This is a genomic window from Shewanella sp. ALD9, from assembly GCF_002836315.1.
Classification (GTDB): Bacteria; Pseudomonadota; Gammaproteobacteria; order Enterobacterales; family Shewanellaceae; genus Shewanella.
The window spans coordinates 634385-692055 of the sequence record NZ_PJCD01000002.1 but is presented as its reverse complement, the minus strand read 5'-3'; the positions used below and the strand labels follow the sequence as shown (position 1 = coordinate 692055).

At 42.4% G+C, this 57671-nt stretch carries 46 protein-coding genes and 1 other RNA gene (2 of these 47 running past the window's edge); 25 read left to right on the top strand and 22 right to left on the bottom strand.

Features of this window, described 5'->3' with window-relative positions; all coding sequences use genetic code 11:
- From CXF88_RS06430 to CXF88_RS06415, 4 genes are all read right to left on the bottom strand, one after another.
- Window positions 1-926: the start of a TonB-dependent receptor gene (locus CXF88_RS06430; protein ID WP_101086080.1), read on the bottom strand. It extends 1234 nt beyond the left edge of the window; only the first 926 of its 2160 coding nucleotides appear in the window; its start codon is at window positions 924-926; its stop codon lies off the left edge, out of view.
- 346 nt (window positions 927-1272) lie between these two features.
- On the bottom strand, window positions 1273-2289 hold the full coding sequence (locus CXF88_RS06425) for a sensor domain-containing diguanylate cyclase (RefSeq protein ID WP_101086079.1): 1017 nt from the start codon (window positions 2287-2289) through the stop codon (window positions 1273-1275).
- 104 nt (window positions 2290-2393) lie between these two features.
- Complete coding sequence (pntB, locus tag CXF88_RS06420) at window positions 2394-3878, bottom strand: Re/Si-specific NAD(P)(+) transhydrogenase subunit beta (RefSeq protein WP_101086078.1); 1485 nt, start codon at window positions 3876-3878, stop codon at window positions 2394-2396.
- Window positions 3879-3889: 11 nt separating this feature from the next.
- Complete coding sequence (locus tag CXF88_RS06415; protein WP_101086077.1) at window positions 3890-5419, bottom strand: Re/Si-specific NAD(P)(+) transhydrogenase subunit alpha; 1530 nt, start codon at window positions 5417-5419, stop codon at window positions 3890-3892.
- Between the two features lie 466 nt (window positions 5420-5885).
- On the opposite strand from CXF88_RS06415, the gene CXF88_RS06410 reads away from it, so the two are divergent.
- The 4 genes from CXF88_RS06410 (at window position 5886) to CXF88_RS06395 (ending at window position 12834) form a co-directional block, all read left to right on the top strand.
- Window positions 5886-7676, top strand: a complete 1791-nt coding sequence (locus CXF88_RS06410) for an assimilatory sulfite reductase (NADPH) flavoprotein subunit (protein ID WP_101086076.1) — start codon at window positions 5886-5888, stop codon at window positions 7674-7676.
- A gap of 79 nt (window positions 7677-7755) precedes the next feature.
- Window positions 7756-9447, top strand: a complete 1692-nt coding sequence (gene cysI / locus CXF88_RS06405; RefSeq protein ID WP_101086075.1) for an assimilatory sulfite reductase (NADPH) hemoprotein subunit — start codon at window positions 7756-7758, stop codon at window positions 9445-9447.
- Window positions 9440-10231 carry a phosphoadenylyl-sulfate reductase gene (locus tag CXF88_RS06400; RefSeq protein WP_101086074.1) on the top strand — a complete coding sequence of 264 codons (792 nt, stop codon included), beginning with the start codon at window positions 9440-9442 and terminating at the stop codon, window positions 10229-10231. Before cysI ends, CXF88_RS06400 begins: the two co-directional genes overlap by 8 nt.
- Before the next feature lie 878 nt (window positions 10232-11109).
- On the top strand, window positions 11110-12834 hold the full coding sequence (locus tag CXF88_RS06395; RefSeq protein WP_101086073.1) for a hypothetical protein: 1725 nt from the start codon (window positions 11110-11112) through the stop codon (window positions 12832-12834).
- A gap of 152 nt (window positions 12835-12986) precedes the next feature.
- Here CXF88_RS06395 and CXF88_RS06390 read toward each other — a convergent pair whose 3' ends face one another.
- A complete protein-coding gene (locus tag CXF88_RS06390; RefSeq protein ID WP_242445105.1) occupies window positions 12987-13877 on the bottom strand; it encodes a phospholipase A in 891 nt (296 codons plus the stop codon).
- Between the two features lie 284 nt (window positions 13878-14161).
- Here CXF88_RS06390 and cobA point away from each other — a divergent pair, with 284 nt between their 5' ends.
- From cobA to CXF88_RS06355, 7 genes are all read left to right on the top strand, one after another.
- On the top strand, window positions 14162-14980 hold the full coding sequence (cobA, locus tag CXF88_RS06385; protein ID WP_101086071.1) for a uroporphyrinogen-III C-methyltransferase: 819 nt from the start codon (window positions 14162-14164) through the stop codon (window positions 14978-14980).
- Window positions 14981-15033: 53 nt separating this feature from the next.
- The gene (cysD, locus tag CXF88_RS06380) at window positions 15034-15942 is read left to right on the top strand and encodes a sulfate adenylyltransferase subunit CysD (RefSeq protein WP_101086070.1); all 909 of its coding nucleotides are present in this window, start codon (window positions 15034-15036) and stop codon (window positions 15940-15942) included.
- Window positions 15943-16002: 60 nt separating this feature from the next.
- Complete coding sequence (gene cysN, locus CXF88_RS06375) at window positions 16003-17445, top strand: sulfate adenylyltransferase subunit CysN (RefSeq protein WP_101086069.1); 1443 nt, start codon at window positions 16003-16005, stop codon at window positions 17443-17445.
- Window positions 17446-17448: 3 nt separating this feature from the next.
- The gene (locus CXF88_RS06370) at window positions 17449-19173 is read left to right on the top strand and encodes an SLC13 family permease (protein ID WP_101086068.1); all 1725 of its coding nucleotides are present in this window, start codon (window positions 17449-17451) and stop codon (window positions 19171-19173) included.
- A 45-nt stretch (window positions 19174-19218) separates the two neighbouring features.
- Entirely contained in the window at window positions 19219-19842 is a 624-nt protein-coding gene (gene cysC / locus CXF88_RS06365; RefSeq protein ID WP_101086067.1) for an adenylyl-sulfate kinase, read from the top strand.
- Window positions 19843-20100: 258 nt separating this feature from the next.
- The gene (locus tag CXF88_RS06360; RefSeq protein ID WP_101086066.1) at window positions 20101-21024 is read left to right on the top strand and encodes a hypothetical protein; all 924 of its coding nucleotides are present in this window, start codon (window positions 20101-20103) and stop codon (window positions 21022-21024) included.
- On the top strand, window positions 21021-21629 hold the full coding sequence (locus tag CXF88_RS06355; RefSeq protein ID WP_101086065.1) for a hypothetical protein: 609 nt from the start codon (window positions 21021-21023) through the stop codon (window positions 21627-21629). The genes CXF88_RS06360 and CXF88_RS06355 overlap by 4 nt, the downstream gene beginning before the upstream one ends.
- 109 nt (window positions 21630-21738) lie before the next feature.
- On the opposite strand, the gene CXF88_RS06350 is transcribed toward CXF88_RS06355, so the two are convergent.
- The 6 genes from CXF88_RS06350 to yjjX all read right to left on the bottom strand — a co-directional run bounded on the left by CXF88_RS06350 (window position 21739) and on the right by yjjX (window position 27141).
- Window positions 21739-22905: a membrane dipeptidase gene (locus CXF88_RS06350; protein WP_101086064.1), complete on the bottom strand. Its 1167-nt coding sequence runs from the start codon at window positions 22903-22905 to the stop codon at window positions 21739-21741.
- Window positions 22906-22932: 27 nt separating this feature from the next.
- Window positions 22933-23388 (bottom strand): SufE family protein, encoded by a 456-nt coding sequence (locus tag CXF88_RS06345; RefSeq protein ID WP_101086063.1) that lies wholly within the window; start codon window positions 23386-23388, stop codon window positions 22933-22935.
- Window positions 23389-23453: 65 nt separating this feature from the next.
- Window positions 23454-24758, bottom strand: a complete 1305-nt coding sequence (locus CXF88_RS06340; protein WP_101086062.1) for a cysteine desulfurase — start codon at window positions 24756-24758, stop codon at window positions 23454-23456.
- A gap of 112 nt (window positions 24759-24870) precedes the next feature.
- Window positions 24871-25911, bottom strand: a complete 1041-nt coding sequence (locus CXF88_RS06335; protein ID WP_101086061.1) for an NADP(H)-dependent aldo-keto reductase — start codon at window positions 25909-25911, stop codon at window positions 24871-24873.
- Window positions 25912-26054: 143 nt separating this feature from the next.
- Window positions 26055-26576 carry a GNAT family N-acetyltransferase gene (locus CXF88_RS06330; protein ID WP_101086060.1) on the bottom strand — a complete coding sequence of 174 codons (522 nt, stop codon included), beginning with the start codon at window positions 26574-26576 and terminating at the stop codon, window positions 26055-26057.
- Window positions 26569-27141, bottom strand: coding sequence for an inosine/xanthosine triphosphatase (yjjX, locus tag CXF88_RS06325; protein WP_101086059.1), 573 nt, complete (start codon window positions 27139-27141; stop codon window positions 26569-26571). Before yjjX ends, CXF88_RS06330 begins: the two co-directional genes overlap by 8 nt.
- Before the next feature lie 279 nt (window positions 27142-27420).
- On the opposite strand from yjjX, the gene CXF88_RS06320 reads away from it, so the two are divergent.
- Both CXF88_RS06320 and CXF88_RS06315 read left to right on the top strand, forming a co-directional pair.
- Window positions 27421-28224, top strand: coding sequence for a hypothetical protein (locus CXF88_RS06320; protein WP_101086058.1), 804 nt, complete (start codon window positions 27421-27423; stop codon window positions 28222-28224).
- A gap of 174 nt (window positions 28225-28398) precedes the next feature.
- Window positions 28399-29187: a ribonuclease H family protein gene (locus CXF88_RS06315; RefSeq protein WP_101086057.1), complete on the top strand. Its 789-nt coding sequence runs from the start codon at window positions 28399-28401 to the stop codon at window positions 29185-29187.
- Between the two features lie 94 nt (window positions 29188-29281).
- Here the strand turns inward: CXF88_RS06315 and CXF88_RS06310 are convergent, their stop codons facing one another.
- A complete protein-coding gene (locus tag CXF88_RS06310) occupies window positions 29282-29731 on the bottom strand; it encodes a GNAT family N-acetyltransferase (RefSeq protein ID WP_101086056.1) in 450 nt (149 codons plus the stop codon).
- 531 nt (window positions 29732-30262) lie between these two features.
- Here CXF88_RS06310 and mdh point away from each other — a divergent pair.
- The 4 genes from mdh (at window position 30263) to CXF88_RS06290 (ending at window position 35735) form a co-directional block, all read left to right on the top strand.
- Complete coding sequence (mdh, locus tag CXF88_RS06305) at window positions 30263-31198, top strand: malate dehydrogenase (RefSeq protein WP_011638612.1); 936 nt, start codon at window positions 30263-30265, stop codon at window positions 31196-31198.
- Window positions 31199-31480: 282 nt separating this feature from the next.
- Window positions 31481-32443, top strand: coding sequence for a PHB depolymerase family esterase (locus CXF88_RS06300; protein ID WP_242445104.1), 963 nt, complete (start codon window positions 31481-31483; stop codon window positions 32441-32443).
- Between the two features lie 218 nt (window positions 32444-32661).
- Window positions 32662-34941 (top strand): TonB-dependent receptor, encoded by a 2280-nt coding sequence (locus CXF88_RS06295; protein ID WP_101086055.1) that lies wholly within the window; start codon window positions 32662-32664, stop codon window positions 34939-34941.
- Between the two features lie 116 nt (window positions 34942-35057).
- Window positions 35058-35735: a response regulator transcription factor gene (locus CXF88_RS06290; RefSeq protein WP_101086054.1), complete on the top strand. Its 678-nt coding sequence runs from the start codon at window positions 35058-35060 to the stop codon at window positions 35733-35735.
- Window positions 35736-35890: 155 nt separating this feature from the next.
- Here the strand turns inward: CXF88_RS06290 and CXF88_RS06285 are convergent, their stop codons facing one another.
- Window positions 35891-39397 (bottom strand): PAS domain-containing hybrid sensor histidine kinase/response regulator, encoded by a 3507-nt coding sequence (locus CXF88_RS06285; RefSeq protein WP_101086053.1) that lies wholly within the window; start codon window positions 39395-39397, stop codon window positions 35891-35893.
- A gap of 168 nt (window positions 39398-39565) precedes the next feature.
- On the opposite strand from CXF88_RS06285, the gene CXF88_RS06280 reads away from it, so the two are divergent.
- On the top strand, window positions 39566-40738 hold the full coding sequence (locus CXF88_RS06280) for an MFS transporter (protein WP_101086052.1): 1173 nt from the start codon (window positions 39566-39568) through the stop codon (window positions 40736-40738).
- On the top strand, window positions 40738-41670 hold the full coding sequence (locus CXF88_RS06275) for an alpha/beta hydrolase (protein ID WP_101086051.1): 933 nt from the start codon (window positions 40738-40740) through the stop codon (window positions 41668-41670). The genes CXF88_RS06280 and CXF88_RS06275 overlap by 1 nt, the downstream gene beginning before the upstream one ends.
- 114 nt (window positions 41671-41784) lie before the next feature.
- Here the strand turns inward: CXF88_RS06275 and CXF88_RS06270 are convergent, their stop codons facing one another.
- The 3 genes from CXF88_RS06270 to CXF88_RS06260 form a co-directional block, all read right to left on the bottom strand.
- Window positions 41785-42585: a 3-hydroxybutyrate dehydrogenase gene (locus CXF88_RS06270; RefSeq protein ID WP_101086050.1), complete on the bottom strand. Its 801-nt coding sequence runs from the start codon at window positions 42583-42585 to the stop codon at window positions 41785-41787.
- 307 nt (window positions 42586-42892) lie between these two features.
- Complete coding sequence (locus CXF88_RS06265; protein WP_101086049.1) at window positions 42893-43726, bottom strand: SDR family NAD(P)-dependent oxidoreductase; 834 nt, start codon at window positions 43724-43726, stop codon at window positions 42893-42895.
- An 11-nt stretch (window positions 43727-43737) separates the two neighbouring features.
- The gene (locus CXF88_RS06260) at window positions 43738-44127 is read right to left on the bottom strand and encodes a DUF393 domain-containing protein (protein WP_101086048.1); all 390 of its coding nucleotides are present in this window, start codon (window positions 44125-44127) and stop codon (window positions 43738-43740) included.
- Window positions 44128-44306: 179 nt separating this feature from the next.
- Here CXF88_RS06260 and folX point away from each other — a divergent pair, with 179 nt between their 5' ends.
- The 4 genes from folX to CXF88_RS06240 all read left to right on the top strand — a co-directional run bounded on the left by folX (window position 44307) and on the right by CXF88_RS06240 (window position 47771).
- Window positions 44307-44669, top strand: a complete 363-nt coding sequence (folX, locus tag CXF88_RS06255; RefSeq protein WP_101086047.1) for a dihydroneopterin triphosphate 2'-epimerase — start codon at window positions 44307-44309, stop codon at window positions 44667-44669.
- A 21-nt stretch (window positions 44670-44690) separates the two neighbouring features.
- Window positions 44691-45359 (top strand): GTP cyclohydrolase I FolE, encoded by a 669-nt coding sequence (gene folE, locus CXF88_RS06250; protein ID WP_101086046.1) that lies wholly within the window; start codon window positions 44691-44693, stop codon window positions 45357-45359.
- A gap of 246 nt (window positions 45360-45605) precedes the next feature.
- On the top strand, window positions 45606-46334 hold the full coding sequence (gene folM, locus CXF88_RS06245) for a dihydromonapterin reductase (RefSeq protein WP_101086045.1): 729 nt from the start codon (window positions 45606-45608) through the stop codon (window positions 46332-46334).
- A gap of 144 nt (window positions 46335-46478) precedes the next feature.
- On the top strand, window positions 46479-47771 hold the full coding sequence (locus CXF88_RS06240; protein ID WP_101086314.1) for an aminotransferase class I/II-fold pyridoxal phosphate-dependent enzyme: 1293 nt from the start codon (window positions 46479-46481) through the stop codon (window positions 47769-47771).
- Between the two features lie 367 nt (window positions 47772-48138).
- Here CXF88_RS06240 and CXF88_RS06235 read toward each other — a convergent pair whose 3' ends face one another.
- From CXF88_RS06235 to CXF88_RS06210, 6 genes are all read right to left on the bottom strand, one after another.
- The gene (locus CXF88_RS06235) at window positions 48139-48834 is read right to left on the bottom strand and encodes a 5-formyltetrahydrofolate cyclo-ligase (protein ID WP_101086044.1); all 696 of its coding nucleotides are present in this window, start codon (window positions 48832-48834) and stop codon (window positions 48139-48141) included.
- A gap of 161 nt (window positions 48835-48995) precedes the next feature.
- Entirely contained in the window at window positions 48996-50888 is a 1893-nt protein-coding gene (locus CXF88_RS06230) for a hypothetical protein (RefSeq protein ID WP_101086043.1), read from the bottom strand.
- A 69-nt stretch (window positions 50889-50957) separates the two neighbouring features.
- A complete protein-coding gene (locus CXF88_RS06225; RefSeq protein ID WP_101086042.1) occupies window positions 50958-53420 on the bottom strand; it encodes a carboxypeptidase-like regulatory domain-containing protein in 2463 nt (820 codons plus the stop codon).
- 51 nt (window positions 53421-53471) lie between these two features.
- Window positions 53472-54929, bottom strand: coding sequence for a glycerophosphodiester phosphodiesterase family protein (locus CXF88_RS06220; RefSeq protein WP_101086041.1), 1458 nt, complete (start codon window positions 54927-54929; stop codon window positions 53472-53474).
- Window positions 54930-55260: 331 nt separating this feature from the next.
- Window positions 55261-55442, bottom strand: a non-coding RNA gene (gene ssrS, locus CXF88_RS06215) — 6S RNA.
- 52 nt (window positions 55443-55494) lie between these two features.
- Window positions 55495-55794: a cell division protein ZapA gene (locus tag CXF88_RS06210; RefSeq protein ID WP_101086040.1), complete on the bottom strand. Its 300-nt coding sequence runs from the start codon at window positions 55792-55794 to the stop codon at window positions 55495-55497.
- Window positions 55795-56006: 212 nt separating this feature from the next.
- On the opposite strand from CXF88_RS06210, the gene CXF88_RS06205 reads away from it, so the two are divergent.
- Window positions 56007-56582 (top strand): UPF0149 family protein, encoded by a 576-nt coding sequence (locus CXF88_RS06205; protein ID WP_101086039.1) that lies wholly within the window; start codon window positions 56007-56009, stop codon window positions 56580-56582.
- Window positions 56583-56610: 28 nt separating this feature from the next.
- Window positions 56611-57671, top strand: the 5' portion of a protein-coding gene (ubiH, locus tag CXF88_RS06200; RefSeq protein ID WP_101086038.1) for a 2-octaprenyl-6-methoxyphenyl hydroxylase. The gene runs 214 nt beyond the window's last position; the window shows 1061 of its 1275 coding nt (coding positions 1-1061); its start codon is at window positions 56611-56613; its stop codon lies beyond the right edge, outside the window.

Below are 57671 nucleotides of genomic sequence, written 5' to 3'. Positions count from 1 at the left end.
TTTGCAGAAAGCACTACTACCAATTTACCTAGGTCAAATTGACTTTCCAGTTTAGAGGATAAAAACCACATTTCTGAAATATCTTCACCGATTGCATTGCTATCGTTTTCAATACTAAAATCTTCTAACTCGTCGGCGGAAATCCTCGCCATATAATTACTACCCTGTCTACTGTTGGAGTAGTTACCTCGAAAAGTGATATCTGTATCGTCAGTCATCAAATAGTGAAGCATTCCTTGGAAGCCATATGCGCTGTCAACAAAGTCGACATCTTCGTTGAAGTGAGCATTATCTATTTGCCCATCACTGTCGCGATAGTTTGCAGATATACGGTAATAAAGTTTGTCTTCAATGACAGCGCCACTCAAGGCTGAATTTAGCTTAACTTCATTCCCTTCGGCATATGATGCCTGTACTGAACCTTCAGTTTCATCGGTTGGGGCTTTAGTGATGATATTAACCGCTCCACCGATAGCATTTTTTCCATAGAGTGCCCCTTGAGGGCCTCTTAAGACTTCAATGCGTTCAATGTTATGCAATCCCTGGTTTATAAATTCTAAATTGGGTACGGTCACTCCATCAACCACATAGGCAATTGGAGCTTCGCCTACTTGAGGAGTTATTAGGCCACGAACGGTGATGAAATTTAAACCAGATCGAAAGTTTTTAGATACATCAAGATTAGGTGTCAGGGCGGCAAAGTCTTTGATTGTTTCTATTCTTGCTTGGGCAACTTCAGAAGCATTTATGACAGTGACTGAGTCTGGGATTTGTTGCAGTGTTTCCACTCGCCCGCGAGAAGTCACAACGATCTTTTCCATTTCGGCATTCTCTGCCTCCTGCGCATAAGCATGGTTTGTGACAACCAATGAATTTGCAATGGCGAGTGCGAGTGTCGTCTGAAAAAAAAGCTTACTTCTGCTCATACTTTTCCCCTGTAATATTATTATCGCTTTCTAATTTTCGTTAACTATAACCTAACGTGTTTTTAACAAAAAAATTACGATGATTAAGTAGTTGAAACAAAAATAATTGCTTAATTTTGTATTGAAAACGAATGATATGTTTTGAACATTCAGGGTGTTTTATTGAATTTATCGTGAATACAAACTGTTGAGTTGGATTTTGACTTTGATAACGTTAATTAAAATTCAAGCTGACAACAGTAAGGTCGAACAGTAAATTAACATCAATTTGATTATGTCAAATTCTGTCGGTGGGAATGATTTGTCGATTATTAATATCGTCTTATCTGAGGGGGCAAGGCAAATTTTACCAAAATAAGAAATTATGTTTACCGTGTTTTTTAATGCTGTACATGGCTTTATCGGCTTGCTCACAAACATTAGTGAACTCGTCTAATTCATCAAATAAGCTGATGCCAATACTGAGGCCTACTTTAATGCTTTCACCCTCCAATTCGATAGGATGTTGATAGTGTGACAGCAAGGTTTTAGCCAATGCGGTTAATCGTTCCACATCATTACAATGGGCTAAAATGACAAACTCATCACCACCAAAACGTGCCACATGATGTAGTGGGGTTTGTGTTGTGTCTGGCGTACTAAAGAGTTGATCGCATATTTGAGCTATATCGTTGGCAATATGGATTAATAAACTATCGCCATATCGATGGCCTAAGTGGTCATTAATTATCTTAAAACCGTCCAAATCGATAAAGCACAGCGCGCCTTGATGTGTACTGTGAGTGCTTTTTCCTTGTTCAAAGGCAGCAATGAGTGCATTTCGATTGAGTAAATTAGTTAACGGATCACGATGAGCGAGTTTGGCTAAATCTTGTTCGTAGCGCTTTTCTTGAGTGACATCAATATGAGTGCCCATAATACGAAGCGGTTCACCGTTAATACCATATTCAATAATACGCCCACGGTCAGACACCCATGCAACAGTGCCATCTTTGTGCACCATGCGATGCACGGCTTGATAAATTTCAGCGTTACCGGCTACATGGCTTTCAAAGGCTTGTATCACCCAGTCTTTGTCTTCCGGGTGTAGATTGTTTTTCCAGCTGCTGATATGAGCAGGTAACTCTTCACGAGTAAACCCGAGCAGATGGCCCCATTGCTGATTAAAAATAGTCAGGTTCCCGGTGGGAATATGTTGTTCCCATAGACATAAACCAGTGCCATCAAGCGTAGCGTTGAGTTGCTCGTTTACTCGTTTATTTAATAGAGTAAGTCGATTGTTCTCATTCTCTAGTTGCTTGATTGTCTGCTTATGCTGCTCTAGTTCAAGCTGTAATTGAGCAATAATATCCTGCTGTGCCATGGATAGCTGATAATCCTTTGAGTCCAATTTACCCAGTTTAGCGGGTTATTAAACAAAAAAACACCAGCATTAGTTGCTGGTGTTTTGTTCGTCACAAAGTTGATTTATAAGGCTTTAAGGATTGCTTCTACACTGTCCTTCGCATCGCCAAACAACATTTGGGTATTGTCTTTAAAGAACAATGGATTTTGTACACCTGCATAACCGGTGTTCATTGAACGTTTAAAGCCAATCACGTTTTGCGCTTTCCACACTTCTAATACTGGCATGCCAGCAATAGGGCTAGTTGGATCTTCCATCGCCGCTGGGTTAACCGTATCGTTAGCACCAATCACTAGCACAGTATCAGTACTGCTAAAGTCTTCGTTGATTTCGTCCATTTCTAACACGATATCGTAAGGCACTTTAGCTTCAGCCAACAGTACGTTCATGTGGCCTGGTAAACGCCCTGCAACAGGGTGAATACCAAAGCGAACTTTTATCCCCAACGCGCGCAGCTTTTTAGTGATTTCAGCTACTGGATATTGCGCTTGAGCCACCGCCATACCATAACCTGGGGTGATGATGACTGAGTCTGACGCTTTTAGCATATCAGCGACATCTTCTGCGGTTGTTTCGCGGTATTCGCCCACAGTGTCATCGCCAGTTGATACTGCAGCATCGTTACCAAAACCACCGGCAATAACAGAAATGAACGAGCGGTTCATGGCTTTACACATAATGTAAGACAGAATCGCACCCGATGAGCCCACAAGCGCACCAACAACAATTAGAAGGTCATTAGATAACATGAAACCTGCTGCTGCCGCTGCCCAGCCTGAATATGAGTTCAGCATTGAAACCACAACTGGCATGTCTGCGCCGCCAATTGATGCGACTAAATGCCAACCAAATGCAAACGCGATTAAGGTCATCAAGATGATTGGTGTCACTGCACCACCCGCCTGAACGAATATCACCATTAGAATAAACGACACCACAACGGCCAATAAATTTAATTTATGACGATGAGGTAGCATTAATGCTTTTGATGAAACCAAACCACGTAACTTAGCAAACGCCACAATAGAGCCTGTGAAGGTGACTGCACCAATAAAGATGCCTAAAAATACTTCCACTAAGTGAATGTTAAGCATGGCACCGGTTAGATGCTCAGTTTGTTGGGCTTTGCTTGCTTCAGCAAATGCAGCTTTTGCGGTTTCTAGGGTGGTGTTGAGGTCTTGCCCCATGACCACGACAATTTCAGACACTTCGTGTGGTTGGATATCAATAAAGCTATTAAAGCCCACTAATACCGCAGCTAGACCCACAAAGCTGTGCAAAATCGCGACGAGCTCTGGCATTTCAGTCATTTCGACTTTTAATGCTAAGCGAATACCAATCGATCCACCAATGACCATGGCGAGAATAATCCATTCTACGCCGCTTGTAGCAGGATTGAGTATGGTTGCAATAAGCGCAATCGCCATACCAATAATGCCAAATAAATTACCATTTTTAGCAGTTTCTTGTTTTGATAACCCAGCTAAACTGAGAATAAAAAACACCGCGGCAATGATATAAGATGCTGTAACCAGTCCTTGAGACACGATATGACTCCTTAATCTTTACGGAACATCTTCAGCATGCGCTGAGTGACGGTAAACCCGCCAAAGATGTTAATACTGGCAATAAGCACCGCGACAAACGCAAGCGCCGTGACTAATGCTGAACCCTGGCCTATTTGCAATAACGCCCCGACCACAATAATGCCTGAAATAGCATTAGTGACCGACATTAACGGCGTATGCAATGAGTGCGACACATTCCACACCACGTAATAACCCACCACACACGATAGGATGAACACGGTAAAATGCGATAAGAACTCAGCGGGCGCAACTGACGCCACTGCAGCAAAACCGGCTAGACCTAACACAGCTAAAATGTATTTAAGTTTTGACGGTACTTTGTCAACTTTGGCTGCTTTAGGCTCGATACTCGCTGCTGGTTTTTGCGGTGCCGCAGACACTGAAATTGCCGGTGGTGGGAAAGTAATTTCGCCGCCACGAGTCACGGTCATGTTGCGCATGACCACATCATCAAAATCGAGTACTGCATTGCCGTCTTTGGCTTTACACATTAACTTCATCAAGTTGACTAAGTTGGTGCCATAAAGTTGTGACGATTGCGCCGGTAAACGACCGGGTAAGTCGGTATAACCCAATACTTTTACGCCGTTTTCTGTAATAAAACGTTCGCCAGTGACGGTGTATTCACAGTTACCGCCAGTTGCTGCCGCTAAATCGACAATCACAGAGCCCGGTTTCATGGTATCGACCATGTCTTTGGTGATCAGCTTTGGCGCAGGACGACCAGGAATTAATGCGGTGGTAATGATGATGTCGACGTCTTTGGCTTGTTCAGCAAAGAGCGCCATTTCAGCGGCAATAAATTCTTCTGACATGACTTTGGCGTAGCCGTCAGACGATCCGCCTTCTTTGTTTTCAAATTCAAGCTTTAAGAAGCTACCGCCCATTGACTCAATTTGCTCAGCCACTTCAAGGCGAGTATCAAATGCGCGCACTATGGCCCCTAGCGAGCCCGCAGTGCCAATAGCAGCAAGTCCGGCTACACCTGCGCCAATAACCAACACTTTGGCTGGTGGCACTTTACCTGCTGCAGTAATTTGCCCGGTAAAGAAACGACCAAATTCGTGGGCGGCTTCGATCACTGCGCGATAACCACCAATGTTGGCCATCGATGATAAGGCATCGAGTGATTGGGCGCGTGAGATGCGTGGCACCATGTCCATCGCCATCACGGTAATATTGTGACTTGATAGCTTTTCAACAAGCTCAGGGTTTTGGGCTGGCCAAATAAAACTCACCAACGTTGTGCCTGGTTTCATTTTGGCAATTTCGTCATCGGACGGTGCATTCACTTTAAAAATAAAGTCAGCGTCGTACACATTGTCGACCACATCCGCCCCAGCGGCTTCAAATGCAGCATTATCAAAGCTCGACTTCACACCTGCCTGTGCTTCAATTGCCACACTAAAGCCGAGTTTTATTAGCTGTACCACAGTGGCTGGAGTCGCGGCGACTCGAGTTTCACCTTCGATACTTTCTCTCGGTATTCCAATCTGCATGACTGTTTCCTGATGGTTAATAAAAAGACCGTCTATTGTTGTTCCCCATCAATAGACCATTCCGTTTGAGTATTTCTGCCTCACATGCTGCACTTTGAAGATAGAAAAAGAGCAGCATATGACCATTGAAGTCGGGTAAACTATTTAGCCAATGGCATTACGTTGACACAGTTACATTATATTTGCATGTCGTTTTACTCAGAGAACAATCAACCTGATAATTATTCATCAGTTAATTGGCGCTCCTAGCTTGCGACATGAGGCATGTTCGGTACAAGTGCCTTTAGGCTAATTAAAGGGTTTTAAATTAAGGTAATTTAAAAACTTTTAACTGCGCCACACTTTTGTAGCTTAAAAAAACATCTTTGCATATTCCTAAATGGAATAAAAAATCATCTTTTATTCTTTTTTGGTTTTTGTCCGTAGGAGTAAGCTAGTCCACATTACACTGTTATAAGGCCGTCTTATGTTGTTAAAAGAACTTTCAGCTTTAGCATCACCATTGTCTCAAGGACAAGTCGATAAGTTAAAGCAACTCACATCAGAATTATCTTCAGTTCAACTTGCATGGGTCAGTGGTTATCTCGCTGCGAGTGCTAACCAAGGTCAAAGCGGTGTCGAGACGACAGCAGAGACAAGTGCCGCACCAACAGTTACGATTTTATACGGTAGCCAAACGGGCAATGGCCGTGGCGTAGCCAAAGAGCTAGCCGCTAAAGCGCAGGCGCAAGGTTACGCAGTAAATTTAGCTTCTATGGGCGAATATAATGTCCGCCAGCTAAAACAAGAAACCATCTTGTTATTGCTTGTTAGTACTCATGGTGAAGGCGAAGCGCCTGATGATGCGATTGAACTACACAAGTTTTTAGCCTCAAAGCGTGCACCTAAATTAGATAAGCTACATTATTCTGTGCTAGCACTAGGTGATTCAAGTTATGAGTTCTTCTGCCAAACAGGTAAAGACTTTGATGCGCGTTTAAGTGCATTAGGGGCAACATCATTATTACCGTTGGTAGAATGTGATGTCGACTATGAAGATATTTCACAACAATGGCAGGACAGTGTTGTAGAGGCTGTTAAGCCGTACATTCAAGCCTCAAGCGCCAGTGTGGTCTCTATTGGTACTGCATCTGTTGCGGGTGAAAGCGAATATACCAAGCAAAACCCCTATACAGCAGAAGTACTGGTAAGCCAAAAAATTACTGGTCGAGGTTCTGATCGTGATGTCCGCCATGTTGAAATTGATTTAGGCGAGTCAGGATTAACTTATCAGGTCGGTGATGCGTTAGGTGTGTGGTTTAGTAATAATGAAGTGCTTGTTGATGAAGTTATCGCCGCGCTCGGTTTAGCTGCAGACGACAACGTCACCGTGTCGAAACAGTCACTATCATTAAAAGCAGCGTTAACTGACAAGAAAGAATTAACTCAGTTATACCCAGGCCTAGTGAAAACATGGGCAGAGTTAAGTGGAAGTGCTGAACTAGCAGCCATTTGTGAAGACAAAGAACAAACCAGACAGTTTATTCTTAAGCATCAGTTAGCTGATTTAGTCGCAGCATATCCAGCCAAGGTTAGCGCGGTGCAATTGGTTGATATGTTACGTCCATTGACGCCACGCTTATATTCAATAGCCTCTAGCCAGGCCGAAGTGGAAGCTGAAGTACACTTGACGGTGGCGTTAGTTGAAGATGAACGTCAAGGCCAAGCACGTTTTGGTGGGGCATCGCATTTCTTAGCCTCGGCTGAAGAAGGCCAACAAGTTAATGTGTATGTTGAGTCTAATAACCATTTCCGTTTACCCGAAAATCCAAACACACCGGTCATCATGGTGGGTCCTGGTACAGGTGTTGCGCCTTTCCGCGCCTTTATGCAGCAACGTGTTGTTGACGGAGTGTCAGGTGACAGCTGGTTATTCTTTGGTAACCCGCATTTTGAACAAGATTTCTTATACCAAGTTGAGTGGCAGCAATATCTTAAAAATGGCGATTTATCGCGTTTAGATGTAGCTTTCTCGCGCGATCAAGCTCATAAAGTGTATGTTCAGCATCGCATTGCAGAGCAAGCCGAAGCGTTGTGGCAGTGGCTACAAAATGGCGCACATGTGTATATCTGTGGTGATGCAGAACGCATGGCAAAAGATGTACACCAAGCATTAGTGAATATTGCGGTTGAACAAGGTGGCTTAAGCGCTGATGACGCAGAAGCTTACTTTGAAACACTACGTAGTGAAAAACGCTACCAAAAAGACGTGTACTAAATTCGACCTCGGTTGTTAGGCCAAATCTAGCAACCCAATCGCACTAATGAATTGAACAGAATTAAGAGAGGCCCAGGCCATGAGTGAGCAAAAGTTAGCGTTAAACGAATACTTAAAAATCGACAGTGATTATTTGCGCGGCGATATCAAAGAGGGTTTAGATACCCAAGTGACAGGATCGTTTAGCGATGGCGATCAGCAGTTGATCAAATTCCACGGTTTTTATCAGCAAGACGATCGTGATTTACGTAATGAACGTAAAGAGCAAAAGCTAGAGCCACTGCATAGTTTCATGCTACGAGCCCGTGTACCTGGTGGTATTTGTACTCCTGAGCAGTGGTTAGAAGTGGATAAAATTTCATCTACGCTGACCACCTCAAACAGCATTCGTTTAACCACGCGTCAAACGTTTCAATACCACGGCATTCCTAAGCGTAATCTAAAAACCTTGATCCAAGGTCTTGATCGCGCCGCCCTTGATTCTATTGCCGCTTGTGGTGACGTAAACCGTAACGTGATGTGTAATCCAAACCCGGTTGAATCTAAGTTACATGCGCAGGCTTATGCGGTTGCAAAGCATTTATCTGATCATCTATTACCACACACTCGCGCTTATGCTGAGATTTGGTTAGATGAAGAAAAATTATTAGGCACCGAAACGGTTGAACCGGTTTACGGCAAAACCTATTTGCCACGTAAATTTAAAATGGCTGTTGCGGTTCCGCCACATAACGATGTAGACGTGTATACCAACGACCTTGGTTTTATTGCGGTAGCAGAAGCTGGCGAGTTAATTGGCTTTAACCTGGTTGCGGGTGGCGGTATGGGTTCTACCCACGGTGAAGTTGAAACTTTCCCACGTTTAGCTGACGACTTGGGCTTTATTAAAACGGATGACGTCACCAAGTTTGCCGAAGCGGTAATGACGGTTCAACGTGACTGGGGTAATCGTGTTGTGCGTAAACGTGCGCGTTTAAAGTACACCATTGTTGACCATGGTCTTGATGCATTTAAAGCCGAAGTTGAAAAACGTGCTGGGGTTAAATTTGCACCTAAGCGTGAGGTGATCATTGGCGATCGCGGCGACCGTTATGGTTGGGTTGAAGGTATCGACAATAAGTTCCACTTAACGCTATTTATTGAAAGTGGCCGTATTAAAGATATGCCAGGTCAAACCTTGCAAACTGGTCTACGTGAAATTGCCAAAATCCATAAAGGCGATTTCCGTATGACATCTAATCAGAACATGATTATTGCCGGTGTTGCTGCACAAGATAAAGCTGAGATCGAAGGTTTAGCGCGTAAGCACGGCTTATTAGGCCAAGTGCTAAGCGGTACTCGCGGTCATTCAATTGCCTGTGTGGCATTACCAACGTGCCCATTAGCGATGGCTGAAGCTGAGCGTTACTTCCCTGAGTTTATTGATCACATCGATGCATTACAGGCTAAACACGGCATTAGCGAGCAATCAATTGTAGTGCGTATGACCGGTTGTCCAAACGGTTGTGCTCGTCCATTTGCAGCTGAAATTGGTTTAGTGGGTAAAGCACCTGGGCGTTATAACTTGTATTTAGGCGCCAGCTTTGAAGGCACGCGTTTAAATAAAATGCATAAAGAAAACATTCAAGAAGCTGAAATTTTAGCTGAATTGGATACCTTATTTGGTCGCTACGCCACAGAGCGCGATGCGGGCGAAACCTTTGGTAACTTCACTGTACGTATTGGCGTAGTGAAGGCGGTTATAGACGCCGCTAAGGATTTTCATGCCTAATGAAGTGGTAACGACTGCGTCAACTGACGCGGCCGTCGATCATTCAGTTACTCCCGCTCAACTGCAGGCGTTATTGTTAGCGCCTAAAGCTGAGCAAATCGCAGCGCTTGAAAACATTAACCTGTTTTTAGCAGGCTTAACGGCGCAACAACGAGTGGCTTGGGGTCTAGCATATTTACCGGGCGATCATGCGTTATCGTCTAGCTTTGGTATTCAAGGCGCGGTGATGTTGCACATGGTGACTCAAGCGCAAAGCGATATTCCGGTTATTTTAACCGACACTGGCTATTTGTTTGCTGAGACCTATCAATTTATTGATCAGTTAACCGAGCGTTTAAGCCTGAATCTTAAAGTGTACCAAGCGGGTCAAACCCAAGCGTGGCAAGAAGCGCGTTTTGGTAAACTGTGGGAGCAGGGAATTGATGGCCTAGAAAAGTATAACCGCATCAATAAAGTTGAGCCTATGCAGCGTGCATTAGCTGAATTGAATGTCGGTACTTGGTTTGCAGGCTTGCGTCGCAGTCAGTCTAGTACCCGTGAAGCATTGCCGATTTTAGCCATTAGTGGCAAACGTTTTAAATTGTTACCCATCATTGAGTGGAGCAACAAAGACGTGCACATGTACTTAACGGAACATGACTTGCCCTATCACCCATTATGGGAACAAGGTTATGTGTCGGTAGGTGATACTCACTCAAGCAAACCACTTGAGTTAGGTATGTCTGAAGAAGAAACCCGTTTTAATGGCTTACAACGAGAATGTGGTTTGCACTTCGATATCTAGTTGTGAAGTGGTGTTAGATAATGTACTCCATTCATCCGCAATTTATTGCGGATGAATGCATTTTAAGGCTTTCATTATCTACCGTATCAGCCTCTATTTTGTCTTAAATTCGACGTTGTTCTTTTTCATTAATTTGTTTTATTCTTGTCATTCATAAGTTTGAATTATGAGATAAACTGCTTTTATCTCATCGGTTTGTAATATCATGCAGCCAAATTATCACTAAGCCTGTTTGTTAGCATGTTGTCAGACATTGCAACGTTATAATTAACAAGGGCAGGTTGAGGTTGGTTTGTCCTCCTAAATAATTAGTTGTGCATTGAATTGAGCTACTGGTTTTATGTGTAAATTGAAAATAATTAAATTTTATTTAAATTTTCATGCATCAGTGCCGATAATAGTCTAGATTTAGAAGTTCCCGTAGACGGTTTTTGTTGACGTTTTGGGATTGTTTTTGCAATCCACGTACCTTCAAAAGCTTCGCTCGCATCCTCGAGCACATTGATTGACTTGTTAGCGTATAAGCAATCTGTTTGATTGTTCCCGATAACTCAGCGGTTTGAGTTATCGGGAGATCAGATGTTTGAATTATTTCCAGCTTAATGCTTTTTGATTTTCACTTTACTCTCGTCAAATTCCCTCTCAAAACTCGTTAGATAATAAGCTGTCTTTTTGGCGTATTGGTTTTTTACAAGTGCAGTTTTCAGGATAAATATCCCCCAAAAGGTAACATCTAATGCGCTTATTAACATTTAATGCTAAATTAATCCGCAGTTTATCGGTGTAATCGATAATGCTTATCCCAAAAAGATGATAAATGTTTAAACGCTAACTCATTTCAAGGAAGAGTTAACAATAATATAAATTGGAGTTTATAGATGAATAAGATGGCAATTGCTGCTGTGGTATTAGCTGTTGGTGCTGGTGGATATTTTCTGTCGCAACAAGGGACGTCAGTCGTTAAAAATGATCCTATGTTGGACTATATTCCAGCTGATACATTAGCGTTTTCTGGGCAGTTAGTTCCATTTCCGTTAAAAGATTATCTGTATAGCATTGCAGGTAATTATCAAGCTTATGATCTGGATAAAATGCTGTCGCTAGATGATAGTTCATCAGCTCAAGAGCGCTTTTTTATCAGTTTATACAAGCAATACATGACCGTGTTGCCTGAGCCTGAAACCTTACTATCCACCTACGGCTTACCTGATTTAATTAAGAGTTATTTTTATACCTTGGGTGCATTGCCGGTCATGAAAGTTGAGATCAGCAATCCTGCAGCATTTTGGGCGGAATTAGATCGCGCCGAGCAGGAAAGTGGCTTAACTCATACTATGGGCAAATCTGGAACTGTTGAATATCGCGGTTATACATTGACTGATGTTGATGAGAAAGAGCACGCTGAGATTGTATTTTCTGTTAAAGATGGCTGGTTAACTGTGACCTTGAATACGTCATTTAATCAACCTGAATTGCTTGAAACCGCCTTGGGTGAAAAGAAAGTTGAGCATCCAATTAGCGAAACCACCCTGTTGCAAGACATCGCTAATACTCATGGTTTTATGCAAGACAGTATTAGCTTTATTAATCATGTTGAATTGGTTAAAGGGTTAACGTCGACTGACGGTAATATGCTGGCCAAGCAAATGACCAAAATGATTGAGATTCAGGGTGAAGATCCTTTTGCTGAAATGAAAACACTCGTGTGTCAAACTGAATTAAGTGCCATTGCTGCTAACTGGCCGCGCAGTGTAATGGGGTTAAATTCATACTCTATCACTCGTGAAGAAAGTACCATTGATGCTGCTGTTGTGCTTGAAAGTAATAACCAGGTGATTTTGTCTGCATTGAATAAAATGCGTGGCTTTGTGCCATCATTTGCCAGTAATGGTCATGATAATATTTTATCACTTTCACTCGGTATTGATGTTAATCAACTCGCACCAGCATTGAACGAAGTGTGGAAAGATTTACAAACACCGCAATATCAATGTGCTGCATTGGCTCAAATGCAATCAGAATTAAGCGAGTTAAATCCAGCAATGCTTGGCATGATGACGGGGATGGCTAATGGCGTTAAAGGCATTAGTGTGACACTAGCGGATTACAAGTTAACAGAGAAGAATGGCCAAGCTAGTTTCGAAAAACTAGATGCATTAATAAGCGTGTCGGCTGAAAAACCGATGATGTTAGTGGATATGATGAAGCCGTTTTATCCACCGCTTGCAGAAGTGGACTTGAAAGATAATGGCGATCCAGTCGATATAACTCCAATGTTAATGTTGCCACCTGAATTTGGGGTTAGTGCAAAATTAGCCATCAAAGGTAGTCATTTAGTTGCTTATACTGGCGACAGAGGTACTGAGTTAGCTGATTTGATGTATAAGCAACCACTTGAATCTAATGGTTTCTTTGACTTGTCTGTCGATTACCAAAAAATGTTTGCTCCATTAGTCGATATGGCAGAAATGAGTGGCGAACCAATGCCAGAAGAATTGCTGATGTTAAAAGACTACGACATGCGTTTACAGATGTCGGTAGACTTTACAGATAAGGGCTTAGTAATTGGTTCTAAAGTAAATTCTAAAGCGAGTGCTAAATAATTTCATTAACGTTACTGTGCTAATACGACATTAATGAAACTAAAAAGGTGACCAAATGGTCACCTTTTTTATGTCTTGTACATTCTATTGTTGCGTTAATCGATTACAGCTAATTGTCGATGTTAATGAATTAAAGACATTAATTATCTAGCTTACAGAATGTCATTTAACGCAATACCAATACCAATACGCTGATTATGATGGTCATAATCAATTAAGCTTTCACCGTAACCATTAAAATATTGAGTATAAACACGTAAAGTACCAATAATCGGGTAGCTCCAGGTAAATTCAACTGCACCGCGATTGGTATCGCGTAAGTTGTTACGCAGTAGCATGGTAAAGCGATGCTCATTTAAACCGTACACTCCAGTCAGTTCGAAGTTACCCATGTAACTGTCGATATCTGGATTGTCATCGCCTTTAGCTGAATTAATATCTTCTTTTTCATCTTCAGGGATACGCCACCACACTCTAAGTCCGAGTGCGAAAGGGCCACGGTCGAATACAGCACTGCCGTATATTCGGTTCCAACTGCGTGATAATTGGTTGGTTTGACCATTAGACTGATGCACAGCACCAAACCCTAAAAATGAGTTGGTAAAACCACCAATTTTCCAATCATTATTGAATAACATAAACACTTCAGGTTCATGTGTGGTTTCACGAAACGGAGATGAAGCTTCTTCGTTGTAGACTTGCCAATACGATTGGTTGGTGTAGGCAAAGAACAAATGGCCATTATCACCAAAAACATTGTACCAAACTGGAAACTTAAAACTGATTTGGAATTTTGCTTCTAGATTATCGATTGCGAAATCTTCGTCTGGGTATTTAACTTCAAAGGGTAATGCGTTGGTTCTGGTTTGATAGGTTACTGGAAGCAGATAATTAGCTTTGTGTGGCGTGATCACAAACGGCTTTTCAGATGTTGCGAGTTCTCCTTTTACACGTTCATCGACTAAGGAGTCTTCTGCAAGGGCGAGGGTACTATAGCCAAGTAATAATAACGAGAGTCCAAGATATTGAGTGCTTTTTATCATTGCATCATCCATAAGCATAATTATAGGTTTAATTTTAGTGTAATTCTTAGTTTCAGTATTTTTCAGTGCTCATTGTTATCAATTGGCAGAGCTTTGTCGAATTAAGTTAACAATTCTTTTCATTTCAACGGCGGATTCTATACGTATTAGCATGTCAAATAGATTAAATTGCGAACAAACCGCCTCATATTCTATTTAGTTATAAAAACTAACTATTAACTATTGTATATGGAATATAGAAAACGCTATATTTGAACATGGTCAAATATCTTGAGGTAAATGTGATGGAGTTAGTCTCTATGCCAGGGCAAAAAGCCAAAGGCAAAGTGTGGTTAGTCGGCGCCGGTCCAGGCGACGTTGAGCTGCTAACACTAAAAGCCTATCGCATTCTTAAGCATGCTGATGCGGTGTTATATGACGCATTAGTCAGCCAAGATATTTTAGATTTGATCCCCAGCAACGCTGAAAAAATTGCTGTGGGTAAGCGCGCAGGTAAACACAGCGCTGCTCAAGATGAAATTAATCAGCTATTAGTGACTAAAGCATTTACCCGTAAAAATGTGGTGCGTTTAAAAGGCGGCGATCCGTTTATTTTTGGTCGTGGTGGTGAAGAGTTACAAACCTTAGTTGCAGCCGGTATTACTTTTGAAGTAGTGCCTGGAATTACCGCTGCCAGTGGCACTTCCGCTTATGCAGGTATTCCGTTAACGCATCGTGATTATGCTCAAGGTGTCACGTTTATTACTGGTCATTGCCAGTTAGCGAGTCGCCCTATGGATTGGCAGGGTTATGCTAATTCCAACAATACTTTAGTGGTGTATATGGGCATATTAAATGCCAATATTATTAGTGATGGTTTAATCAACGCCGGCCGAAGTGCTGATACGCCAGTGGCGATTGTGTCTAACGCGACTACCTCATCACAACAGCGGTTTATTGGTAAGTTAGGTGAGCTGGCTCAATTAGCCGCAGATCCTGCTTTACAGATGCCTGCGCTGATGATTATTGGTGAGGTTGTTGAATTAGCTGACAGCTTAAATTGGTTTGATCCCGTCACTGCGCAACAAAAAACAGATTTAGACACAGTCGCGAAAGCGCTGTAGTCGAATAATTTAACCCGCTGCTCTGCAGCAATATTAGGTAATGGAGAATCATCATGGCAGGCCGTTCGTTAAGCCATTTACAACAACTGGAAGCCGAAAGCATCCAGATTATCCGTGAAGTAGCAGCTGAGTTTGGTAATCCTGTCATGATGTATTCGATAGGTAAAGATTCATCGGTGATGCTGCATCTAGCGCGCAAAGCTTTTTACCCGGGTAAAATTCCATTTCCGTTATTACATGTCGATACGGGTTGGAAATTTAAAGAGATGATAGCCTTTCGTGATGCGCAAGCTAAAGCGTTTGGTTTTGAGTTACTGACTCATACCAATCAGGAAGGTGTTGAACAAGGTGTTGGCCCATTCACTCATGGCAGTGCCAAGCACACTGACATTATGAAAACACAAAGTTTAAAGCAAGCCTTAAATCAATATGGTTTTGATGCTGCTTTTGGTGGTGCGCGACGTGACGAAGAAAAGTCTCGTGCCAAAGAACGGGTATATTCGTTCCGTGATAAACACCACCGTTGGGATCCTAAAAACCAACGTCCAGAGTTGTGGCGCACTTATAATGGCGCGGTCAATAAAGGCGAGAGCATTCGAGTGTTCCCTTTATCTAACTGGACTGAGCTCGATATTTGGCAGTACATCTATCAAGAAAGTATTGAGATTGTGCCGTTATATTTTGCTGCACAACGCACCGTAGTAAACAAAGGTGGTCAGCTAATCATGAAAGATGATGACCGTATGCCTATTGAAGAAGGTGATGTTGAATCGGTTGAACGGGTTCGTTTCAGAACCTTAGGTTGTTATCCGCTAACTGCGGCGATGCCTTCAGAAGCTGACACCTTAGAAAAAATTATTGAAGAGATGCTATTAACTCGTTCAAGTGAACGTCAAGGTCGCTTAATTGATTCTGACCAAAGTGCGTCAATGGAGCAGAAAAAGCGTCAAGGCTATTTCTAAACAATTGAACATGGTTGTTTTATCAACCCAGCATGCGAATGAATTTGAGTGAGAAAGATTATGGACCAAGCAAAAATCAATACCGACCGTATGGCAGCAGAGATCCAGCTGCACGGTGTAAAAGAATATTTAGCCTTACAACAAAACAAAGGCTTACTGCGTTTTTTAACTTGTGGCAGTGTTGATGATGGTAAAAGTACCTTAATTGGTCGTTTACTGCATGACAGTGCGCAAATTTATGAAGATCAGTTAGCGAGTCTAAAAAGTGACAGCGCGAAGATGGGCACTACTGGTGAAGCCATTGATCTCGCGTTATTGGTCGATGGTTTACAAGCTGAACGTGAGCAAGGTATTACTATCGACGTGGCGTATCGTTATTTCTCCAGTGAAAAACGTAAGTTCATCATTGCTGATACTCCAGGTCATGAACAATATACTCGTAACATGGCAACGGGCGCATCTACCTGTGACTTAGCGGTTATTTTGGTTGATGCACGTTATGGTGTCCAAACCCAAACTAAACGCCATGCCTTTATCGCATCGTTACTAGGTTTACGTCACTTTGTTGTTGCTGTGAATAAAATGGATTTGGTCGGTTTTGATCAAACTGTATTTGAAAAAATTCAAGCTGACTTCACTGAATTTGTTAAAGATTTTGGTGATTTAGATATTCACTATGTACCGTTATCTGCTTTAAATGGCGACAACGTGGTTAACCGCAGTACGCAGTGTGATTGGTATCAAGGTGGCACATTACTTGAGTTACTTGAAACGATCGATACCCAGCGTGAACTGAGCGATCTACCCGTTCGTTTCCCAGTGCAATACGTATTACGTCCTAACTTAGATTTTCGTGGTTTCTCTGGCACATTAGCGTCAGGTATCATTAAAGTGGGCGATGAATTAGTTGCATTGCCATCAGGCAAACGCAGTAAAATCGAGCGTATTGTGACATTTGATGGTGATTTGCAAGAAGCTGTAGCAGGCCAAGCTATTACGATTACCCTTGAAGATGAGATTGATATTTCACGTGGTGATTTATTGGCTCACCCTATAACTGCACCAGAAGTTGCTAACCATATTGTTGCCGATATGGTGTGGATGGATGAAAAGCCATTACAGATCGGTCAATTATATGATGTGAAAGTCGCGGGTAAGAAAACTCAAGCCGTCGTGAGCGAAATTGAATACATTACTGACGTGAACACGCTTGAGCGCAGTGCAGCAAGCTCATTAAGTTTAAATACCATTGCCCGAGTTAAGTTAGATTTAACTGAATCGATTGTGTTAGACGCTTACAGCTTGGTGCGTGATACTGGCGGCATGATTTTAATCGACAGATTATCTAATGCTACCGTAGCAGCGGCTATGGTTGTCAGTGGACATCAAGGCGATAAGCAAACCAACACTGAGTTTAGTGCATTTGAAGTCGAGTTTAATACGTTAGTGCGTAAGCATTTTCCGCATTGGAATGCTCGTGATATTAGCGTACTTGGAAAATAAATAATGAGCGAAATATGGTTGTTAGCGATTATCTTGTTAGCACTGGTCGGTGGGCTTCTTGCTGGGCTTGCAAAACCGGCCGCCATGTTTTTTTTCGCTTCATTACTTTGTTATATCCTCGGACTAGTTGACTTAAATGTAGCGCTTGGCAGCTTTACTAATAACGGACTAATTACTTTAGTGCTGTTGGTGCTGGCTGCCACAGCACTCGAGAAAACCTCATTACTGGGCAAATTAAGCCAAGTGATAGGGAAAGGCTCGTTATTTTCTACCCTGGCTAAATTAGGTATATCGACGGCGTTGTTGTCGTCGTTTACCAATAACACAGCTGTTGTGGCTTCGTTAATTGGTGTTGTGCGCCGTAATCAAGCGCATGCTCCTTCTAAGTTATTACTGCCACTAAACTATGCTGCAATCCTCGGTGGCACGCTTACGCTCATTGGTACTTCTACCAATTTGATTGTTAACTCATTTGTTGAAAATGCTGGCCTTGAACCTCTGGGATTTTTTGAGTTCTCACAAGTTGGTGCATTAGTTGTCATAAGTGGTCTAGTGGTGTTGACCATTATGGCTAATTTTTTACCCGATAGGCGTGAAGAGTCCGAAGATGAAGCATTGCCTTATCTATTGGAAGCTCATGTTGCTAAAACCTCTACTTTAGTGGGTAAAAGTGTTATTGATAACCGTTTGCGCGCACTTAAAAAACTCTACTTAGTTGAATTAGAACGCAGCGGTATACGTATTTGCCCTGTGCCACCACAAATGGTGCTGCAAGCCGATGACGTTTTGCGTTTTAGTGGGGCGGTTGAGTCGGTTGAGTTATTGCATCAGTTTGATGGTTTAGAGTGGTTTGGTAAGCAGCATGCTAAAGGCCAAAATTTGGTTGAAGCGGTATTAGCGCCATCATCAAGTTTGGTTGGCACAACCTTAAAAGATTCGCGCTTTCGTGAAGTCTTTGATGCAGCCGTGATGGCTATTCGTCGTGGTCATATACCGTTAAAAGGTGGACTCGGCGATGTGGTTTTACAACCCGGTGATGTGTTACTGCTCACGCCAGGCGATCGTTTTTCTAAGTGCCCTAATTTAACCAGCGACTTTGCTGCCGTTAGCGGCTTAGACTTAAGCGTGCGTTTAGATGAAAAACGCGGTAACTGGGTACTTGTTGGGTTTGCACTAACCATTTTGGCGAGCATTTTTGAGCTATTACCATTAGCCAAAGGCTTAGTTTTATTATTACTCAGCTACGTGGCGATTGGCGCGATAACCTTAAGTGAGCTTAAACGTCGCTTCCCGCTAGAACTAGTGGTGATTGTAGGCAGTGCCTTAGGCTTAGCTAACTTAATGGTCGCAACCGGCTTAGCAGACGTCATGGCACAAACTTTATTGAGTGTGTTTAATGGTTATGGTGTGTTTGCCGCCTTTGTTGGAATTTACCTGATTACGTTAATTGTCACTGAGCTGATAACCAACAACGCCGCTGCAGCACTTGCCTTCCCGGTCGCTTATGCGGTCGCGACCAGTTTTGGCGTCGATCCTCGGCCGTTTATTATGGCGGTGGTATTTGGCGCAAGCGCGAGTTTTATTTCGCCTTACGGCTATCAAACTAATCTCATGGTATTTAATGCCGGTAACTATAAATTAAGCGATTTTATCCGCTTAGGTTTACCGTTATCCATCGTATATTCATTAGTGGTTATTTTTTCGATCCCGTATTTCTTCCCGTTTTAACAAAGAATTTTAGTGTGGTGTAATAACCATTCGATAGGAGTAGTGATGAGTAATATTGTTTGGCATCAACATGCCATTGACCAAGCTGCCCGTGGCGCCCAAAAAGGCCAAAACCCAGTATTGTTATGGTTTACGGGATTATCAGGCTCGGGTAAATCAACCCTTGCCGGTGCATTAGAACGGGCGTTATTTGAGCATGGTTTTCATACCTATTTACTTGATGGTGATAACGTTCGACATGGTCTATGTAAAGACTTAGGCTTTAGCCTTGACGATCGCGATGAGAACTTACGTCGTGTTGGCGAAGTGGCTAAGTTAATGGTTGATTCTGGCTTAGTGGTGCTGTCTGCATTTATCTCGCCAACCCGTGAAGAACGTGATCGCGTCCGGGCATTATTCCCACAAGGTCAGTTTGTTGAAGTCCATGTGTCTACACCATTGAGTGTGTGTGAATCGCGAGACCCGAAAGGCTTGTACGCTAAAGCTCGCAAGGGAGAGATCACTAACTTTACCGGTATTTCATCACCTTACGAAGTGCCTGAATCAGCAGAGTTAACCATAGATACCAGCAAAGGTGATCTTGATACTCAGGTACATGGTTTATTAGCTTACTTAAAAGCGATTGATGTGCTTAATCCGCCAAGAGAAATTGCTGGTGCAGGGATTTAAACGGCACTAAATCGACAATTAAATTGAGAATAATAAAAGGGCTGATGTGCTATATAACATCAGCCCTTTTAGTTTTATGGCATCGCAACTATAACCGTTATGAAGTTACTGAGTGATAGACTTTCATTTAGAGACAATTCTCAGCACATTATATGAGGTATATTGTTTAGTTTAACTAGCTATTTGGGGTAGATTAAACTTTACCTAATCTAAGATACAATATCGTTCTAAAGGAGTTAATTATAATAAGGATATTACATGTCTGCTTATGCCAATCGTGCGATCAATGATTATCAAAGAAAGAAAAAGCTTGCTAAAGCACTTTCTGAAAATGAATACCAATTGGTACAAATGAACTCGGCTGAGTTTATCGAGCTTTATATTAGTCATAAACAACAACAAGGTATGACTAGGGCTGATGCTGTTGAAAATCTGGGTATAGTTATTTCACAGTCCTCGCCTATTGGTAAGCAATTTTGGGATAAACATAATGCTAAAATAAAAACTGGCAGTGGATTGATCCCCTTGATGACAGATATGGTAGCCCTGAGTGCACTGGCTATTGAGATGAAACGAGGTGGGAGTGCCTTTAGTGCTTTTAAGACTGTGACCTATTCAGGTCAACCTTACGTTGTTTTTCAAGGGTATGCTCGTTTGAGGAGAGATTTAACCGGTAGTCGTTATTTAGCTAACAATCCCAAAGTTATTTCATTGGGGATTGGTAAATTGGGTGCTTTAAAATCTATCACTCAGGGGAGTATTCTTACCATACTGATTTCTGGTGCATTTTACTCTTTAGAGCAAATGATGAATGATACCAAAACTTGGCATCATTTTGTTGGCGGAATGGCCGTTGATATTGCAGTTGTCTCTGCTAGTTCATTGATTACGTGGTCATTTATAGTTGGATTTGGTTTAGCTACTACGCTAACAATTGGTTCGATGGTAGTAATTGTAGTTGTCGGTGCAGTTCTTGCTTTCGTGACTAATCTATTTATTGATACTAATTATTGGTCAGATAAAATAAGTCAATCATTGTTATTGGCTGAAAAAAATCTTATTAATGATGGGGATAAGTTTAGCGCTGAGACTAATCGTTTAATCGATGATTATGACAATGACCCAATACGCTTTTTACATAAATTATTTAATATTCCTTATTTTCATGGAAGCCTAAAATGAGTGAGAATTCAGATATTATTCACGATGAATATAGTGATAAAAAGAGGTATAAATTCTTAGCCATATTCTTAATTTTTTTATGTTTCCTGGGTATTTATGGCACTTTTTTAGGATTCATAGAAGAATACGGTATATTAAAACAGGTTCATGAAAAGGCTATTTATATCGGGCATAGAAGCTTTGCTATTGGCGCTTTTTGGGTGGTGCCATTTCTTATCTTATCTTGTTATTTACTGTATCTGAGATTGGTGAATAAACTGACAATTCAAACGCAAATTTGGCTTGTTAAAGCAGCCGGATTTGGATTAGTTGCTTGGATTTTGACTTGTAGTGTTTATGGTTTTTGGCTTGATTCACACCTCAGAATAAATGGTTATACTCATTGTTACTGGTATGATTCTCCAGCTCGAGGCAGTCCAACTATTTGGGTAGAGTCGGAGCGTTTTTGCCAGAAGAGAGCTTCAAACACTCGGATTGAATTATTTAACTATTTTGACCAGCAAGATGCATTAAATCGTAAACCAACAGATAAAGAGTTAAATGCAGAGATAAAAAATATTGTTGAAAATAGTATTTTTTATAAATATCAGAATGATCTGCTTTAGTGCTGTATATAAATGGTAATCTAAATTTGATGTGGTGATTATCATATTTAAAATCAATCACTTAAAAGCCGAGCTTAATGTTCAGCTTTTAAGTAACTTAATATTAGATTTACACTAACACTTGTTTAAGCACTCTTTGCCAGTTTTCACCCATAAAACGATCGCGATCGGTAGATTTGAAACGGGCTTTTTTTAAGGCATCGTCGATGCGGCTCATGCGGTCGATACTGTTGAATTCTGGGATCACTACATGCTTGGGTTCAACGTCAAAACCTAATACATTTTTGTCTTCTAAGGTGTGCCACCATTGGAGATATTCTTTTATCCCTTCGCTATTATTGTTATCTAACGCTAATAGGTTTTCTTGACCACGAAGTGGGAAATCATTGGCGATGGCTACGCAATCAAAGCCGCCCACTTTAGAAATATAAGCAAGTTGCTTTATGTAGTCTTCTATCGTTGGAATTGGCTTGTTGGTGAGCCAAAAACTCATCATGAACACCCCAAATACTCCGCCGTTATCGGCAATGGCACGGATAACTTCATCGGGTGAACAACGGGCATTGTTGACAATAGCGCGCGCAGCACCATGACTTAGCACTACCGGAGACTTGCTGGCTTTTACTGCATCAAGGGCCGTTTGGGCGCTTGAGTGACTCACATCGATAAGAATGTTTTTCCGATTAAGCTCTGTTATGAGCTCACGCCCAGCGGCGGTTAATGGGGTATTTAAACTATTCAAGCCATTATTATCGAATGCACCACCGGCATAGCGATTACCATAATGGTGTGTCAGCTGCAGTACCCGTAAACCCTGTTGATGCAAATTATCTAGTTGTTGCCATTCATTACTTAAACCGTCATTTTCAACACAATCAGCGCCTTGAATTTGAAAAAACACCGCGGTTTGTTGCTGCGTTTTAGCTTTACTAATGTCAGTTCCTGTAAGCCCTTGCAGATACACGTCTGGATTGGCTTTTACTGAATTAGCCGCTTGGGTAATACTGTTGATGCAGGCTTCATAAGTGCGTTTGTAATTTTTAGTGCCATCAGCTTGTTCAATGGTTTCAATCGCCGAGATATCGGCGATAAAAGCGTCGAGTTTTGAGGCTTTAACGTCATTGATGTCGGTCGGTAAAAATGATAAACCATCAATGTATAAACGACGTGGTTTAGCTGCCCATGCAGGAAATGAGCTTAAAGGGCTTAATAATGTGGCTGCTCCAAGGCCTTTTAAGATATGACGGCGAGCTTGGTTACAGACTTTTTGGGTCATTATTATTCCTTAGGGTTGGCAGGTGTTTCAGGTACCAACATCTTGTGTATAGGCAACGATGGCTTGCGCTAACGCAGTTAAACCATTGGTACGAGATGGACTTAATTGGCCGCTTAATCCGAGACGATCAAAATACTGTTTTACATCAAATTGCTGTATTTGCCCGGTGGTTTTACCTTGGCAGGCGACCAGTAACAATCCAGTTAAGCCTTTTACAATACGGGCGTCACTATCGGCCAGATAAAAATGCTGGCCATTTAGTGTGTAATGGTACAGCCATGCTTGGCTTTCACAGCCTTTAACTTGTGCGTCTGCCTGTTTAAATTCCGGCGCGAGTGGTGGTAATAATTTCCCCAATAACATTATCTGACGGTATTTATCTTGCCAGTTATTGGCTTGCTCAATGAGGTTAACGGCTTCAACTAATTCATCCGATAAAGGCGAAAATAACTGCGGTGAAGGTGTGGTGCTTGGACTTAACATGGTAATTCAAATAACCTCGGTTGTAGAGAAAAGATACATCAGGAGCCGCGTGTTGTACCTTAATACTATAACAATAACTCTTTTACAGTATTAAGTGCATGAATAAATTGATCAACATCTTGCTTATTAGTATAGATGCCAATAGAAGCACGGCAACAGCCACTTAAATTAAGGCTGGCCATCAATGGCATAGCGCAATGATGACCACAGCGAACAGCCACAGCTTGTTGGTCGAGTAAAATCCCCACATCTTGGTGATGTTCACCTTGCAGATTAAACGCCACCGCACCAATATTATGGCGTTGACCATCAGCGCAGTGCTTATCATCAGATCGGCTATCACCAGGGTGACTATTATTGGCAATACCATACAACTCAATAGCGCCAAGCTGTTGCAGTTGTTGCTGTAAGTAGTGCAGCAATTGTTGTTCATGTGCGAGTATTTGCTCGCGAGGCAATTGTTGTAAAAAACCAATGGCAGCCCCTAGGCCAATGACCTCTGCGATAGCGGGCGTGCCAGCTTCAAGGCGATTTGGTAGCGTACCAAACTCAGTATGCTCAAAACTCACGGTTTTGATCATCTCGCCGCCAGTGAGCATTGGGGTTAATTGATCGAGCTCAGTATATCGACCATATAAAATTCCCACGCCCGTTGGCCCATACATTTTATGGCCTGAAAACGCATAAAAGTCACAATCAATTTGTTGTACATCAACAGGTAAATGGGCAATGGCCTGAGCGCCATCAACTAAAGTTAACGCGCCCACGGCTTTGGCTTTTGCGACTAGCTCATTGACTGGGTTTAATGTGCCTAGTGCATTTGACACATGGCATAGGGCAACTAGTTTAGGCTTAAGCTTTAATAGTTGATCAAAAGCGGCTATATCCAGTTGCGCATCTATTGTCAGCGGAATCGGTTTGATCACAGCGCCAGTGCGCTTTGCCAGTTCCTGCCAAGGAACAATATTGGCGTGGTGGGCTGCGGTATCGATTAATATCACATCATTCGCTTTAATCTGCGAAGTCAATCCGTAGGCCACCATATTGATCGACTCTGTGGTGCCATGGGTAAAAATGATTTCGTCTTGACGCGGGGCATGAATAAATTCAGCCACTTGTTGCCGAACGGCTTCATATTGCTGAGTTGCCCGCGCAGACAATAGATGCGCCGCACGGTGCACATTGGCGTTGTTGAGTTGGTAGTACTCGGTCATCGCATCAATCACCGCTTGCGGTTTTTGGCTAGTGGCTGCGGTGTCTAAGTAGCACAAAGGATGATCGCCAATGGTCTGTTTAAGTGCCGGGAATTGATCGCGCAATGCTTGATGATCAAATAAAATGGCAGACGATGATGACGATGCAGACTTCATAAATAAGGGTTTCTGTATTGAAAAGAAAAGGCATCAAGATCTTCAGTGATCTTGATGCCCATTGCAAGGTTTTGTGGCGATAAGCTCAATTTGTCTGGCGGTTATTGTTTTCCTACGGACAAGGGAAACGATATAGCGCTGATAGTTCGTTAATTCTTATCATCAGTTCGTCAGATAAGCTGACCTTGTGGCTGTCGATATTTTGCTTTAGCTGATGCAAGTTAGTGGCGCCTATAATGTTAGCGGCAACAAATTTGCGGCTATTAACAAACGCTAAGGCCATTTCGGTCGGAGATAAACTAAACTCACGGGCTAAATCGATATAAGCCTGAGTTGCTTCAAGGGCCATTGGGGTACTGTTATAGCGGGCAAAGCGTTTAAATACCGTTAAGCGTGCGCCTTCAGGCCACTGATTATTTTCGTATTTACCGGTTAAGGCACCAAAGGCTAACGGCGAATAAGCTAATAACGGCACATCTTCACGATAACTGATTTCAGACATGGCGATTTCGTAGCTGCGATTAAGCAAGTTGTAAGGATTTTGCACACTGATAATACGTGGCAAATCGTGCTTTTCGGCTAATTTTAGGTATTTCATAAAGCCCCAAGGGGTTTCATTAGAAATGCCGATATAACGCACTTTACCTTGCTTAATGATTTCCGCTAAGGCTTCAAGCGTGTCCAAAATAGGGGTGTAGTGCTCTTCTTCGTCGTGTTCATACATCATTTCACCGAAGAAATTAGTATTTCTATCCGGCCAATGCACCTGATACAAATCGATAGTGTCGATTTGTAAGCGTGCTAATGAGTCATCAACGGCTTGATGAATGTTGCGCCAGTCAAGAGCCATATCTTTACGGATGTAATCACCTTTACCACCAGGCGCAGCAACTTTAGTGGCAATCACTAAATTGTCGCGATTACCTTGTGCTTTAAGGTAGTTACCAATAATGCGTTCGGTTTCGCCCTGTGTTTCGGCTTTAGGTGGTACAGGGTACATTTCAGCGGTATCGATAAAGTTAATGCCTTGACCAATAGCATAATCGAGTTGAGCAAAAGCTTCTGCTTGAGTATTTTGTTCTCCCCAAGTCATGGTGCCGAGGCAGATTTTACTCACCTCAAGGTTAGAATGCGCGATACGTTGATATTCCATGATCATCCTCCTATGGAATGTGCTTAATCTGAGGCTACCAAGCTTTTGGGTGATTGCAAAGCGCTATAATAAAGTCGTAGTAAAACTGTTTAAAAAACAATCTAATACCGCTGATATCTGATAATAATGGAGTGTTTTACACGTTATAAGCTCATTATCATCGCAATTTCACAGGCATCATGGCCGGTTTCGCCTAAATGCTGGCAGTGGCTAAAGCCCAGTTTTTCATAGAGTGCTAGTGCTTCAACTAGCACTGCCGTGGTTTCTAAATACATCGATTGATAGCCTTGTTGTTTGGCGAACTCAATACACTGACGGGTTAATGGCTTTGCCATACCTTGACCACGTATAGCGCGAGAAAAGTACATTTTTTGTAATTCACATACGCCGCCATTTTTTACTAATGGCGCAATACCTGCGCCGCCAACCACTTTGCCTTGATATTCAATCACCCAGTATTGTGAACCTTCAGCTTGATACACCTCACTTAAACAGTCGAGGGTTTTATCGGCCACGCTAAAACCTTTATCTGGGGTTAAACCATATTCTGCAGACACTTCACGGATCACCGCGGCCAATGCAGCATCGTCATGGGGTTGTAACATTCTAATCAAGGGCGCTTGCAAGCCGTCCTTGGTTGTATTTGCTTGCTGATTTTCAGTCATTAAATAATTCCGCATTGATAAAGGGAGCCATTGCCAGCACTAATGCTTGGGTATAAATGCTTTCGCGGGTGGCTAAACCTCGAGTTAGCAAGCCAATCGCGCCACCTTTTTGTTTAATATTATGAGTGTTAAATACTCGGTCCATTACTTTGCCAAGTTCTTCACCTGCTTGTAAAGCGTTAAAAATTGATAGTGGTAACGGCAAATTAGCGCTTCGACCAACAGATAATGTGTCGTTATGGATAATGGCCATGTAAGCAAAGGTGGCAGGGCTGTGATCAAACTGATCTACTCCGCCTTCCATTGCCACATAAAAGTCAGCATGTTGATCGACTATTTTTGCATTGGCTTGGCAAAATTGAGCACGGTTGATGGCACCCAATTTAGTTTCTGCTTCGGTCATTGGTTGGTCTGCGACCAGTGATGGCGCATGCATGCCAGTGCAATCAATATGAACATCAGGGAAATATTGTTCAATAGCTTGTTTTGCTGCATTGATTTTAACTGGGTTGGTTGAACCAACAATGATAGTTAACGTTTGTGGTATCGCAGGAGAAGTCGGCATAGGGTTATGTTCTTTTTTTGTTTGAGTTAACCATGATGATCACAGTGGTGAAGTTAACCACATTGTATGGGATTTTAACCATTTTGGGTCTGATGACGAAGTTACTTTTATTACTGTTAATTGTAACTTGTTGTAAATATTGATTTTGTTTAGTTGGTATGAAACCTGCTAACTAACTGTTAATTGCCGCTAACGCGCACTAACCACAGTTTACTCATATTAAGAGTATTTGTTTGGCGGCCTAAGCTTATTGTTATCCTCATAAAGGGAATTAATCTTATGTCTATTCGTATCGCAACCATTAGTGTCACAGTCGGGCTTATTCTGGGCGCCACCCTATTTGGTGCTTCGCAAAGTGAAGCAGAGTCAGTATTTTCGTCATCATCAGAGCAAAACCATACAAATCTTAACTTAGTACAGCAGCAATTGAATCTTGATGCTGGATCATTAACTGAGTTAGTCGCTAATACTGGCGCCGGCAAGTTAACGATTGTCGGCGTTGAAGGCCTAAAAGAAGTCACCGTACATGCTGATATCTACACCCAGTCATTGGATCAAGATGACATCGAAATTAAGCTCAGCTTGACCCGAAAAGGTGATAAGGGCTATTTATTATCAGAAATACACAGTGACCAATATTTCGGTGAGTCGCCTTATATTGATTTATTGGTAGAAGTGCCAACTGTGCTCGCATTGAATATTAAAGACGGTTCCGGGCCCATCCAAATAGATGATGTCAGTGCGGATATTGAGTTAATAGATGGTTCTGGCAGTATTGTGATGAACCACATTGGCAAATTGGTTTTAGTTGATGGCTCAGGCTCTATTAATATTTCCGAGGCGAAAGGCGCGATTGAGTTGCAAGATGGCTCGGGATCTATTCGCATTAACCATGTTATTGGTGATGTGAGTATTGAAGATGGTTCGGGTTCAATCAAGGTTAATCAAGTCTCCGGATTAGTTAAGATAAATGATGGTTCCGGTGGCATTGATGTGGCTAACACCAAAGGTTTGACCATTGTTAATTCGGGTTCTGGTAGTGTCGATTATCAAAATATCGATGGCCCACTAACCCTAGACTGATGCTCTGCCACATTAAGCTCAGGTAAATCAAACTTAAGCTTATTTGGTCAAGATGTTCAAGTTAACTGCAACTGCGGCACGCATCATGTATTTTTGTTTCAAAGCCAAGTTTAATCATGGCATGATGCAAGCACGTTATTAGTGACGTTAGCATTGTTGAAGTAAGAGTTAATCATGGCAAAGAAGTTTTACGTAGTATGGGCCGGTCGAGAAACGGGCATTTTTACCAGCTGGGATGTTACCAAGCGTTCAGTTGATAAATATCCGCAAGCCAAGTACAAATCCTTTGCTACAGAAGCAGAAGCCAAAGCTGCATTTGCTAAATCTCCTGCAAGCAGCATAGGCAAAAGTGTGCCAGTAAAAGCGGCAGGTCGTTCATCGACAAAGGCTGCAGGGGCTGGAACATCAACCAAAACTCTTAGCGCGAATCAAGCTGTGCTAAGCCAATTTGATGTGGTTATTTACACCGACGGTGGTTGTGAGCCCAACCCTGGTAAAGCGGGTTCAGGGATGGCGATATACCGCAAAGGCGAGTTAGCCGAATTATGGTTTGGTTTGTTTAATCCTAATGGCACCAATAATACTGCCGAGCTCAATGCGCTGCACCAAGCATTAATTGTGGCTAAAAAGGTCCTAAACGCGGGCGAAACCGTGCAAATCATGAGTGACTCACAGTATTCGATTAAATGTGTTTGTGAGTGGGCATATGGTTGGAAAGCCAAAAGCTGGACCCGAAAAACCGGTGAAATCGCCAATCTGGAGATTATCAAGCAAGCACATGAGCTATATGATGCAATGAAAGCCGATTTAGTACTTCAGCATGTCGCTGCCCATATTGGTATTGAAGGTAACGAGTTGGCAGACAGAATGTCGATTCATGCGATTGATCAACAGCACAAATGGTTTAGTCAATTTACTGCGCCACTGGATATCAGTAAAATTCTCGCGTTGCGAACAGGCTAGTTATTGTCGTAATCTCTGCTGAACGCGTTAAATTCTTTAAACGATAAACACAAAAGAGCCGGATTATTCCGGCTTTTGCATGTGTGACTTACGATTACTTAGTATTTTCTTCGTACATTAAATAATGGCTTTGCTCCATCCCCAATGATTCATAGGTTTTTTGGGCTACTTTATTGTCATGCTCAACATACAAACGGAAACTGGCGGTGCCACCGTTTTCTGCAGCTAAGTCTTTTACCGCTTGATAAAGCTTGCCATAAATACCCTGACGACGATTCTGTGGACGTATATACACACTCTGGATCCAGTAATAATTACTTGCGCGCCAGTCACTCCACTCATAGGTGACCATTAACGATCCGGTAATTTCGCCGTCAACTTCGGCGACTAAATATACCCCACGTTCAGGATGGGTAAGCAGTCCTTCAACACCGCGAGTCAATTGCTCAGTGTCTAATGATAGGTTTTCGGTTTCCATTGCCATGGCTTGGTTAAACTGAACTAGGGCGTGCAGGTCGGCATGTTGGCCTATTCTTATTGTCATGTTTTTCTCGTTTTTATAGGATGATCTGCAGCCATCATAACGCGACACTCAATAAAAGTATTGGCTTGTTGCGTCAGAAAATGTGTACGAAATAAGTGAGTGTTACAATATTTATGGCGGTTTAGTCGGGTGAAAGGCCAAAATCAATAACGGTAAAACTCAACAATACTCAATCAACATTTCAGTGCCTAAAACAAACATAGCCATATTGCTTAACCCGCTTGATAGCGTGATTACAACTTCAGAATAAAACAGCTGTGTCATATTTGTTCAATATAAAAAACTCCGCAATGTCGTTTTTTCAGTATAAAGAAGATGAAAAATAATCCTATTACCGATGTTTTTTGTCGTACTTTTACACGGATTAATGCTGCTAGTACTCGGCGTTACGCCAGTCTGTGCGTGGATCAGGGCTTACTTATTTACGGTCCTCCACTAACGTATAATTGAAATTATTGTGACGATGCAGTAATGTGACGCCACGACGATTTAGATCTATGTCACAAACTGCATAAATTGATGGAGATAATTATGAAAGTTGCTGTATTGGGTGCTGCTGGTGGTATTGGCCAGGCTCTAGCTTTACTGTTAAAAACTCAACTGCCTGCGGGCTCAAAGTTGTCTCTATATGACATCGCTCCTGTTACTCCTGGTGTTGCTGTTGACTTAAGTCACATCCCAACAGACGTAGAAGTAAAAGGTTTTGCTGGTCAAGATCCTACAGATGCATTAGTTGGCGCAGACGTAGTGTTAATGTCTGCAGGTGTTGCGCGTAAGCCTGGTATGGATCGTTCAGATCTATTCAACATCAACGCTGGTATCGTGCGTAACCTAATGGAAAAAGTGGCTGTAACTTGCCCTAAAGCATTAGTGGGTATTATTACTAACCCAGTTAACACGACTGTAGCGATTGCTGCTGAAGTATTAAAAAATGCCGGTGTTTATGACAAAAACCGTTTATTCGGTATCACAACACTTGACGTTATCCGTAGCGAAACCTTCATCGCTGAGCTTAAAGGCTTAAACGTTGCTGACGTTAAAGTTAACGTAATCGGCGGACACAGCGGTGTGACTATTCTTCCACTACTTTCTCAAGTTGAAGGTGTTACTTTCACTGATGAAGAAGTAGCAGCAATGACAACTCGCATTCAAAACGCGGGTACTGAAGTTGTTGAAGCTAAAGCCGGTGGCGGTAGCGCAACATTATCAATGGGCCAGGCAGCATGTCGCTTTGGTTTATCATTGGTACGTGGTCTACAAGGCGAAGCTAACGTTGTTGAATGTGCCTATGTTGACGGCGGCAGTGAGCACGCTACATTCTTTGCACAGCCAATCCTACTTGGCAAAAACGGCGTAGAAAAAGTATTACCTTACGGTGAAATCAGCGCATTCGAAGCTAACGCTCGCGATGCAATGTTAGACACCCTTAAAGGTGACATTAAATTAGGCGTTGAATTTGTTAAGTAATTAACAAGTCGATGGTCTAAAAAACGCGAAGCCAAGGCTTCGCGTTTTTTTTGGTTTAAAATGCCTAGCATCTAGCATCTAGCATCTAGCATCTAGCATCTCGGTTTATTGCTATTCGATTATTCACATTGTTTACACCCACAATTCTTCATTGCTACAGGCTCATCATCTAATCTTTCATCGCCTTACCGACATGAGTTTTCCATGTGGATCTAAAGTGCCATTGCTGTTTGGATCAAAATTCTGCAAGTTACTAATATGTTAAATTTGGAAACCGCTGAAATGAGAAATAAAAAATACAGCTTAACCATGCCGCTGCTTTTACTGGGTTGGATTTTTTCGATGCTACCGGCTCAAGCAACCGATACGCCTTATATCCCACTCACCGATTTTGGTGATAATCCTGGTGCGCTGACAAGCTTTTATCTTCCTGTGACGCAAGGCTCAAATGCTTCTCCTGCTGGGGATTTATCTTTGGTGGTGTTACTGCATGGTTGTATTCAAGACGGTGTCGAATTGGCTAACAAAAGTGGCCTAACGTCATTGGCGTTAGAGCATCATTTTGCGGTTTTAGTGCCACAACAAAGCTATGACAATAACGTAAAGGGTTGTTTCAACTGGTTTGCAAGTCAAGATACGCAGATAGACAGTGGTGAAATGTTATCGATAAAAAACATGATAGTAACTACTCAAGAAAAACTAGCTGCCAAGCATGTTTATATCATCGGGTTATCTGCTGGTGGCGCCATGGCGAGTGCGGCAATCGTCAATTATCCAAATCTATTTCAAAGCGGTGCGATCATCGCTGGCTTGCCATATCCCTGTGCCGATAATTTGATCAAAGCCATCTCTTGTATGAAGCAAGGACCAGCGCTATCGGTTGAAGAATTAGCTCAATTTGCCAAAGCAATACACCCTCAACAAACTCGTTGGCCTTCGTTGAGTATCTGGACGGGTGACAGCGACAATGTCGTCAATGCTAACAATGCGCAAATGCTCGCATCTCAATGGCAAGTGTTAACTCAATCTAACGCTAAGCCAACGGTGTCAAATGAATCTGGATACAGTATTTCACGCTGGAAAGATGCTCAAAATAACGCGTCAATCGAACTCGTCACTATTAACGATTTTGGTCATGGCATTGCCGTCAATCCAGACATAAAACATGGAGGTGAAGAAAGTGACTATCTGCTTAGGGCACCCATAAGCAGTGTGACTGAAGTGATTAAGTTTTGGGGGCTTTAATCAAGGTTAAATATATAACATTATGTTTTTGTTATTAATTAATCGTTTGTTTTTTTAATATCTAGACCAAAACACATACTACTATAGTACCGATTCAATGTTGTTAAAAATGCTATACAGTCAATATGTGAACAGATAGTAATAAATCAAAATCAGTCGTAAACCAGAATTAGTAGTAAGTAAAACCATTAATAATAAATATTACAACGGGGATCTGTATGAAACAGAATACTATTAAAATGAGCTGTATTGCCTTAGCCATTTCGTCAGTGTTAAGCGCGCAATATGCCGTTGCCGCAGAAGAACAAAATAACAGCGGCGACAAACAACCTGTGTTAGAGCGCATTGAAGTGACAGCACGCAAAACAGTTGAAAGCTTGCAAAATGTACCTGTGGCAGTGACATCGGTCAGTGCTACCGAGTTGGCAGAAAACGGCATCAGCGTGATGACTGAAATTCAGCAGTTTTCGCCCAATACCACATTACAATCTAGCCGAGGCACTAACTCTACGCTTACCGCTTTTATTCGTGGTGTGGGTCAAGAAGATCCACTTTGGGGTTACGAGCCTGGGGTTGGCATTTACATTGATGACGTCTATATTGCGCGTCCGCAAGGTGCAGTGTTAGACATTCTTGATGTACAACGTATTGAGGTACTTCGTGGGCCACAAGGCACGTTGTACGGCAAAAATACCATTGGTGGCGCAATTAAGTATGTTACCAAAAAGATGTCTGGCGATAGTGAATTAAGTCTTAAAGGTACCGTCGGCAGTTATGGCCAAAAAGATGTCAAAGTGGCAGGGCAGTTACCTATTGTTGATGACAAGCTCTATGTCGGTTTTGCCTTTGCGAGTTTAAACCGTGACGGTTTTGGTGAATTTAAAACCTCGGCATTAGATGGCCAAGATACCGAAAACTATAATAAAGATGTAATGGCGGGTCGCTTAAGCGTTGAATACACACCTAACGACGATCTGTTTATGCGTTTTACTTATGATAAAACCCAGGATGACTCCAACTCAAAAGGCGGCTATCGCCTACTTCCTAGCTTATTAACTGATGCACCAGTACCTGATAGCAAATATGATTCTTACACCAGTATGCCTACATGGAACAAAGTAGAAACAGAAGGGTGGAGCGCGACGGTCGAATATAACCTCAATGAAAACTGGAGCGTAAAGTCGGTCACAGCCAAGCGTGAAGGCGAGTCGCTAACCAACATCGACTTTGATAATACCAGCTTACGTATTTTCGACGTGCCAGCTATCTACGAAGATGAGCAATTTAGCCAAGAGTTTCAGGTGAACTATGTTGGTGACAATCTCAACTTAGTGTCGGGGATTTACTATTTTGACGGTGATTCTTGTGGTGTTTTCGATGCTATTTTAGAAGAAGCCTTTAAAGCATATGGTGGGCTAACTCGTGAGGTGAGTGGTTGTAATAATAGCGAAAGCTACGCTGCTTATGTGCAAGGTTCATACGACTTTACTGAAAAGCTATCGATGACATTAGGCGGCCGTTACACCCGCGAATCAAAAGAAGCCACGGTTTATAATGGCGTGATATTCGATAGTATTTATCCTGAAACGGGCTGGTATCCTGGATTTGTGCGCGATGACGCGTTAATTGAATCTCAAATACCTAAAGTGCTCGATGATGAAGAAACATGGTCTAAATTCAATCCGCGAGTCGGTTTAGAATACCAAGTGAGTGATGACATGATGGTGTTTACCAGCTACTCACAAGGCTTCAAATCGGGTACGTTTAATCCACGAGCAACAGGTGCTGAACCCGCGGTTGATCCAGAAACGGTTAATTCATATGAAATTGGTATGAAGAGCGAATGGAACGATAATCTTCGCGTCAATGCCACGCTATTTTACCTCGATCATAAAGACAGGCAGTTTGTCACGGTGTTACCAGGAGAGGACAGTTCAGACCTTAATCAGCGTTTAGGGAATATCGGTAAGTCCACCGCGACAGGCCTAGAGCTTGAAGTTGAATACGCTGCGACAGATTCACTTAACTTATTTGCTAATCTTGGCTTAATTGACGCCACTTTTGACGAGGTGATTTCATATGACGAGCTGGGTAATAAAATTGATATTAGCGACACTTACACTATTACCAATACCCCAGATACCACTGCAAACCTAGGGTTTAGTTACAGCATTGAAGCTGATGTAGGCAGTTTTATCATTAATGGTAATTACTACTACCGCAGCGATTATGACTTAGCGGTAGTGGACAATCTATTGAGTCAAGATGGATACGGATTGCTGAATTTTGGTGTGAATTGGTATAGCAATGATGGCCATTGGAATGCTGGATTACATTGGAAAAACGTCACTGATGAAGAGTATTTAGTGGGTAACTACGCCTTTGTCACGCCAACAGGCAATGGCGATTTTACGCCAGGGCTAGGCGGCGATAACACCTTAATTGGATATTATGGCGACCCAGAGACCATTTCATTAACCGTTGGCTATGTCTTCTAAAACCTTGTTTAATTGATGTAGATAAGGATAGCCGGTCTCTTTAGAACCGGTTATTCTTTTTATTGCTTATAAAGAGTGAACCATAACAATATCAACGCAATGTTAGGGAGCCAATGATGTCTCAAATTAAAGTGGCCATTGCAGATGACCATCCACTATTTCGTGCCGCGTTAACCCAAGCCGTGCTTAAAAGTGTTAACAATGCACAAGTGCTAGAGGCGGAAAACTTCCAGGAGTTAATCGCTATTGTGGAGCAGCACTCAGATATTGAGCTTATCTTTATTGATTTGCATATGCCGGGAAACGATGGTTTTACTGGACTGACGTTATTGCAAAATCACTTCCCCGATATCGTGGTTATCATGGTGTCCTCTGACGACCAGCCGGAGATTATCCGTAAGGCGATCAATTTTGGCGCCAGTGCTTTCATTCCAAAATCAGCCAATCTAACCCAAATATCGACGGCGATTGATACTGTGCTTGAAGGAGGTGTTTGGCTTCCAGATCACACCAATATCAGTGCCGATCAACACACCGCCGCAGAACATCAACGTTTAGCAAAGCAATTAGCTCAACTCACACCGCAGCAGTACACTGTGCTGGCCAATATTGCCAATGGTAGGCTCAACAAACAAATAGCGTATGATTTAAACATTAAAGAAACCACAGTAAAAAAACATGTCTCAGCGATTTTACTCAAACTCGAAATCAATAATCGCACGCAAGCTGGGCTGGTGTTTCAACAATTAATGATTACTTCAACTGAAAACCAGCAGGTGGATGTACAAGCATAAATCGATTGCCCTAACGAACGGTTATTGTCGCAATGAATAGTTATCGCCATTGATTGCGGTTACTGATCGATAATAAGAATAGCGATAAAAAGAGTTAACCCAAATGCCTCCATGTGAGGCATTTTTTGTGGTCATTAATCTATTGAAAATATTAGTTATTCAGGCGTCAGTTGTTTAATGATCCGCTTTAAGGCTATTGCCTTAAGTGGTTTACGCACAAAGCTAAATTGAGCACTGCTGGTGTGTTGCCTAACGGCTTCCGAAGGGTCCGCAGAGCAGATAACACAGGTGGGTTGGTTACGGCTTATCGTCAGGTGATTGGCTAATAAATACTGTACTAAGTCCACACCATTTTTATCATCTTCTAAGTGATAGTCAGCAATAATCAGTTTGGGTTGTGGGTTATTGGCCAATTGCAGTATGGCACTGGGTTGGTCTTTTGCGGTAATGACATTACATCCCCAATCGCTGAGTAATGTAGAAATCGCTTTTAGCATCAGGTCGTCATTGTCGATCACCATTACAGTGATATTAGCGCTGTCACTGCTTATCTCATCTTCGGCTGTTTCAATCACTTTAAGCGGCTTTTTCTGCTGTAATACTCGGGGTATTTCAACACTAAAACACGTCCCTTTGCCTACTTCAGAATGCAGCGATATGTTGATATCCAACAACTTGGAAATTCGTTCACATATCGCCAAACCTAGCCCTAATCCCGGAATTTCACGAGTGAGCTCTAAGCGTTCAAATTCACAAAAAATGGCTTGTTGTTTATCCAGCGGAATACCTGGGCCATTGTCCCAAACTTGGATTAATAAAGCGTGCTCAAGTCGCCTGACGCCTAATAACACTTTAGGGACAAACTCAGTATTGTTAGTTTGCCCGTTTACTTTATTGTCAGGCCTAGAGGTTTGGGATATTACTTGCTGATTGCGTTTGCCTGAAGGGGAATAATGAAACGCATTAGACAAAAAGTTCTGAATAATACGCCGCAGTAGCCTTTGGTCGCTTTCTACAAAACAAGAAGAGACTTGGTAATTAAAATCAATACCTTGTTGAACCGATAACGCTTTAAATTCATTAACTAACGTTGACAGTAAATCATCAATCGCAAATTGGCTTTTTTCAGTTTTTAGCGAGTTACTGTCTAAGCGAGATATCTCAACCAGATCTGATAGTAAGCTTTCCACCACGTTTAAGGAGTCTTCAATATTGGTTGCCAAGTCATACAGTTCCGTTGATTTAACCCTTTGCTTCAGCATTTCAGTGAATAAGGTTAAGGCATTAAACGGTTGCATTAAGTCATGGCTGGCCGCGGCCAAAAAGCGGGTTTTACTGCTATTAGCAGCTTCCGCTTCAGCTTTGGCTTTTTCAAGTTCCTGAGTGCGGCTTTCAACCCGTTTTTCGAGTGTTTCATTGGCCAGTTGTAAGGCTTTTTCTGCTTCAATGTGGGCAGTAATATCAGCAAAAGTACTCACAAAGCCGCCGCCTGGCATGGCTTGGCCGCGAATCTCCAGTACTTTTCCATCTAACATCGTGCGTTGGAAATGATGAGGGCTACCACTGCGCATATGAGCTAAGCGCTTTTCAACTAGCTGGTGAGCCTCGTCACCGACAATAATACCTCTGTCGATATTAAATCTAATCAGCTGTTCAATTTGCAGTCCTGCTTTGACGTAATCTTTAGGGTAATCAAGCAGTTCAATATAGCGTTGATTCCAAGCCACTAAGCGCATATCGGCATCGACAACACTGATGCCTTGCTCAATATTCTCCACGCCAGATTGCAGCAGTTCTCGGTTAAACTCAAAGATTTGGCTGGCTTCATCGACAATGCTAACTACATCTTCTAGTGGCACCTGCTGGCTGCGTGATGCGGCATTCATCACCATTCGGGTAGAGGCTGAACCGAGTACGCCAGACAGTTTTAAGCGAGTATAATCAACAAGCAGTTGTTGCTGATTTTTGCCTGCGAGTTTTTTTGACTCTGCAATAAGAGCATCGGCTTCATCTTTGTTGATAAAACGATTTAATAAACTGGCTAAATCTTCTATAGATAAGTGCCGTTCTAGTTGCACATGTTTTCTATTTACAAATAAATCAGCTTGTAAAACCTCGCCAACGCTTTGCTCTTTAAGCAGAGATATCATCACAAAGCAACCAATGTTAGCCACTAAACTGTAAAATACGCCGTGGCTAATATTGTCCAAACCAGTTAAGCCAAACAAGGCTGTCGGCGTTAGCCATGTGATATCAAATAAGCCAAATTTAACCCAATGAGCATCGGGAAAGGTAACCGGTAACAGTAAGGTATAAAGCCAGACAACACTGCCCATTATTAGCCCCACAAACGCGCCTTGAGTGGTGGCACTTCGCCAATATAAGGCGCCTACTGCGGCGGGGGCAAATTGAGATAACAGTACAAATGACAGCAAGCCAATACTGGCTAGATGATTTTGCTGATCGATAAAACGTTCAAAGGCGAAAGCTGACAAAAGAATGACTGCGATTGAGAATCTGCGTAAATTTAATAAAATGCCGGATAATTGCGGGGTTTGCTGAGAACCAAATTTCGGTAATCGTAATAGCAATGGCGTTAACACTTCTGTCGAAATCATCGTGCTTAGTACAATAGCTGCCACAATCACCATTGCGGTTGCGGCAGCCAGTCCACCGACATAAACCAATATTCCTAACCATGCTTGTTGATAAAAAAGCGGTAATGTCAGCACATAGGTATCTGCACCAACACTGCCACCCGGGAAGCTAAGCTGTCCGGCTAATGCAATCGGCAACACAAAAATATTAATTAATAGCAGGTATAACGGCACCATCCAACGTGCTGATTTGAGCTCTTTGTCATGATTGTTTTCAATCATCATCATGTGAAATTCTTGCGGTAACGCATAGATAGTAATCGCACCCAAAATAACCTGAGAAACCACAAGGTAAGTCGAGTCTGATTGGCTGGTTTGTTTAATATGTTGACCTTGGCTGAGCAAGTCACCAAAGCCATCGAATATAAAGAAGGTGGCAAAAATACCCACGGCTGTCAGGGCAAATAACTTAACGATAGAGCTAAACGCAATGGCCAGCACTAAGCCTTGATTATGTTTACTGGCAGACAGCTGGCGGGTGCCGAATAAAATACTAAAGATAATTAATACAATCGTTACCACAAATGCGGTGCTAATACCGGACTGAAACGTACCGGTTAGTAAATCAAAGCTGGTACTAATCGCTCTTAGCTGCAATGCGATATAAGGAATGGTGCCAAGTAGTGACACGATGGCAACGCTGGCAGCAATTTTAGGCGAACGGTCAAAACGGCACGCAATAAAGTCGGCAATAGAGGTCAAGTTTTGGCTTTTAATTATTTGCAGCGTGCGCATTAGCATAGGCCAAGCAAGCACCAAACAAATGATCGAACCAATATAAATGGGGGCCAGCCATGCGCCAGTTGTTGCTGCTTGTCCAACGGTGCCATAAAATGCCCATGATGTGCAGCATACCCCTAACGACAGGCTATAGACCCACGGCTTTTGGGTTAATTTTTTTATGGAACGATTTTGCCCCCACTGTGCAACCACAAACAGCATTGCAAGATAAGCAATCGAAATTGAACTAATTAACCAAGTATCAATAGATAACCAAGCCTGCAAGTTATTCCCCAATTATTTTTATTGTTTATCCTTGCGAAACTACACTAGACGCCCTGTTTGATAAAGATTTTTAACGATGCGGTGCACTAAGGTAGTACTTATTTATCCATACCCATCAGATAACATGATTTAACTCCATTAGTGTCATTTAAGGTTCCGATAACGCCTATGAAAATAACCCATAGATATTTGGTCGAAGGTTTAGTCTTTACGAGTTATGTGCTTTTTGCCATGGCATGGGTTGGCGGCACTGCCAGCATGAACAACATTATGGCATCGATGCACATTGAGAGTTTAGCGTCGGCAAGTTTTATCAGTGGTGCAGTCACGCTCGCTAAAATAGTCGGAACTTTTAGTGCTGCATATGTGGCGGTAAAGTTTGGAATAAAGTACGCCTTTTTGTTAGCTGCGTTATTAATTGTTGTCGGGATAGTAACGCCTTTAGCGACGAGTTATGAGTTACTGCTGGTGAGCCGATTTTTAATGGGCTTGGGCGGAGCCTTTATGATTGTGTACTTTAACCCTATTGTGATGCTGTGGTTTGCACCTGAAGACCGTCCGGTAGTTAATGGTTTGAATGCGGTAGCATTTAACGTAGGCACAGCGATTATTTTATGGGGCATGACCAGTATTAATTCACTTACAGGCAGCTGGCAAAATAGCTTAGTGTTGTTTTCAGGCGCGAGCTTGATACTGGCCATTGTGTGGTTACTGGTTAAGTTTGATGCTCCACAATCTGCAAATAATGCCTCTGGGGTAGAGCCTGCCATTTACGGTTATCTTGAGGGCTTAAAAGATACATTTAATTGGGCTTATGCTTTTACTTATTCTGGGCTGCTTTCGTTTTATATTTGTCTATTCACTTTCTATCCTCAAGCGGGCATAAGCCAAAGCAAATGGGTGATTGGTTTTGGTATTGTCGGCACAATTGCGGGAATGTTGTATAGCCGCAAAAATCCGTTACGCCTTCCCATTCTTCGCTTAAGTGGTTTGATTATTTTCATCACCGTTTTAGGCTTATCTTTTAGCACAGAGCCTTGGTTGCAGATAACATGCGCTATTGTATTGGGCTTTTTTATCTTTTTCCCTGTGACTGCATTAGTGTCTATTCCTCACGAACTCCCTGACATGACGGGGCAAAAAATCACCGTGGTGTTTAGCCTGTTTTGGTCAATCAGCTATCTGGTTTCGACTATTGTGTTGTGGGTGTTTGGTAAATTGGTTGATTTAAACGATGGCAGTTATGTCAGTTCATTTGTGATGATCACCATACTCAGCGGCACCGTGTTTGTTGGCAGCTATTTTCTACCTGAAACAGGAAAACCAAAGGAGTTAACCTAATGCGAGGAACCGTTTCCCCAAAACTCACTGATTTTCTGGCGTTAGCCAACAGCAATATCGCCTTGGCTAAACAGAATAATGTCCAATTTACACCGACAATTTTGCGCCAAAATCTAGATAAACTCGGCGCGTTAATGAGTGATTCGCCAGCGGTGAGCTACATAACAGATAAAATGTTGACGTTACCCGACCGTACTATTCCCGTCAGGATTTATAGCCCAGCGCCAGATAAAGCTTTGCCGGTGTTATTGCATTTTCATGGTGGCGGGCACATGTGTGGCAGTGTGGCGCTTTACGATCCTATTTGTCGTCATCTTGCCAATGCAGCGCAGTGTGTGGTGATATCTGTTGAATACCGGCTCGCGCCTGAATATCCATATCCTGCAGGGATTGATGACTGCGAACAGGTATTAATACGTTACGCTGAGTTACTGGGTGATGTTAACCATCAACACAATGTCACTATTATTGGTGACAGTGCTGGTGGCGCCATTTGCACCAGTTTAAGCATGAAAAGTTTGACCGATAAGCGGATTAACATCGACCAACAAATTCTTATTTACCCGAGTGTCGATTACACCTTAAACAGCCCATCATTAGACAGTAATGGCACTGGATTCTTACTCGAAACCACTCGTATAAAGTGGTATTTCGAGCAGTACTTTCAATCTACCGATGTAGATGTCATTAAACAGGCTTCACCTTTGTTTGGGGCCATGTCTGCTAAATTGCCTAAAACCCTTATTTTTACTGCAGGCTGCGATCCGCTTCGGGATGAGGGCATAGCCTATGCGAAGGCCTTAACTACTGCTGGTGTTGATGTTGAACATCATTCGTTCGACGGCATGATCCACGCCTATATGTTGCTGCACGATGTAGTGAAAGATGAATGCATGGCAACCTATCAACACATTGCTAAATTCATGGCCTAGTTTGTCATCATTAATTGAAGCCTTGCCTGTTAGGCATTAAAAAGCCCTTATCGATGTGAGTAAGGGCTAACATTGAATATAACGCTACCATTTTATAGAACAATAACGCCAAGCTTATTGCGCTGTCCACGCACCATCCATTGGTAAAGCTGCACCGGTAATGCCTCTTGCGGCACCACCACAAAGAAATAAAACAAACTCACCGATTTGTCTCGGTGCCAGCATTTCTGGTAACGGCTGCTTGGCTGTCACGAGTTGATATTTAGCGTCTTCATAACTCAAATTTTTATCGCTTGCTATGCTGTCAATTTGTTTGCCGATAAGCGGCGTATCCACCCATCCAGGGCAAATTGCGTTGACGGTAATTCCTTGTTCAGCGCATTCAATCGCGACCACCTTGGTTAAGCCAATAATTCCATGTTTTGCTGCACAATAGGCTACCTTATTGGCCGAGGCGACTAAGCCATGTACTGAGGCAATATTGATAATTCGTCCCCACTTTTTTTCAGTCATTGCAGGCACGACTTGTTGAATCGTATGGAAAGCGGAAGACAAGTTAATCGCAATGATGTCATTCCACTTTTCGACCGGAAAGTTTGCCACATCTTGGGTGTGCTGAATCCCAGCATTGTTAACCAAAATATCAATACTGCCTAATGCACTCATCGCACTGTCCATAAACGCATGTATGCAGTTAGCGTCTCTCAAGTCTGCATTGCTGAAAAAGGTCTTTATTTGGTATTGGGTTGCAAACTCAGCCGCTAAAGTCTGCCCTTCATCTTGCGCCATTAAGCCATGCAATACGATATGACAACCTTGTTCGGCAAGTACATGCGCTGTCGCCAGGCCAATGCCGCTAGTGGAGCCGGTAATAAGTGCCACTTTCCCTTTGAGTCCAGTTTGTAACGTCGACATAGTATCGGTTCCCTTAATTCAATAGCGGCAATGACAAGGTATGCCATCAACCTATTTGTCATGTTTCATTGCGAGATCATGTCTAGTGCATATTCTCACTAACATCTGATTTAGTACTTTCAGAATAAAGCAATTACAGCACTATTTAATTGGCACCTTAGTACCATAAGAACAGGGAAATAGTTGTCGATACATTGAAGGGGAGTCGATGGTTTATTAAACAACATCGACAGGGTCATCAACAGGGTCTACATTTTTTGATTATTGAGTTCTTGGTCAAAAAATTCTTAGTGGATAGGCGGGAACATCACCAACTAATCTCTTTGCCTTGCCAATCTAAGTAACTGGCTTGGCCGTTGGGCTCAATATCGGCCATGATGTTAAACAGCTGGCTGGCAACAAATTCTGGGGTAAAAAGCTTGCCTGCAGGCACATTAGCCTGAAAAGGTTTTGATAATGGTGTGTCAGTAGTGCCAGGATGAAACGCGATGAGTTTGACTCGTTTAAGCCGCCTTGCATATTCCACTGCAGTGGTTTTAATCAGCATGTTTAACGCGGCTTTTGAAGCGCGATAGCCATACCAGCCGCCTAAACGGTTATCTGAAATACTGCCAACTCGGGCACTCAATAAACTGATCACACATTTTGGGCTGTCTATCTTATGAGGTTGCTGTAGCAGTAACTCGGTTAAGGCGCTTAACCACAACATCGGCACAATACTGTTAGCGTAAAACAGTTGCTGTAAGGCATCACTGTTAATGTCTTCAATGCGTTTTTCAGGCATTAAATGAGTTTTGTCTGTGGTTTCATTATCTGTGCGTTCATTAGTCGTTTTAGAGTGCAAAATACCATTACAGATGATGATTTTTTTAATGGTGCCAACCATCGATGACATGTCTGCAATACAACGAGAAATTGAGGCTTGTTGATAATCGCAGCTAATATGATGGTGAGTGACATTTTTGGCCAGGGCAGGCAGTGTCATTACAGGCAGTGTCAGTGAAGATTGACGGCTCACGGAGATAATGGTTAACGCTAAATCTGGCTCTTTTTCCGCGATGGCTTGGCTAATAAAAGCTTGTGCTATAAGCGATGAAGCGCCAATCACAATAATGGTTTCTGTTGTCGTTGAATCGCTCATGCTGTTTACCCTTACTTTATTTTACAGTTACCGTTATCACAGCGTTTTTGACCTGTAAGCAAATAAGATATACGGTAGCGATTACGGGCAAAGGCCAAATACGCAAGGTCAGCAACAGGTTTAATCAGCGGTAACCGTAATAATTTTATCCAACCATGCTTACCAGTTAAGCCCCATGCTTTGGCTGTTACATCTAAACCATATAGCCAGCTGCCATCAGCTTGTAACCCATGAAGCACGGTATTGGCTTTTAATACATCTAAATCAGGGAAACGCAGATTAATATCATCGGCGTTAATGTCTTCAAGGCCGATGCGGTTTAAACGGTCATATCGCTTTAATTGCTTCATTTCATTGAGGCACAGCGGGCAAGTGCCATCGTAAAAAATAGTCAGTTCCATCATTTACCTCATTTATGTTATTGCTTGCTTGAACACCTATACTGACTATTGTACGCCTCAAACATCAAGCCAGATTACATTTGTTTCCATGATCGAGATTACACACAAATTACCGAGGTTTATGATCTTTCTATTTCACTTCGGCGTATATATCCAAAACAATTCACAAGGGCTCAATAATGCCATTAAGCCAAGCCATTATTAAGGTCACCAATTTACGCTTACGGACGTTTATTGGATTTAACCAAGACGAACGCGAAAAGCAGCAAGACGTGGTGATCAATATCGAGATCCATTATCCAGCCGATCGATCGTTTCAAACCGACGACGTTGCTGATGCGCTAAACTACAAAGTGATCACCAAAAAAGTGATCCAGCATGTAGAAGAAGGCCGTTTTTTATTACTGGAAAAATTGGTTGCCGACGTATTAGATATTTGTCGGGAGCACCCAACTGTTACCCTGGCCAGAGTCACTATTGATAAGCCCCATGCACTGCGCTTCGCCGATTCAGTATCGTTATCTTTAGAGTATCAAGCCTAACCACTATTTAAGGATGTTATTATGACGACCATTAATGACATAACGCGCGCAGAGTTGTCTGCAGAAGCATTAAAAGTACAACAAGCATTGGTTGCTCATGGCCTTGAAACGCCATTAGTGCCAAATGATATGACCAGCGAGCAAAAATATCAGCGTATCAAAGGCTTAATGACCGAAGTTGTGTCAACCTTAGGGCTGGATTTAACCGACGACAGCTTAGCTGAAACACCGCACCGCATTGCCAAAATGTACGTTAATGAGATTTTCTCGGGCCTCGATTATGCTAATTTCCCAAAAATCACTCAAATCGATAATAAGATGGGTGTCGAAGAGATGGTAAAAATTAGCAATATCAGTGTGGTGAGTACTTGCGAACATCACTTTATTACCATCGATGGTTTCGCCAAAGTGGCTTATATTCCCAAAGATAACATTATCGGCTTATCGAAAATTAACCGAATCGTGCGATTTTTTGCCCAGCGCCCACAAGTACAAGAGCGCTTAACTCAGCAGATTCTAGTGGCGCTGCAAACGTTATTGGCGACCGATGATGTCGCTGTGAGCATTAACGCCACCCATTACTGCGTAAAATCTCGTGGCATTATGGATACCTCATCAAGCACGCAAACCACAGCACTTGGTGGTTGCTTTAAGGCCAATCCCGCTAGCCGAGCAGAGTTTCTAGCATAGCTTTTAGCGTAATGTTCAGACATATAACCAGCTAGCATAACGTTTAGACATAACCAGCCTGAACTCGGAATCGCTTGCGCCACAGCATGCCTTTTAAAAATGACTTCACATAATGAAGTCATTTTTTATCATCCATTACACTATCGATTGTCATTATTACGCGCTAGGATGGTTTATTCTTAGATAACCATCTAATTTAATTATGATAAAGGCTCAATGTATCAGAGCTAAAATTAAGAGAGCATTATGGAACGTACAATACTGATCACTGGCGTAGGTAAACGCATAGGTTATGCACTGGCCAAATATTATTTGGCACAAGGTCATCATGTCATTGGCACTTATCGTACTCATTATGACAGCATTGAACAGCTCGGTAAGTTGGGCGCGAGTTTACATTCATGCGACTTAACCGATGCGGCATCTATTGATGGATTAATTACTCACATCAATGAGCATCATGATCGCCTCGATACCATTATTCATAATGCGTCAGACTGGTTACCCGACAACAACGGCTTAAGCCCGAGCGAGACTATGACGCGAATGATGCAAATTCACGTATCAGCGCCGTATCAAATCAATCTTGCCTTGGCGCCATTACTGATTAGCGCAGCTAAAACCAATGACGACAGCATAGGTGCCAGCAACATTATTCACATGACAGATTACGTCGCCGAAAAGGGCAGTAAAAAGCACATCGCCTATGCCGCCAGTAAAGCAGCACTGCATAACATGACACTGTCATTTGCTAGCTTGTTAGCACCGCATGTTAAAGTAAACGCCATTGCTCCCGCGATGATTTTATTTAACCAAGATGACGATGATGCCTATAAAGTCAAAGCATTGGCTAAAGCCATATTGCCTAAAGAAGCCGGTAATGCAGAAATCATTTCCTTAGTCGATTATTTGCAGGCCAGCCATTATGTTACCGGCCGCAGCTATGCTGTTGATGGCGGCAGACATTTAAAATAATCCATAAAACGCCAAGCGCTAATGTGCGGGGCAATGTTGACGTCAATTTGTTATAGACTTCTAGATGGCTAATTGGTAGTGTGGATATTAATCAGTATCCACACTCGCTATTATCGAAAGGAAGTCACTATGTCTGCAGAAAACATGAAGCTGGAATCATTGGCGCTACATTATGGCTACGAGTCTGAAGCCACCACCAAAGCCGCCGCGGTGCCGATATACCAAACCACCTCATATACCTTCGATGATACCCAGCACGGTGCCGACCTGTTCGATTTAAAAGTGGCTGGCAACATATACACCCGCATAATGAATCCTACTACTAGCGTGTTAGAGCAACGCTTAGCCGCGATTGAAGGCGGCATCGGTGCGCTTGCAGTGGCATCAGGCATGGCCGCCATTACTTATGCTATCCAAGCGTTAACACAAGTGGGCGACAACATTGTCAGCACTAGCCAGTTGTACGGCGGCACGTATAACTTATTTGCCCATACACTGCCACGCCAAGGCGTTGAAGTCCGTATGGCGGCGTTTGATGACTTTGATGGTCTCGATGCATTAATTGACGACAACACCAAAGCCCTATTTTGCGAATCGATTGGTAACCCAGCCGGTAATATTGTCGACTTACAACGTTTGGCCGATATTGCTCACAAATACGGGGTGCCACTTATTGTAGATAACACTGTAGCGACGCCAGTATTGTGCCGCGCATTTGATCATGGTGCCGACATTGTTATTCATTCGCTCACTAAATACATTGGCGGCCACGGCACAACCATTGGCGGGGTGATTATTGACTCGGGTAAATTTGACTGGGTCGCCAACAAAAAACGTTTTGCGATACTAAATGAACCAGATCCGTCTTATCACGGTGTGGTGTATACCGACGCCTTTGGTCCAGCCGCTTATATTGGCCGATGCCGCGTAGTGCCACTGCGTAATACTGGCGCAGCCTTGTCACCACACAGTTCATTTTTGTTACTTCAAGGCTTAGAAACCTTAAGTTTACGCATGGAACGTCACTGCAGTAATGCGCTTACGCTAGCCGAATATCTCCAGCAACACCCTAATATTAGCTGGGTTAATTACGCAGCACTACCAGACAGTCCGCATCATGCAACTTGTCAAAAAATCACTGGTGGTAAAGCCTCTGGTATTATTAGTTTTGGCATTAAAGCTGCTAATGCCGAAGCGGGTAAAGTAGCTGGTGGTAAGTTTATTGATGCGCTGCAAATGGTGCTACGTTTGGTCAATATTGGTGACGCTAAATCGTTAGCTTGTCATCCCGCCAGTACTACCCATCGCCAGTTAGACAGTGCCGAATTAGCCAAAGCCGGAGTATCAGAAGATTTAGTGCGTATTTCGGTGGGTATTGAGCACATCGACGACATCATTGCCGATGTCAGCCAAGCATTAGAGAAAGCAATTGTGTAGTCACAATTGCTTTTGTTGCATATAACAAAAATCGTGGCACTTCGTCCACACCCGACCAAGAAGGGAAAAACTGCTTTCCCCTCTTGGATCTCCCCGGCAGCTCCGGCAAAGTGTTGATCCTCATAGCATAATAAAAATCGCCTAACGGCTCAGATGGTACATCCCTGTACCCCAGAGCCTGTGCCATCATCCTTGATGTCACTTCGGCATTTTTATCATGCTATTTCGGACACTTTGGACGGAGAATAGTTAAGTCTGCAGGTTTTTTCACATATCGGTCATTAATAGCGGCAATAAATCAGCTAACTAAAAAGCCTCATCAATAGCGTTTATTGATGAGGCTTTTTATTACGAATCGGTAGCTATTTTAAATAGCTAATCGTCTCGTTGGCGTAATAATCACGGGCAAAGGGATATCCCAAAAGTCAGTTGGAACCTGGCTGACTTGCTGGCAGTCGTGGGCAAAGCCTACGGCTAACGGCTTGTTATCGACCACTTGTGCCAAGGTGCGGTCGTAATATCCGCCGCCCATGCCCATACGATTACCGTGTTCATCAAATGCCACCAAAGGAGTGATAATCATATCGAGCTTATCGACGGTAATGACATGCTGCACATTGAGCTGTGGCTCGCTGATACCATATTGATTATTAACCATCACAGAATCGCGATCGTAACGCACAAACAACAAATTGCCCTTACTAAACGGATGAATACGCGGCAAATAGAGATTAATGTCGACATCCCATAACGCTTCAATCAGTTTTTGAGTAGCAAGTTCACCATCGTGAGTGACATACAAGGCAACATGCTGAGCCGACTGTGCCTGAATTTCAGCTAACATATGACGGCTGGCAATTAAGGCTAATTGATTTTGTTCTTCAGCGCTGAGGCTATTACGTTCTTGTCTTACATGGCGACGAATATTATCGCGACTCATGTCGACACTTTCAAATACGGGGTCTTCGAGTTCGGTTGGCGTGGCAAAATAGCTGATGCGTGCCGAAGAGGTTGACGTAACAGGACGATTGTCCTTGTTAGCCATAAAACGCGTGATACTCATATATTAGGAGTACTCCATCACTTACAAATTAAAAACACCAAAACACAGTATGAAAGTAGATTATCGCTTTCTGAGTCGATATGAAAGCACAGGTTAATCTTCTGCTAATGTTGCTACAAAATTTAGCCTCTGCTCTGCATATCGAACCTAAATACGTAACACTATTTATCCATATTCATTGATTTTAGTAGCACTGGGCTATCGTAATCCGCCACCATTGTTTTTGCTTTTAACCAAAAACGTCTACGGGTTAAAAAATAAGTAAAGCTAATCGATAACAAGCCCCACTCAAAGACATTGTGCTTCATAAAATCCAAGGCCGATGTTAATAGCTTCGTCACCTCACGGGCATAATGAGCATGATCTACCACAAAACCATACGTTGGATTTATCACGTAAAGCCCATATTGAATGGCGCAGTAAATACCCAGCCCAGCCAATAAACCAAACAGTTTGCCATACCATCTTTTAGGTTTTTTCACCCCAAAAATAAGTAAGTAAACACCGACTAATAGCGAGCCACTCACTAAGGTGCTAGCGATGGTGGGTGAGTGTCTAAGTAGCTCTAACGTATTGTAATAAGATGAAAGGCCGATGTGTGGTAATAATAGTGTGATGCTAATCGCCAATAACCAGATTTTGGTTTTACCGATATTTTTCCAATACCACTTCTTTACGCTCTTATAGCTTAACCACAGCAGTCCAAAGACAAACGCATAATTCACATAAGCGGGGAGTCCAAATAAACCAAATTTCATCATCAATAATGCCATTATCCATTCTGGCACTTGTGTCACACTCATGCGGTGACCCGTTTCAGCGGCAAATAAAGGAAATAACAGCGCGATCAACATCCCTAACGTGAAGAACAAATAAGTGTACTTCACTAAGCTTAAAAACATGTTTGGGGCAATGCCCTTAACGCTCTGCTTTTTTAACGTAGTGACTAAGTGTTGATAGTTAGAGATAACAGCATCGTTAATCTCATTTGATACCCAATTTTCTGTTAATAACGCAATTTGAGTATTGGTGGTGTTCGCTTCAATAATGTCTTTTATGGCAGGTGTTGCTAATACATCTTTGTCGGTTTCTTGGTCATTGCCTGTCAATTTCTGCGCCACAAACCATACTGCAGGATCGTAAACACCACCGGCATTATGGGTAGTGTCATTCTTACCTGCAAAACACATTGTTGTATCGACTTTATCTACCGTCGCGGTAAATTGTAACGTCGGCAGTTTAGCGGTAAAAGCATAAATAAAAGTACAACCATCAAGGGTACCCTCAACGTCAACTTCAGTTATCTCGGTCAAATGATAAACTAAGTCTAAACCATTATTTTTAACGAATTCAGAGGTCCACTCGTGATAGTCGTTACTATTATAAGCCCATTTAGTGCTACGTTTGGCATCACCATCAATGGTGTAACTGTAATAGAGATAACCACCACCATTACAAGTATTACAGGTTACAGAACCTGAGCCGCTGCAGGTATTACAGGTTTTTTTACCACTTCCCCAGCAGGATGTGCATGATTCTGTCGTGTAAACCGTGCGATTATTATGGCTGTCGTAACGCGACACACTAATGCGGCCGCTGCCACTACAACCGGTACAAGAATTCTTGCCAGAGCCATGGCAATTAGAACAGCTTTGTGACCCCGAACCACTGCAGTTGTAACACACTTTGCTGCCTACATAGGTTTCTGGTGCAGATTTTAAGTCTCTATTTCGTATCAAAAAATTGCTAGAAATATCAGGCCCAAGAATGTTTAAAAAGCGATCGTTAAATAACGAGTTTTGTCCGCTAGCATACTCTTTTGCTTTGTCGTGGGCGTAATCCCTCGCATTCGATGCACTACCAGATTTAATGCCATTCGGACAATAGGCGCCATGTTCGTGTTGACTCACCCCAACTTCAATCGTCCACCCAAAAGTAAACTTAAGTTGAGGCAGTTTTGTTTGTTCGTTGCTTAATATTACTGGTACGTCTACACCAGTTAGATCTTTACCGTTGCTGCGGATAAATCGTTGGAATTGTTCTAATTTACTCACGTAATACTTCCTATAAACAATGCGTGATTCATTTTGCTGTTTCTGTCACCAGCGAACAGCATCAGCTCATTAAAAATTAATGTCGAAACTCGTTTGGCCAGCTTGCAAATATATCCATTGTCTAATGGGCTCTTGTCCTGAAGCAGAGACTTTAATGTCGTAATTGCCAGCAGGTAGCATCATGCCGGCTTGATATTTGGGCTTAATATTCATCACAGACACGTTGGCATTTGCGATATTACTCTTAATCGTTAGGGGTAATAGGGCAGTATTGGTAGGTGATGATTTAGCCGGTTGAGTGGCCTTATGTGCTGGCATTACCGCTAAATCAAAGCGATTAATCGGGTCGCTGATGGCATTAAAGCCTTGGGTAATTAATAAGCGCTGGTCTATTGAAGAGCCGATAGGTTGTACAATCGGCAAGGTCACAAGTAACCATTTAAGCGTATATGACACCGTGGCGGAATCGTTCTTTTCCATTTGATCAAAAAAGTAATGCAGTGATGAGCCTGGCATAGTGTATTGGTTGCCGCCCATCGATAACGGAACCACAAATATTGACGCTAATAACACCGTTGATATCACCGGTTTTATCAAGCGATTAGGCTTAACTCTTGGCGCAGAGGACGCACGTTTAGCTTGTACTAGTTCGACCGCTTTCATCGGTAGCTTTAATACGGTAAGTAACACTAATGCTAAGCTAATCGCCATAGAAATTGGCGGAATAATCGTTGAACGTAATGCCGATTTACCTGTTGATTCAAACGCACCGCCATCGGCAAACTCAACTAGTTGAGCTTCGAGCACATTGAGGTATTCAGTGGTTTTACGTTTTATATTGGGCTCAATAATATGTTGCTTAAACTCGCGATTATTCCAATCGGCTAGCGTAGGATTAACGTACAACTCTTTCATTTCTTGTTTTATACGCTGTTGAATATCGCTTTGCTGTTGAAAGGTTTGCCAGCTCAAATTAGGTGGCATATCGCTACCCTTAGCTTTCATTTTTGAGCGCCACTCAGCATCTGCTTGTTGACGTACTTTTTTAGCCACCGCAATATCAAAGCTGTTGCGATCGGTGATTGACCAAGAAGGAGATAAAGATAAGCCTTTTTGTTTCAGCTTCTTATTAACTTTTATACTGGTAAGTTCATGAACTCTAAATTGATGGATTGAGTTAATGCCTAGAGAGTAGCCCCCCGACTCCTTAACAAAATCAGGTGCCATTTTTATCATCAATACTTTTTTATAATGATTTACATCGTTGGTGTACACCATGCGATGATCTTTAAAGCCAGCATCGCCTCCAGTGATAGCATCTGCAGCCTGCATCGCCGTGAATAAGCCTAAGCTCATAATGCCTGAAATAATAGAATTGCCGACGTTTTCTGAGGTTGAGATCTCTTCGCGAATTAACCAATCATCTGGAGGAATATAAGGAATACCGTACTTGGCTATTTCTTTGTCATAGCCTTTTTGTAATCGCTCAAAACATCTATCCTTACTACTACCACTTTTCTTTTCTGCGCATTTATTACGACGTTCAAAATAGTCATATAGTTTTGGAGCAATTTTTTGAGCTCGCGATTCCACCCTAGCTTCATAAGCTTTGGTGCCTTTTTGGTATTGTTCCCACCCTTGCTTAACTTGATTTTGGGTGTCTAACCAGTATGAATCCGACCGAGTTTGTACACTGGCTAAGGCTTGGTTATATTGATTTGAACCCGAGGCATACTCAGTGTATTTATTGCGCAGTGTTTGGCGGAAATTATCATAATGGCCATAGTGTTCGTCAAACCGAGACATGGCTCGATCGCGAACAAACTTTTCCATTATCAAACGCTTTTTGTCCTTTAAATCGTCGACTAATTTGTCGTCAGCGTAAACTAATCCACCAAATACCGATAAAAAGGTTTTTTCGATAGCACTGTGTTCTTTATTGGGATCATACTCAATACCTTCGAATGTGATTGAGTTTTCAATTAACGCACTACGGAGTAACTGCGATAAATAAGCTTGCTGGCGTTCTTCAGGCGTTGAAGCATCAATAATAAAATGATCGACTAACCATTTTTGTCCAAAAAATACCGTTGGCCACACAAGTACCGCAATGAGTGCAAAGTAACCTAAAGCGCGCGTAACGTTAGCGACTTTTTTACCCTTTAATAATAAATCAGCTAACAGTAACGTAACGCCTATTCCACTGATTGTTCGGCCAAATAGCTCTACTGTTCGTAAGTCTTCTATGCTGGAGTTTCGTCCTCCAGCAACATCGGTCAACGCTGCATTAAATACCGCTTCAGGGAACAAATACACTAGTGAGCAAATGAACATCAACAACATCCACCAGAAGGGTTGGCCCGTTTTATTTATTTGGGCTTCAACTGCTTGCTGCTTTTCTACTTTTTTAGCGGTTGATTGCTGACTTTTTTGTACTTTTTCCAGCTCTTTTACCGCGGATTGCATTTTTTTTTGTGTAGGAGCGCTGTTAAGCAGATTTGTTGCAAATGGACTTTTGTTATTTTCAGTCATATTAATCTTTATCAACCATCGTCTTTTTATCTTTATGTCGTTATTTAATTGCTATTTAGCTTGGCGTGCAGGCAACCTTAAAATGATTGTATCACCTGTATTGTTATCAATTTTTTCATCAGTGATAGTAGGAAAACCATGTTCTAACAACGGAGTAGGAATAGTGTTTGGCACTACTTTAACGGGAGTCGCGTTGATGGCAGCAAGGCCAGAGTCTAATGATAGATAGTAACCTTCGTTTTGATAGCCACGCATTTCGGCAAAACGATCAAAGTCAGCATCTTGCGGTAAAGACGCAATATAGCGACCAAGATGGCTCAATGGCTGATAACGTTTAACTGGCAAAGCTGCATTGAATAGACGTTGGCAAATTTTGTAAGGTGTCGCATCGACAATGGCGCCATCAGGAAGTTGAGCTGTGGTTAATTTGATGAGCTGTGATTGATGATACTCGCTACCATTGAGCGAATAGGTATACACTTTCATTCCGAGTTGATGTGCATGATATTTAACGTTGGCATGTTGCATAAAGCTACGGATATCTAGGTGGAGCCCAGAGTTTTTACCCAGTTTTCTCTGTAATTCAGAAAGTGAGGATTTTGCCGTATAATCTTTATAACGTGAACGATAACGCTTAGTACCGTATCGACCCACTAGCTCAAGCTTATTATTATTATCTAAATAATAAGTATCGCTTTTTACGCCTTTACGCAAATCAGCCGTTAACTTTTCAATGCTAGTCGGGTGTCCACCTTGAATAAAGCCTAAATAAACTGAAGGGTTAATACCTCGGAGTTTATAGAGTGTGTCTTGGTCTGCGGCTGAATAATAAAAACCACCTAAACCAATATATTTTCTGAGCATATTATCGAGTTCAACGAGTTTTTGGCCGTTGGTGTCAGACTTAACTTCTACATTCAGTTGTTGATTGTGATTGCGATATGCAGCAAAGGTTTTAAAGGCTTCAACAGCAGCAATAGGGCGTTGATCCAGTAAATGGTTACTTTGCTTGTCTCGCAGTTTGAGATTAGCAAACTCTTGAAAGTTCATACGGTTTAGTTTGAAGCGTTCACCGGTGTAATACACCGTCGCGCGACCGGTCTGACTATCGTGATGATTAACCCAAGTACCATCTTTGAGTAGCATTACGTCAATTTCAACACTGTTAAAATTATCATTTAACGCCGCTGCAATGGCATTGGCACTGCTTTCTGGCTGCCGAAAATCGCCCCGATGAGCTGATATGTCTAATCGACATTCGGCAGTAGACAGCATTTTGATATTGCCATTATTGGCCAGATATAAATTACGGTCGCCCAGGCTCAGCTGAGTATCAATAATATTCAAGCCTTGGGTAGCAGCATCAGTTGGTAAATGAGATAACTCAGTGGGAACAATATTAACAGGCTTAGGTGAAGGCGTTGGGGTGGATTTACAGCCTGCTAAAGTCAGCAGTAGTACAGCCATAATGATGCTGTAAAAATAGGGGGCGACGACACGACTTGTCATAATCCATATTTACAAGTTATTAATATTTAATGTTTTATACATTAATGAACCCGGTAAAACAACCTTATGGATTAAAGTAAACTTAATTCAAACATCAAAATGTGAACGAGGATGACTTATCAAAACCTGATTAGTTTCAGATCCAGTCCAGTACCATTTAGATTTTTCAATTTAAGGCACATTAATGCAGCAAATGGTTGTTATCTTTTATATCAATGAGACTGATATATGAGCAGACATAAATGTTTATGGCTAAATCAAGGTAACAAATAATGGAATATTGCAGAGGTATGATGAACACTTCTTAAAGAGTGTTCATCATAAAATTAGAATGCTCCCCAAAATACCGCTGCCGGCGCAGCCCTTGAACCGTAGGTTCAAGGCGGGTAAATGTTCATCTCCTAAGGCTTCTCGGTATAATCCGAGCATGCACAATGTTAACGAAAGCATTCACCCTGGGTTTGTAATTATCGGCACAGGGACTTAACCAACGAGCAAATATCCCAGGGAGCAAAACAGGGTAGAATTAAGCAATGCTTAGTTCTGAAATCTTAGTTTAGCCTTCCTAGCGGCTTCGTTCAACCAACGATGTTTCCAACGTTGACTGTAACAAAGAAATACGCTCATCCATTTGCGCCATATATTGTTTGTTTTTTTGTTTTTCTTCATACAATTCATTGCCAATGTTCAGCGCCGCCATAATGGCTAACTCTTCACGGCTTAAATTATTAGTACGCGACTTTAAGGTTGTCAGTTGGTTTTCAACTTCTCTGGCAACAGTCCGCAATGCATCTTCGCGTCCTTTTGGACATGCGATAGAGTAGGTGCGCCCTAATAGGGTAATGTCAACAGCACTGTTACTCATAATGTTGCCTCAGATCCTTAGTCAGTTCGCGAACTATATAGGGCTGAATTTAAAAGAGCAAGGCAACAGCATCCCTTTTTAACTATTTGCTGTTTGTGTGAACAAATCCGCTTCAGTCTAGGCATTATTTGGGCACAATACACACTAGCATTTGGAGCATCATAGTAACTCTGCTAGCATTGAAGCAGATATAGCGCTTTTAGGAATTTACCATGGCAATCCCACCTTCATTATGTATCGAAAAACTAAAACAGGCCTTAGATTACGCTGAAGTCGGCCAGCATCCAGTAGAAGTGCACGGGGCGCTTGTTGGGATTATTTGTGGTGGTGTAAAGCAAGAAAATTTAGCCTGGCTCAAGCCGTTAGTTGAGTTAATGAACGACGGTCAACCGCTAGAACCAAACTTACAACAGCTGATCAGCGATTTGTATCAAGACACCGTGACCCGCTTAGTCGATTTCGAATTTGGCTTTACTCTTTTATTACCAGAAGAAGAAGCGCCGCTGAGCGATCGCGTTGAAGCGTTAGCCTTGTGGACCCAAAGTTTTTTAACGGGCATTGCCATTATTCAACCAGAGCTAAACAAAGCGTCAACCGATGTGCGTGAGGTAATTAAAGACCTTGCCGATATCGCTCAAGTAGAATTTGATGTCGGTGATGACGAAGAATCAGAAGTTGCCTACGAAGAACTGCAAGAGTTTGTCAGAATGTCAGCTATTTTATGTTATTCAGAGTTTGGCTTAGACATGCCTTTGAATGACACCGATGAGCATTCTACTTTTCACTAACATTTTGGTATAGGCAGCAACGCAGCGTATGACCACAGCACACACTTCTACCGAGCCACTCGTCGTTGATATTGCCATAGTGGGTGGCGCCATGGCAGGTGCCACGTTAGCCCTAGGGTTAGCTAAGTTATCTGCCACACTATCTGCTACGTTATCATCTGCCACTTTAGCGCGCCCGCTGCGTATTGCATTAATCGAAGCCCATGTTGCCAACAACAATCATCCCGGTTTTGATGCCCGCTCTATCGCCATTGCGCACGGTTCTATTTTCGAACTGACTCGTTTAGGCATTTGGCCTAAGTTGCAGCATCTTGGCACCGCGATCGAAAATATTCATGTGTCTGATCGCGGCCACTTTGGCATGACCGAACTCAACGCTAAACCATTAGGCTTAGACGCGTTAGGGCAGGTGGTTGAATTGGCTCGTGTGGGTAACGTGTTATTCGACGAATTACAAAAGTCATCTGTCAGCGTTTTTTGTCCTGCCAAAGTCACTGATTTACAAGCCCAAACAGACGGTCACTTATTAACATTAGATAATGGCACTCAGCTGCATTGTCAGTTGCTGGTGGCCGCAGATGGCGCTAACTCGGTTGTGCGTCAACATTTACAGCAGCCTACTGAGCAAGTCAATTTTGATCAAACGGCGGTCGTTGCCAATGTCATTACCGACCAACCGCATCAACACTGGGCTTATGAGCGCTTTACCCAAACCGGCCCATTAGCACTGTTACCGATGACGTCAGTGCCATCAACACCTTCCACTCAAGCGCGATATTCATTGGTATGGGCATTACCGCCAGCCAAAGCTGATGCATTAAAAAATGCAGATAAAGCTGAATTTTTAGTGGAATTACAACAAGCATTTGGCCATCGTGTCGGCCGCTTTATCGATGTGGGGCAGCGGGTCAGTTATCCACTCACGTTATCGTACATGCCAAGGCCGATTTACCATCGTTGTATATTTATCGGTAACGCCGCGCAAACGCTACACCCTATCGCTGGACAAGGCTTTAACCTAGGTTTACGTGATGTAGTCGGGCTACTCAAGGTGCTTGAACACGCCTTTAGCAGCAACACCGCAACCGA

Bases quoted from the DNA above. Each gene is read 5' to 3' on its own strand.
- CXF88_RS06395 (WP_101086073.1), top strand. From the start codon at position 11,110: ATGAATAAGATGGCAATTGCTGCTGTGGTATTAGCTGTTGGTGCTGGT.
- cysI (WP_101086075.1), top strand. From the start codon at position 7,756: ATGAGTGAGCAAAAGTTAGCGTTAAACGAATACTTAAAAATCGACAGT.
- CXF88_RS06410 (WP_101086076.1), top strand. From the start codon at position 5,886: ATGTTGTTAAAAGAACTTTCAGCTTTAGCATCACCATTGTCTCAAGGA.
- CXF88_RS06225 (WP_101086042.1), bottom strand. From the start codon at position 53,420: ATGACTGAAAATAACAAAAGTCCATTTGCAACAAATCTGCTTAACAGC.
- CXF88_RS06205 (WP_101086039.1), top strand. From the start codon at position 56,007: ATGGCAATCCCACCTTCATTATGTATCGAAAAACTAAAACAGGCCTTA.
- CXF88_RS06220 (WP_101086041.1), bottom strand. From the start codon at position 54,929: ATGACAAGTCGTGTCGTCGCCCCCTATTTTTACAGCATCATTATGGCT.
- CXF88_RS06270 (WP_101086050.1), bottom strand. From the start codon at position 42,585: ATGTCGACGTTACAAACTGGACTCAAAGGGAAAGTGGCACTTATTACC.
- CXF88_RS06340 (WP_101086062.1), bottom strand. From the start codon at position 24,758: ATGAAGTCTGCATCGTCATCATCGTCTGCCATTTTATTTGATCATCAA.
- folX (WP_101086047.1), top strand. From the start codon at position 44,307: ATGCCATTAAGCCAAGCCATTATTAAGGTCACCAATTTACGCTTACGG.
- mdh (WP_011638612.1), top strand. From the start codon at position 30,263: ATGAAAGTTGCTGTATTGGGTGCTGCTGGTGGTATTGGCCAGGCTCTA.
- CXF88_RS06240 (WP_101086314.1), top strand. From the start codon at position 46,479: ATGAAGCTGGAATCATTGGCGCTACATTATGGCTACGAGTCTGAAGCC.
- CXF88_RS06320 (WP_101086058.1), top strand. From the start codon at position 27,421: ATGTCTATTCGTATCGCAACCATTAGTGTCACAGTCGGGCTTATTCTG.
- CXF88_RS06350 (WP_101086064.1), bottom strand. From the start codon at position 22,905: ATGACCCAAAAAGTCTGTAACCAAGCTCGCCGTCATATCTTAAAAGGC.
- CXF88_RS06400 (WP_101086074.1), top strand. From the start codon at position 9,440: ATGCCTAATGAAGTGGTAACGACTGCGTCAACTGACGCGGCCGTCGAT.
- folE (WP_101086046.1), top strand. From the start codon at position 44,691: ATGACGACCATTAATGACATAACGCGCGCAGAGTTGTCTGCAGAAGCA.
- CXF88_RS06355 (WP_101086065.1), top strand. From the start codon at position 21,021: ATGAGTGAGAATTCAGATATTATTCACGATGAATATAGTGATAAAAAG.
- CXF88_RS06415 (WP_101086077.1), bottom strand. From the start codon at position 5,419: ATGCAGATTGGAATACCGAGAGAAAGTATCGAAGGTGAAACTCGAGTC.
- CXF88_RS06275 (WP_101086051.1), top strand. From the start codon at position 40,738: ATGCGAGGAACCGTTTCCCCAAAACTCACTGATTTTCTGGCGTTAGCC.
- cobA (WP_101086071.1), top strand. From the start codon at position 14,162: ATGGAGTTAGTCTCTATGCCAGGGCAAAAAGCCAAAGGCAAAGTGTGG.
- CXF88_RS06260 (WP_101086048.1), bottom strand. From the start codon at position 44,127: ATGGAACTGACTATTTTTTACGATGGCACTTGCCCGCTGTGCCTCAAT.
- CXF88_RS06425 (WP_101086079.1), bottom strand. From the start codon at position 2,289: ATGGCACAGCAGGATATTATTGCTCAATTACAGCTTGAACTAGAGCAG.
- CXF88_RS06295 (WP_101086055.1), top strand. From the start codon at position 32,662: ATGAAACAGAATACTATTAAAATGAGCTGTATTGCCTTAGCCATTTCG.
- CXF88_RS06360 (WP_101086066.1), top strand. From the start codon at position 20,101: ATGTCTGCTTATGCCAATCGTGCGATCAATGATTATCAAAGAAAGAAA.
- folM (WP_101086045.1), top strand. From the start codon at position 45,606: ATGGAACGTACAATACTGATCACTGGCGTAGGTAAACGCATAGGTTAT.
- CXF88_RS06390 (WP_242445105.1), bottom strand. From the start codon at position 13,877: ATGATAAAAAGCACTCAATATCTTGGACTCTCGTTATTATTACTTGGC.
- cysC (WP_101086067.1), top strand. From the start codon at position 19,219: ATGAGTAATATTGTTTGGCATCAACATGCCATTGACCAAGCTGCCCGT.
- CXF88_RS06315 (WP_101086057.1), top strand. From the start codon at position 28,399: ATGGCAAAGAAGTTTTACGTAGTATGGGCCGGTCGAGAAACGGGCATT.
- CXF88_RS06290 (WP_101086054.1), top strand. From the start codon at position 35,058: ATGTCTCAAATTAAAGTGGCCATTGCAGATGACCATCCACTATTTCGT.
- CXF88_RS06210 (WP_101086040.1), bottom strand. From the start codon at position 55,794: ATGAGTAACAGTGCTGTTGACATTACCCTATTAGGGCGCACCTACTCT.
- yjjX (WP_101086059.1), bottom strand. From the start codon at position 27,141: ATGCCGACTTCTCCTGCGATACCACAAACGTTAACTATCATTGTTGGT.
- CXF88_RS06235 (WP_101086044.1), bottom strand. From the start codon at position 48,834: ATGAGTATCACGCGTTTTATGGCTAACAAGGACAATCGTCCTGTTACG.
- CXF88_RS06330 (WP_101086060.1), bottom strand. From the start codon at position 26,576: ATGACTGAAAATCAGCAAGCAAATACAACCAAGGACGGCTTGCAAGCG.
- CXF88_RS06345 (WP_101086063.1), bottom strand. From the start codon at position 23,388: ATGTTAAGTCCAAGCACCACACCTTCACCGCAGTTATTTTCGCCTTTA.
- CXF88_RS06335 (WP_101086061.1), bottom strand. From the start codon at position 25,911: ATGGAATATCAACGTATCGCGCATTCTAACCTTGAGGTGAGTAAAATC.
- CXF88_RS06280 (WP_101086052.1), top strand. From the start codon at position 39,566: ATGAAAATAACCCATAGATATTTGGTCGAAGGTTTAGTCTTTACGAGT.
- CXF88_RS06370 (WP_101086068.1), top strand. From the start codon at position 17,449: ATGAGCGAAATATGGTTGTTAGCGATTATCTTGTTAGCACTGGTCGGT.
- cysD (WP_101086070.1), top strand. From the start codon at position 15,034: ATGGCAGGCCGTTCGTTAAGCCATTTACAACAACTGGAAGCCGAAAGC.
- CXF88_RS06310 (WP_101086056.1), bottom strand. From the start codon at position 29,731: ATGACAATAAGAATAGGCCAACATGCCGACCTGCACGCCCTAGTTCAG.
- cysN (WP_101086069.1), top strand. From the start codon at position 16,003: ATGGACCAAGCAAAAATCAATACCGACCGTATGGCAGCAGAGATCCAG.
- CXF88_RS06265 (WP_101086049.1), bottom strand. From the start codon at position 43,726: ATGAGCGATTCAACGACAACAGAAACCATTATTGTGATTGGCGCTTCA.
- CXF88_RS06300 (WP_242445104.1), top strand. From the start codon at position 31,481: ATGAGAAATAAAAAATACAGCTTAACCATGCCGCTGCTTTTACTGGGT.